This is a genomic window from Frigoribacterium sp. VKM Ac-2836 (assembly GCF_013248995.1).
Classification (GTDB): domain Bacteria; phylum Actinomycetota; class Actinomycetes; order Actinomycetales; family Microbacteriaceae; genus Frigoribacterium.
On record NZ_JABRPK010000003.1, the window covers coordinates 53,422 to 111,092 of the forward strand.

The following is a 57,671-nucleotide window of genomic DNA, read 5'->3' on the forward strand; positions in this document are numbered from 1 at the left end:
GATCGCGCCCCCCGTTCGTACGGTGACCGTCCTGAGCGTGGTGGCCGCGCCTCCGGTGGTTTCGACCGCGACGCCCGTCCGGCCCGCAGCTACGACCGCAGCGATCGTCCGGCCCGTGACGACCGCTCGCGTGACGATCGCGCCCCCCGTTCGTACGGTGACCGTCCTGAGCGTGGTGGCCGCGCCTCCGGTGGTTTCGACCGCGACGCCCGCCCCGCGCGTGACGCCGGTCGCGGCAGCGACTTCTACCCCAAGCGCGATTCGGCCACGCACTACTCGCCCGAGGACGACGTCAAGCTCGAGAAGCTCAAGGCCGAGGTCGTCACCGCGGCCGACGTCGAGGGTGTGAGCTTCGGCGACCTGGGCCTCGGCGACAACATCGAGCGTCAGCTGGCCTCGATGGGTGCCGCGGCTCCGTTCGCGATCCAGGCCGCGACGATCCCCGACGTGCTCGCCGGTCGTGACGTGCTCGGTCGCGGCCGCACGGGCTCGGGCAAGACGATCGCCTTCGGCGCCCCCCTGGTCGAGAAGCTGATGGAGAACAACGGCGCCAAGAACCGCAAGATGGGCCGCAAGCCCCGTGCGCTGATCCTCGCCCCGACCCGTGAGCTCGCGATGCAGATCGACCGCACCGTGCAGCCCATCGCCCGCTCGGTCGGCCTGTTCACCACGCAGGTCTACGGCGGCGTGCCCCAGCAGCGTCAGGTCGGTGCGCTCAACCGCGGCGTCGACATCGTCATCGGCACCCCCGGTCGCATCGAGGACCTCATCGACCAGGGTCGTCTCGACCTGAGCGAGGTCGTCGTGACCGTGCTCGACGAGGCCGACCACATGTGCGACCTCGGGTTCCTCGAGCCGGTGCAGCGCATCATCCGCGAGACCGCGACGGTCCGCCCCGACGGCGCCCGCGCCCAGAAGCTGCTCTTCAGCGCGACCCTCGACAAGGGCGTGGCGAAGCTGGTCGACGAGTTCCTGGTCGACCCGGCCGTGCACGAGGTCGCCGGTGAGGACCAGGCCAGCGCCACGATCGACCACCGCGTGCTGCTGATCGAGCAGCGCGACAAGACCGCGGTCATCGAGCAGCTCGCCTCGGGTGGCGGAAAGACCCTGGTCTTCGCCCGCACCCGCGCCTTCGCCGAGCAGCTCGCCGACCAGCTCGAGGACGCCGGCATCCGCTCGACGAGCCTGCACGGCGACCTGAACCAGGCCCGCCGCACGCGTAACCTGCAACTGCTCACCAGCGGCAAGGTCAACGTGCTCGTCGCGACCGACGTCGCCGCCCGCGGCATCCACGTCGACGACATCGAGCTCGTCGTCCAGGCCGACATGCCCGACGAGTACAAGACCTACATGCACCGCTCCGGCCGCACCGGCCGTGCGGGCAAGGAGGGCACCGTCGTCACGCTCATCACGCGTCAGCGCCGCCGTCGCATGGAAGAACTCCTCGACCGCGCCGAGATCGACGCCGAGATGATCGAGGCCCGCTCGGGCGATCGTCTGATCGACGAGCTCGCGGGCGTGCAGGCGTAGCGAGCGCTCCTCGGGGGCGCGCACCGCCCCTCCTCGGCTCTCGAACCCCGTTTCGGACCATGAACCCCGCATCTCGGGGGTTCATCGTTCGGAACGGGGTTCTTCGTCGTGTGGCCGACCGGGGGTCTCAGCGGCCGGTGGCTAGCGGCGGTCGAGCAGGCCGCGCACGTACGAGGCCTGGCCCAGGTGCTGCACGCAGTCGTTCAAGATGCTGACGAGGCGGGCGCCGGCGGTGACCGGAGGGTCCCACGCCTCGTCGACCACGTCCTCGTACGAGGCACCGTCGAGGTCGCCGAGGTAGCCGCGCGTCCGCAGCGTGACGGCCTCGAGATAGCCGACCAGCAGCTCGGCATCGACCCGCACCGCGGCCACGTCGGACGGCGACATGCCGTAGCCCATCTCGGCCGACGAGAACGGCAGCCCGAACGACTCGGCCCAGCCGTCGGCGGTCCAGACCTGGTCGGACGCCGCCAGGTCGGCGATCTGGACGTCCTGCCCGCGGGCGGTGTGCCAGACGAGCCAGGCGATCGTGTTCGCCTCGTCGTCAGGGCGCCAGGCGAGGTCGTCGACCGAGAGGTCGGCGACCGCCCGCACGGCGATGGCGGGGAGGCGCGAGAAGGCTTCGACGAGGACGTCCGAGGGAGTCATCGACCCACCCTACGACCGGCCACGCGCGCCGGTCCGGGCCGGAGGCGGCCGACGCGGCGGCTGCTCAGGCGTCGATGGCGCCGACGGCGTCGTCGCCTGCCGCGGCGCGCGTGAGCGAGTCGCCGATCGCGCGCATCGCCGCCGCGAGGAAGTCGAGGTGGTTGGGGTCGACGGCGTCGCGGAACGCCCTGCGGTAGAAGTCGTGGATCTGGTCGATCGCCTCGCGGCCGGCCGGGGCGAGTTCGAGCAACACGCTCCGTCGGTCGGACGGGTGCGGCTGGCGCGTGATGTACCCGCCGCTCTCGAGCCGGTCGACCAGGCTCGTGGTCGCCCCGGTCGACAGCTCGAGGAACTCGGCGGCGCGCTTGGGGGTCGTGTCGTGATCGCTGGCGATGAACGTCAGGCAGCGCAGGTCCGTGGTGCCCATGCCGAAGTGGTCGGCGACGACCTTCTGCACGCGCTCGCCCTGTCGTTGCAGGGACGCGTAGGCCGTGAGGACGAGGGTCACGTCGAGCTGTCCCTCGTCGTCGAGGGGCGGTGGGGAGCCGGCGGGCGGCTGGGGCGAGACGTCGGACATGATGGGCTCTCTGCTGGCGGGGCGGCGACGCGAGGACGGAGCGAAGACGAGGAGGCGCGGCGACGGGCGCCACGGACCCTCAGGTTACCTCGTCGAGTGAGTTGTTCGAGCTTCGAATCACCTGCCGACCCGTTGCGAACGTGTACCGATCGTCCTTGCAGCATCCTCTTTCGGCGAGTATCTTGAAACGCGAGCAACTTGACAGCGGTAACGTCATCCGAGCTGCTCGACCCGCTGCCGGTGGTTCTCCCCCTGTGACCGGCGGCGTCCCCGCGCGGCCCGTGGCCTCATGCGGACCCGGTGGTGGCCGACCGTGAATCGGCCACCACCTCTCCGGAGCGGAGGCGGCCCGACCGCCTCCGCCTCGAGGCCCGACGGGGTCACCGCGCGATCGGGTTGGCCAGCGTTCCGGCGTAGATCAGTGACGACGACTGCGCCGCCAGGTCGACCATCTGCCGGGTGTCGCGCAGCTGCAGCCGGTTGAGGCACGAGTGGTCGAAGCGCGCCGCCCGCAGGTCGACCGATCCCGGCAGGTCCGGGTGCTCGTCGGCGTGCCGGTCGACGCACTCGGCCACGAGCGCCCAGAACCGGGCCGCGGGCAGCACGCCGTCGCCGTCGAGGATCGCGGCCAGGTGCCGGAACACCCCGTCGAAGACGTCGGTGAACACCGCCAGCGCCTTCTCGCGGTCGTCGACCGGGTGCACGGTCCGTCGCACGGCCTCGGGGACCTCGCGAGGGGCGACGACGACGATCTCCTCGCCGATGTCCTTCATGAACGCCGCGGTCGGCACGCAGCCCTCGAGCACGAGGATGACGTTCTCGCCGTGCGGCATGAACGCCAGGTCGTGCGCCCGCAGGCAATGCACGACCGGCCGCAGGTACGCGTGCAGGTACGACCGCAGCCAGTCCTCGGCCGACACCCCGGAGGCCTTCACGAGCGCGGACGCGAGCGCGTCGCCGGCACCGTCCCGGTGCAGCAACGCTGCCATCGTGGCCAGGCGCTCGCCCGGCCCGACCAGCGGCACCGGGCTCTCGCGCCAGAGGGCCGCGATCATCTTGCGGTGCGGCGACGGGGTCGTGGTCCGGTGGTGGACGTCACCGGTGTAGCCGACGGAGGCGCGCTCCCTCAGGACCCGGAACCGCGCCTCCTGCAGGGTCGCGTCGGTGCGCACGAGGTCGTGCACCCAGTCGTTGATGGCGGGCGTCGGCCTCATGTAGGCCGGCGAGAGACCGCGGACGAAGCCCATGTTCTGGATCGCCAGCGCCGTCTTGACGTAGTGCCGGTCGGGACGGCTGCGGTTCGCGAAGGTGCGGATCGACTGCTGCGCCTGGTACGTGTCGTCGCCCTCGCCGAGCAGGACGAGGTCGCGCCGCGCGACGTCCGGCGCGAACGAGATCGAGATGCGATGCTGCCACTGCCACGGGTGGACCGGCAGGTAGTGAAACGCCGCCGGGTCGAGGCCCTTCGCGGTGAGGGTCGCGTCGAACCGGGCGAGGGTCGCGGGGCCCAGCTCGGCCTGCCACAGCGATCGTTCGTCGAGCCCGGCGCCGAGCGCGAGGTGCGTGACCCACCGGCGGGCCGCCAGCCAGACCAGTCGCACGGGCGCCGCGGCCTCGGGCGCGAAGGCGTGGAACTCGTCGAGTCCGAGACCGATGCGTCCGTTGTTCGCGACGAAGCCCGGGTGGCCCTCGGTCATGGCGGACTCGACCGTCTGGAAGTCCGCGGTCGTCAGATGCTCGGCCGTCGGCCCTCCGCGGTGACGTTTGTAGGCGGCGCTCGCCAGGGTCGACGAGACCTCCTCGAGGTAGGTGGCGAGCAACGACTCGGGGATGCCGAGCAGGTCGTCCAGCTCGACGATCAACGCGAGGGCGTCCAGCGGTTCGGGGTGGCCGTCGACCGTGCGCACGACCGTCGTCTCGTCGATCGCCCAGTGCTCGAGGGCCTGCCGGCGGGCGTCGAAGCGGTAGTCGACGTGGTGGCCGTCGTGGTCGAGCGAGACGCGCCAGGGGGCGGCGGTCGGGGCGGCGTCGTGGTGCGCTGCGTCGTCGACCGCTGTGTCGTGGTGCGCTGTGTCGGCGACCGCTGTGTCGTGGTGCGCTGCGTCGGCGACCGCGGCGCCGTCGGCCACCGGGGCGATCAGCCGCTCGTGGGCGAATTCGCTCAGAGCCTTGGCCACGAGGTGCCGGTGTGCCCACTCCATCGGCCCGGGTGCGAGGTGCGCCGCCGCCCGGTCGTGCCGCGTCAGCACCGAGAGCCGTGCCGTCTTGTCGGGCAGCCCGACCTCGCCGAGCGCGCGGAACCCCACCTCGTCGTTCTTCACCGCGATGCGGTCGTTGGCCACGTCGGGCTCGACGACGATCCGCCGGGCCTGCTCGATCTCGAAGACGAAGTCGACGACGCTCGCCATCACCGCGCTGGTCAGCCCGTGCACCCGCTGCCCCCGGGGCGGGGCGACGAGCAGGTGCAGGCCCACGTCGCCCGGCTCGGCGTCGTGGACCTCGGTCAGCAGCACCTCGGCGGGGTCGTAGGTCTCGACGAAGAACGTCGGCTCGCCGTCGACCCGGCCGAGCCAGGCCTGCTGGTGCGGGTCGGCCTCGATGGTGGCGAGGTAGGCGCGCACCTCGTCGGTGCTCAGGCCCGCCATCTGCCAGGCGGCCGACGCCGGATGCGCCAGCCAACGGCGCAGACAGACGGCATAGGGGTCGGCGGCGAACGGCTCGATCGTGACCAGGCCGCAGGAGGCGCGGCGCGAGAACGCGACGCCCGTCGCCCGGTCGTCGGTGCGGGACGGGGCTTCGGGCGCGAGCGCCTCGATGTCGTGGGTGGTGCTCATCGGGTGACCCGCGCCTCCTCGGTCGGTGTCGGTTCGGGCGGGCGGCCGCCGGGCCGAACCCGACCGTCGTCCGGGTCCGGGGCGTGCACATCCCGACCGTCGCGGGGCGACACGCCGCTCACTTCCGCTCTGGAGGGGGCCTGCGCATCGGACGTGTCGCGAATTGCGCACCCGGGAGGAGGGGCGGAGGCGGCAGGGGCGGCGGCGGCGGAGGCGGTGGGGCGGCCGAAGGTCTGGAAGGCGATGCGGCGTTCGAGGGGGTAGGGCTCGCGGCCGGTGATCGAGGCGATGATGCTCGAGTTCCGCCACGCGCCGAAGCCGAGGTCGGGGGCGGTGAGGCCGTGGGTGTGCTCCTCGGCGTTCTGGACGAACAGCCGGCCCCGGCCGCCGTCGATCGAGTAGTCGCGCGCCACGGCCAGGCGGCCGAGGTCGTCGCGGTCGACCCGGTCGCCGAGCGCGTCGAGGAAAGTCGGCACCCGGGCGGCGTAACCCGTCGCCACGACGAGCGCCTCGGTGCGGCGGGTGGCCGTGGTGTCGAGCTGCGCGTGCCGCAGCGTGAGCTCGATCTGCTCGTCGTCGTCGATCCACCGGGCGTCGACGAGCTCGGTCTCGGTGAGGAGGGTCGAGTCGACGGGCCCGTCGACGCTGAGCCGGTAGAGCGTGTCGTACACGTCGTCGACGAGGTCGCCGCTGATGCCCTTGTGGAGGCTGCGCTGCTCGCGGCCCAACCGGTCGCGGGTCTCGCGCGGCAGCGAGTGGAAGTGGTCGGTGTACTCGGGGCTGGTCAGTTCGAGGGTGAGCTTCGTGTACTCCATCGGGAAGAACCGCGGCGACCGGGTGATCCAGTCGAGCCGGTGCCCCGGGCGGGCCCCGACGCGGGTCGTGTCGAGCAGGTCGCGGTAGATCTCGGCGGCCGACTGCCCGCTGCCGACGATCGTCACCGAGTCGGCGGCCCGCAGGCGATCGCGGGCCGCCAGGTAGTCGGCGCTGTGCACGACGGGACCGCCCGGGCCGCGCCGGTCGGCGAGACGCCGGAGCGGTTCGGGCAGGCGCGGCTCGGTGCCCACCCCCAGCACGACGTGACGGGCGTGCCAGGTCTCTGCGGCTCCGTCGGTGCCGCGTCGCGAGGTCACGAGGTACGTGCCGTCGGGCTGCTCCTCGACGCTGGTGACTCGGCGACCCCAGCGCAGCGTGTCGAGCTGGTCGGCGACCCACCGGCAGTAGGCGTCGTACTCGGCCCGCAGGGGGGAGAAGTCCTCGCGGATGTAGAACGGGTAGAGCCGGCCCGTCGTCTTCAGCCAGTTCAGGAAGCCGAAGCGCGAGGTCGGGTCGGCCATCGTCACGAGGTCCGCCAGGAACGGCACCTGGATCGTCGCGCCCTCGATCATCATGCCGGGGTGCCAGCAGAAGCCGTCGGCCTGGTCGAGGAACACCGCGTCGACGTCGTCGAGCGGGTCGGTGAGGGCGGCCAGGCCGAGGTTGAACGGGCCGATGCCGACGCCGACGAGGTCGTGGAGGCGCGGGGTGGCGGCGGTCGCGGTGGCGGCTGCGGGTGCCGCGGTCGTGGCGGCGGTCATCGGGCGGCCTCCGTCGCGACGGCGACCAGGGTGGCGGCGTCGTTCTCGAGCAGCGCCCACGAGGAGGCGCGGACCAGCTCGAGCACGCCCCTCACGTCGTCGAGACCCGCGTCGGGGTTCAGCAGCGTCAGCTTGAGGCACGGGCGCCCGTCGACCACGGTCTTCGCGACGATCGCGCGCCCCGACTCGAAGAGCACGCGTCGCACGAGCGGCACGAGCCGGTCGGCGGTCGCGTCGTCGACCTCCGCCGGCTGCCAGCGGAACAGCGCCGTGCTGAGCTGCGTCTCGGCGAGCAGGACGAACTCGTCGTCGTCGCGCAGCAGGTCGTGGGCGTCGGCAGCGAGGTCGATCACCCGGTCGACCAACTCGCCGACGCCATCGGCGCCGAGGGCGCGCAGCGTCGCCCAGAGCTTGAGCGCGTCGAACCGTCGGGTGGTCTGCAGCGACTTCGACACCTGGTTCGGCTCGGGGTCGGCGAGCGGGTTGAGGTAGTCGGCGTGCCAGGCGACCGGGTCGAGGTCGTGACCGTCGCGCACGACCAGCGCGCTCGACGACACCGGCTGGAAGAACGTCTTGTGGAAGTCGACGGTGACGGACCGCGCACGCTCGATGCCGTCGAGCAGGTGTCGACGTGTGGGCGAGACGAGCAACCCGCCACCGTAGGCGGCGTCGACGTGCAGCCAGACGCCCGTGCGGTCGCAGACCTCGGCGATCGCGGTGAGCGGGTCGAGGCACCCGCGGTCGGTCGTGCCGGCGGTCGCCACCACCGCGATCGGCAGATGTCCGGCCTGACCGAGGGCGTCCACCGTGACGGCGAGGGCCTCGGGCAGCATCCGGCCGGCGGCGTCGGTGGGCACGGTCACGACGGCGTCCTCGCCGAGCCCGAGCAGTCGGGCCGACTTCTGCACGCTGAAGTGGCTCTCGGCGGTGGCGATCACGACCATGCGGCCCAGCAGGTCGTGCCGCGCCGTGGCGTGCGGGACGGGACGGTGACCGGGGGTGGCCGTGTTCCGCAGCCGCGCCTCCTCGGCCCTCGCCTCGTCGCGGGCGCGCGTCGTGGCGTGCTCACGGGCGAGCAGCAGGGCGTGCAGGTTGGACTGCGTGCCGCCCGAGGTGAAGACGCCGTCGCGGGTGGCCGGGTCGAAGCCGATGCGCCCGGCGGTCCAGTCGACGAGCCGACGTTCGATCAGGGTGCCGACGGTCGACTGGTCGTAGGTGTCGACCGACGGGTTCACCGCGGCGAGCACGGCCTCGGCGGCGACGGCGGGCAGGGCGACCGGGCAGTTGAGATGCGACTGGTAGGCGGGGTCGTGGAACCAGACGGCGTTCGCCGTGAACAGCTCGTCGACCTCGCGCAAGGCGTCGTCGGTGCCGGCGCCCGGGGCGTCGAGGTCGACGGCGTCGACGAGGTGCTGCAGGTGGGCGCGACCCTCGCCCGAGAAGGGTTGGCGCGTGGTGCGGAAGCGGTCGGCGATCCGGGCGACGGCGGCGCCGGTGAGGCGCTCGTACTCGTCGGCGGTCGCGGTGGTGAGCAGTGCGGACGCGTGTTGTTCGGACACGGGTCTCCTTCGGATCGTGGTGGAGCAGTGGGGCAGGGCGCGGGTTCGCGGGTCGTGCGGGTCGTGCAGGTCGTGCGGGACGTGCGGGTCGTGCGGGTCGTGCGGGTGGCTCGACGTCGGCGTGCCCGTCGGGGCGTGGTCGCCGATGCCGGATGCGGCCCGCGGTTCGTTAGGTTAGCCTTACCTTATGTCGACCCGCCGTCCGCCCGTCAAGCCCGCCGAACCCCGCCTGCACCGTCTCGAGGTGCTGCGCTCCAAGCGCGTCTCGCCGAGTTTCCAGCGCGTCACCGTCGTCGGCGACGACCTGCACGAGTTCGGCGACATGGGCTTCGACCAGTGGTTCCGGCTGTTCCTGCCGCTGCCCGGCAGCGGCTCGTTGAGGCTGCCGCGGGCGACGACCTCGCTCTGGTACGCGCAGTACCTGGCGATCCCCGAGCCCGAGCGTCCGCACTGCGCCAACTACACGGTGCGCGAGTTCCGGCCGGCGGGGTCGGGCGCCTCGTCCTCCGACGCCTCGCGGGCCCAGCTCGACATCGACTTCGTGCTGCACCGCGGCGACTCGGGCGAGCTCGAAGGAGGCGCGGCGATCTGGGCCTGCGCCGCCCGCCCCGGCGACGCCCTCGGCCTGCTCGATCAGGGCGTGCTGTTCAACGCCCCCGACGACGCGACCGAGATCCACCTGGTCGCCGACGAGACCGGGCTGCCGGGCACCGAGGGCATCGTGCGGTCGCTGCACCGCGCCTCCGTGGGGTCGGTGATCCAGGAGGTGCCGACCCGGGCCGACGTGCGTCCGCTCGACGCGCCCGACGGCGTCGAGGTGACCTGGGTCGTGCGGGACGAGCTCGACCCGCGGGCGCTCGGCGGAGGCGCGGGCGCGGCCGGCGCCGGTGCCGGTGCTGGTGCTGACTTTTTGCCGGGGGAGGGGGCGCTCGCCGCGCTGCTGTCGCGGTCGGCGGCCGACCCGCGGGCCTACGCCTACGTCGTGGGGGAGTCCGCGCTGGCGACCGGCGGGCGGCGGCACCTGCACGCGGCGGGCCTGCCGAAGGACCGCATCACGTTCTCGGGGTACTGGAAGCGCTGAGGGCCCGGTCCGCGTCGCTCACCAGGCCGCGGGCAGCGGCTCCCCTGCCGCGGGCGGGTGCTCGACGAGGGCGACGGCGTCGTCGCGGCCGATGTGGCCGGGAAAGTTGTAGCGGGCGAACCGGCCGGTCGGGTCGTGGATCGACGTGGGCAGGGCGACGGAGCTGCGGCGCAGCGCCTCCGCCAACACGGCGGTCGAGGTCGGGTCGAGGGTGGCGTCCTGCCGGTCGCGCAGGATGAACTCGAGCCGCGCCTCCTTGGCTGTCAGGCGCAGTACGAGCACGCGACCGCCGGTGCCGACCGGCGCCGTCGTCAGGACGGCACGGTCGACCTGGGTCAGGGGGATCGGTCGGCGGGTGCCGGCGCGCAGCTGTCCGGAGTCGAGGTCGACCCAGGGCTGCGGCGCCAGGGCGTTCCGGATCAGCGTGATCACGGCGACGATCCCGACCGTGACACCGATGGCGATCAGCAGAGCGAGGTCCCAGCGGAAGGTCGCCTCGGCGATGCGGAAGAAGAAGCTGACGCCCTGGATCGCCGCGAGGAACGCGAAGGCCGTCGTCGCCCCCACCCAGGTCGACCACCAGCGGCGCTCGCCGATGCGCACCCAGCCGTGCGGCAGTTCGGCGGGTGCGCGGGTGGCCGGGTCGTGCTCGACCGTTTCGGGGTCGGTCGAGCCGGTCGGGTCGCCAGGAGGCGCGGGCGCGTCGTCGGGATCGCTCACCCCGCCGACGCTACCGCCGCCCGGGGTGTGAGGCCCGGGGGTGCGAGTCGCACCATCGGATGAACGTCGCGCCGTGTATTTGGGCGGTGCGACGTTCAGTTGGTGGTGCGACGCCTGCTCGCGTCGGGGTCAGGGCTCGTGCCCGTGCGGCGTGCCGAACCCGACCGCTCGTGCCCCGTGCAGCGTGCCGAACCCGACGAGGGGAGCGCGGCGCGCCGCTCATCTTCCGGCCCGAGCGGCGCGCCGCGCCTGCGTTGTCGCGATTTGCACAGGAGGGCGCGGCGGCGGCGGGGGCGGGGGCGGGGGGCGGGGCGGCGAGGAGGCGCGGGTCAGGCCCGCAGGACGCGCGCCTCCCAGGGGTCGAGCGTCAGCCCGGACCCGCCGGGCACGGTGCCGATCACGATCTGCGGTACCGACCGGCGGCGCAGCGCCGGGTGCAGAGCGGGGTCGAGCTCGTACGGCTCACCCGACCAGTTCGCCAGGACGAGCAGCTGCTCGTCCCCGAGGGTGCGGGTGAACGCGTACAGCCGCTCGTCGTCCGGGGCGAGCAGCTCGAACGAGCCGAGCGCCACGACCGGCGACTCGTGCCGCAGGGCGATCAGGCGACGGTAGTGCTCGAACACCGAGCGTTCGCCGCTCGCACGGTCGGCCTCGACGTTCACGGTGTCGTGGTTCGCGACCACCTCGATCCACGGCGTGCCGGTGCTGAATCCCGCCGCCGCGCCTCCTGACCACTGCACCGGGGTGCGCGCGTTGTCGCGGCTGCGGAAGCGCAACGACTCGAGCAGGGCTTCGGGCTCCGCGCCCGCGGCGACCGACTCCTCGTACCAGTTGACCGACTCGATGTCGCGGTACTGCTCGATCGAGGTGAAGCCCGCGTTCGTCATGCCGATCTCGTCACCCTGGTAGACGTACGGTGTTCCGCGGTGCAGGTGCAGCACGGTCGCCAGCACCATCGCCGACTCGACCCGGTACCGGCCGTCGTCGCCGAAGCGCGACACCGAGCGGGGCTGGTCGTGGTTGCCGAGGTAGAGGCTGTTCCAGCCCTGGTCGGCGAGACCGTTCTGCCAGCGCGACAGCGAGCGTTTCAGCGCCACGAGGTCGAAGGGGCGGTTGTCGAACTTCGAGTCCGGGCCGTGGTCGAGGCCGACGTGCTCGAACTGGAACACCATGTCGAGCTCGTGCCGGTCGGCCGCCGTGAACAGCCTCGCGTCGTCGACGGTCACGCCCGGCATCTCGCCCACCGTGATCAGGTCACGGTCGGTGCGGTGCGCGAAGACCTCGCGGTGCATCTCGCGCAGGTGGTCGTGGATCTGCCCACCCATCACGAAGTGCGGTGCGCCCGGCGCCAACGACGAGGGCTCCTTCGCGATGTGGTTGATCACGTCCATGCGGAAACCGTCGACGCCCCGGTCGAGCCAGCGGTTCATCATGTCGAAGACGGCGCGGCGCAGGTCGGGGTTCTGCCAGTTCAGGTCGGGCTGCTTCGAGGCGAACATGTGCAGGTAGTACTGGCCCGTGCGCTCGTCGAGGGTCCAGGCCGGGCCGCTGAACGCGCTCCGCCACGCGGTCGGGTACGTGCCGGCACCGGGCGTTCCGGCCGCGTCCGTCCCCTCGCCCTCGGGCAGCGGATCACGCCAGAGGTACCAGTCGCGCTTCGGGTCGTCGCGCGACGAGCGGGCCTCGACGAACCACGGGTGCTCGTCACTGGTGTGGTTGACGACGAGGTCCATGACGAGCTTCATGCCCAGCGCGTGGACCTCGTCCAGCAGGGCGTCGAACTCGTCGAGCGTGCCGAACGAGGGATCGATGTCGTCGTAGTCGCTGATGTCGTAGCCGTTGTCGGCCTGGGGCGAGCGGTAGATCGGCGACAGCCAGATCACGTCGACCCCCAGGTCGTGCAGGTGCCCGAGTCGCCGGCGGATGCCGCCGAGATCGCCCACCCCGTCGCCGTTCGAGTCCGCGAAGCTGCGCGGGTAGATCTGGTAGACCGTCGCCGTCGTCCACCACGCGGGCGGGGCGGTCGTGGGGCCGGTGTCGTTCGTCGTCGGGTCACTCACCCGCCCAGCCTGTCACGGCGGGACCGACGGGGACGAGGAGGCGCGGGCCGGCTCTCGACGGCGGCGTCAGCCCGTCGCGTCGGTGCGGCCGAGCTCGCGCTCGAGCAGCTCGAGGTCGATCTTGACGTGCTCACGGGCGATCCCCGCCGCGTCCGCCGCCCGTCCGTCGCAGATGGCGGCGACGAGTGCCTCGTGGTCGGCGAGGGCGCGCAGCTCCATCTCGCGCATGCCGTCCGGCCCACCCCAGAGGTGCGCCGGTGCCGAGATGCTCACCCGGGCCTCGAGGTCGAACAGCACGCCGCGCAGCGTGGCATTGCCCGCGGCCTCGGCGATCGCGACGTGCAGGGCCTCGTCGGCCTTCTGCGCCGCGAGCCCCGACGGTGCGTCGCGGTAGCCCTCGAGTCGATCGCGCAGCCGGACGACGTCGGTGGGCGTGCGGTTCTCGGCGGCGGCCTCGGCGACGACGCCGTGCAAGCGACTGATCGCCTCGCTGGTGTCGCGCAGGTCGGACCAGCGCGCCGAGAGGGTGCGCCGCACGACGTCGCTGCCCGCGCCCGGCGGCGGCGCCTGGACGAACGACCCGCCCCCGCGCCCGCGTTGCGTCACGATCAGCCCCTGCTCGACCAGCCGGGCCAGGGCGGCACGGACGGTCATGCGCCCGACCCGCAACGAGGCGGCGAGGTCGCGCTCGGCGGGCAGGCGTGAGCCCGGGAGGTACTCGCCGATGGTGATGGCCGTGACGAGGCGGTCGGTGATGTCGTCGACCCGGGTCGTCGGTGCGAGGGGAGCCCCGAGCGCACCGCCGAGGGGGCCGTCGGCCGCGACGTCCGGGCGTGGGTCGCCCGCGCCTCCTCGGTTGTCGTCCTGGCCCATCGCGTCCCCGTCCCCGTGTATCCACCCGCCGCCGGCCCGGCGGACGAGGTCTCGTCGTGTTACAGGCAGATTAAGGCATCGCGAAAGGTCTTGTCGCGAGACCTTAGGCGGGTGCATGCTCACCGGCATGTCCACGATCACCACCGGCACCGCCCCCTTCCACGACGCCGAGACCTGGTACCGCGTCACCACGCCCGACGAGCCGCGCGAGGGTGCGCTGTCCCTCGTCGTGCTGCACGGTGGCCCGGGGATGGCCCACGACTACCTGCGCAACCTCGAGGCCCTCGCCGACGAGACCGGCCGCACCGTCGTGCACTACGACCAGCTCGGCTGCGGCCGCAGCACCCACCTGCCCGACGCCCCCGTCGAGTTCTGGCGGCCCGAGCTGTTCGTCGCCGAGTTCGAGAACCTCGTCGCGCACCTCGGCCTCGAGCGGTACCACCTGCTCGGGCAGTCGTGGGGAGGGATGCTCGGTGCCGAGATCGCCGTCACGGCGCCGGTCGGACTGGCGAGCCTGGCGATCTGCAACTCGCCCGCGTCCATGCAGCTCTGGGTCGAGGGGGCCGGCAAGCTGCGGGCGCAGCTGCCGACCGACACCCAGGAGGCGCTGGCCCGGCACGAGGCGGACGGCACGACCACCGACCCCGCGTACCTCGCCGCCACCCAGGTGTTCTACGAGCGTCACGTCTGCCGCGTGGTGCCCATGCCGCAGGACTTCGTCGACAGCGAGCAGCAGATGGAGGCCGAGCCGACCGTCTACCACACGATGAACGGGCCGAACGAGTTCCACGTCATCGGCACGATGCGCGACTGGACGATCGTCGACCGCCTGTCGTCCGTCACCGCGCCGACGCTCGTCGTCGCGGGCGAGTTCGACGAGGCCACCCCCGCGACGTGGCAACCGTTCGTCGACGGCATCGGCGACGTCCGCTCGCACGTGTTCGCGGGCGCCAGCCACTGCTCGCACCTCGAGCAACCCGAGGAGTTCCGCGCGGTCGTCGCGCCGTTCCTGGCGACGCACGACGAGCTGCGCGACGCGAGCCGCGCCTCCTGACCGGCGTGGGTCGCGCCTCCCGAACCGGCGCGGCCCACGTCTTCCCCCACCCGCACCGTCCCCGATCCCCACCCGAGCGAGAGAGCACACCATGTCCCTGCCCACGAAGGCCGCCGCCGGCGGTGAGCTGAGCAACCAGCAGCAGCTCGAGCAGTACGGCTACAAGCAAGAACTCAAACGGTCGGTCTCGACCGTCGACCTGCTCATCTACGGCCTGATCTTCATGGTCCCGATCGCGCCCTGGGCGATCTTCGGCACCGTCTACAACGCCTCCTCGGGCATGGTCCCGTTGGTCTACCTGGTCGGTCTCGTCGCGATGATCTTCACGGCGCTGGCCTACGCGCAGATGGCGAAGTCGATCCCCCTGGCCGGCTCGGTCTTCTCCTACGTCGGGCGCGGCATCCATCCCGTGGCCGGGTTCTTCGCCGGCTGGGCCATCCTGCTCGACTACCTGTTGGTGCCTACGCTGCTCTACGTCTTCGCGGCCGAGTCGATGATCGGCATCTTCCCCGGCACCGCCCGCTGGATGTGGGCCCTGATCTTCGTCGCGATCAACACCGCCGTGAACCTGCTCGGCATCAGCTCGATCAAGCTCATGAACCGGGTGTTCCTCGCCATCGAGGTCGTCTTCATCGTGATCTTCGTCATCATCGCCGTGACGGCGTTGAACGGTGGCACGATCCCCGGCGCCGAGTTCACCACCGATCCGATCTGGGACTCGAGCAAGGTCACCGCACCGCTGATCGCCTCGGCGCTGTCGATCGCCGTGCTGAGCTTCCTCGGCTTCGACGGCATCTCGACCCTCGCCGAGGAGAGCACCGGCAAGCGTGGCGGAGCCGGCAAGGCCATGATCATCGCCCTGTTCATCGTGGCGTTCTGCTTCGTGCTGCAGACCTGGCTGGCCAGCGCCCTCGCCGGTGGTCGCGACTCGTTCCCCGAGGGGGAGGCCGGCAACGCCTTCTTCGACCTGGTGCGCGAGGCCTCGAACAGCGGATGGGCGACGGCGTTCTTCGTCGTCAACGTCCTGGCCGTCGGCATCGCCAACGCCATGGCCGCACAGGCCGCGACCTCGCGTCTGCTGTTCTCGATGAGCCGTGACAAGCAGCTGCCGGCCTTCCTGTCGACGATCAACACGCGTCAGGTGCCACAGGCCGCGATCCTCGTCGTGTCGGCGCTCTCGGCCGTGCTCGTTCTCTTCTTCGTCGGCCAGATCGACGTCATCTCATCGCTCGTCAACTTCGGGGCGCTCTTCGGCTTCATGCTGCTGCACGTGTCGGTCGTGGTGCACTACGTCGTCAAGAAGAAGTCGCGCAACTGGCTGCTGCACCTCGTCGTGCCCGTGATCGGGTTCCTGATCATCGGCTACGTGCTCGTCAACGCGGCACCCGAGGCCAAGATCGGCGGCGTGGTCTGGCTGGTGCTCGGCGCGGGCGTGTTCCTCTACTACCGCAGCCGAGGAGGCGCGGCGCCGACCCTCGGGCAGGCAGCCGACGACGACACGGTCACCTCGACCCCCTCCGCCGACTCCGAACGGCGCGACGCGTGAGCGCCGTCGACGGCATCGACCACTTCCTCGGCAAGGAGCACGGCCGCCCCGGCTTCACCGCCTCGGTCCCGCCGGCCCTGCGCATCGAACCCGGTACGGGCGAGCGCATCGGGTTCGAGACGAGCGACGCCGTCTACGCCGAGCTGCACGAGCACCGCGACCTCGCGAAGCTGTCGGTGCCGATCAACCCGGTCACCGGGCCGGTCTACGTCGAGGGCGCGAAGCCGGGCGACGCGCTCGCGGTGACCGTGCACGAGATCCGTCTGATCGAGCACGGCTGGTCGGTCAGCCTGCCCGGATCAGGAGCGCTGCAGCACGTGATGGGCGACGAGATGTTCACCCGGCGTGTACCGATCGACTCGGACGGGGTGCACGTGACCGACCGGCACGTCTTCGAGGCCCGGCCCATGATCGGTTGCATGGGCACGGCGCCGGCCCAGGGCGAGAACTCGACGATCATGCCCACGTACGCCCAGGGCGGCAACATGGACGTCACCGAGAACACGATCGGCTCGACGGTCTACCTGCCGGTCATGGTCGAGGGCGCGTACCTGTCGATCGGCGACGTGCACGCCATCATGGCCGAGGGCGAGTCGTCGTTCGTGGCGATCGAGGCCGAGGGCACGGCGGTGGTCTCGATCGACCTGGTGCCGGGGCTCGGACTGCGGGCGCCGCGCATCGAGACCGCCGACGACTGGATCTTCGTCGGCCTCGGCGACCCGGTGCAGGAGAGCATCCGTCGCGGTTACGAGGACGCCTTCTCGTTCTTGGTCGACGACCACGGCTGGTCGCGAGGTGACGCGTACGCGGTGCTGAGCGCGGTCGGGCACTCGAGGCTCGGAGGCCCCACCGGCTCGGTCGCCCCCGATCCGCTGCACCCGTTCGACGCCGTCGGCGCGGTCACCCTGCACCGCGTGCCCAAGAGCGTGCTCTAGCGCGCGCCGCGCCGCGCGCCGCGTCGCTGCGCCGCTGCGCGGCGTCCGCGTCGCACCACCGACTGGACGTCGCACCGCCGAATTCGGCGGTGCGACGTCCAGTCCATGGTGCGTCAGGTACCTCTCGCGGGTCGTGCAGCACGGAGTGCGAGACTGGTCGGCAACGACACGGCCGTCACCGACGACGGCAGACGGCGGGCCGCGATGACGCCCGCCCCACCAGAGAGGGTGGCCGATGGGCACGCAGCACGAGCAGGCGTCCGAGCACGCAGACGACGCCGGGGCGACGGGCGACGCGAGCAGCGGGGGCGACGTGACCCGCGCCTCCTCGTCCGGGGCCCCGGGCGGGCCCGGCAGCCCGGCAGCCGACCTCGTCGTGCACACGGTGCGGGTCCACCGCAGCGACGAGCCGCTGGCCCGCGAGGACGAACTCGCCTGGCGCCTCGCCGTGCTCGCCACCGACCACGCCCCCGTCGACGACGACGTGACCGAGATGGTGATCAACCGCCTGATCGACAACGCGGCGGTCTCGGCCGCCTCGCTGCTGCGCGCGCCGGTCGCCGTCGCGCGCGACCAGGCGCTCGCACACCCCCCGACCAGCGGAGGCGCGGGTGCGCAGGTCACGGGCGTCGCGCCCGAGCACCCCGTCTCGCCCGAGTGGGCCGCCTGGTCGAACGGGGTCGCCGTGCGTGAGCTCGACTTCCACGACACGTTCCTCGCGGCGGAGTACTCGCACCCCGGCGACAACATCCCGGCCCTCGTGGCCGTGGCGCAGCACCGCGGACTCGACGGGGCGGCCCTGCTGCGCGGGATTGTCACCGGCTACGAGGTGCAGGTCGACCTCGTCCGGGCGATCAGCCTGCACGCCCACAAGATCGACCACGTCGCCCACCTCGGCCCGTCGGTCGCCGCCGGGCTCGGCACGATGCTCGGGCTCTCGACCGAGGTGGTGCACCAGGCGATCGGCCAGGCGCTGCACACGACGACGGCCACGCGGCAGTCGCGCAAGGGGGCGATCTCGTCATGGAAGGCCTACGCCCCCGCCCACGCCGCCAAGGCCGCGGTGGAGGCCGTCGACCGGGCGATGCGCGGGCAGGGCAGTCCCGCTCCGATCTACGAGGGCGAGGACGGCGTGATCGCCTGGCTGCTCGACGGGCCCGGGGCGTCGTACGACGTGCCCCTGCCGGCACCGGGCACGTCGAAGCGGGGCATCCTCGACACCTACACGAAAGAGCACTCGGCCGAGTACCAGGCCCAGGCGTGGATCGACCTGGCCCGCCGACTCGGCCGCTCGCATCCGGTGTTGCGTGACCCCTCGCAGGTGCGCGGCATCGTCCTGCACACCAGCCACCACACGCACGTCGTGATCGGCTCGGGGGCGAACGATCCGCAGAAGTACGATCCGACGGCCAGCCGCGAGACGCTCGACCACTCGATCCCCTACATCGTGGCCGTCGCCCTGCAGGACGGCGAGTGGCACCACGAGCGCAGCTACGCCCCCGCCCGCGCGCAGAGGCCCGACACCGTCGAGCTGTGGCAGCGCATCACCACGGCCGAGGACCCCGCCTGGACCGCCCGCTACCACTCGACCGATCCCGCCGAGAAGGCCTTCGGCGGCCGCATCGAGGTCGAGTTCGTCGATGGGACGACCCTCGTGGACGAGATCGCCGTCGCCGACGCCCACCCCCTGGGGGCGCGGCCCTTCGGACGCGAGGACTACGTCCGCAAGTTCTGCACGCTGGCCGAGGGCGTGCTGCCGCGCGGAGAGGTCGAGCGGTTCGTCGACCTGGCCACGCGCCTCCCCTCGTTGACGGCGGACGAGGTGCGGCGACTCGGCATCGTCGCGCCCGACGCGCTCGCGGGTTCGGCCGCCCAGCCGGGCGGGCTGTTCTGATGCTGTACTCGACGGTGTCGCCGGCCGACAAGCGCGCGACGTTCCGGGCGGGGCTGGCCGACGAGCGCACCGTGGTCTTCCCCGGCGCCTTCACCCCGTTGACCGCCCGCCTGATCGAGCAGAAGGGCTTCGACGGCGTCTACGTCTCGGGTGCCGTGATGGCCAACGAGCTCGGGCTGCCCGACATCGGCCTCACCACGCTGACCGAGGTCGCCACGCGGGCCGGCCAGATCGCGTCGATGACCGACCTGCCCGTGCTCGTCGACGCCGACACCGGCTTCGGCGAGCCCATGAACGTCGCCCGGACCGTCCAGGCACTGGAAGCCGCCGGCGTGGCCGGACTGCACGTCGAGGACCAGGTCAACCCCAAGCGCTGCGGTCACCTCGACGGCAAGCAGGTCGTCGACGTGGCGACCGCGACCGGTCGCATCCGGGCCGCGGTCGAGGCCCGGCGCGATCCCGCGCTCGTGATCATGGCGCGCACCGATGTCCGGGCGCTCGACGGGCTCGCGGCGACGATCGACCGCGCCCGTGCCCTGGTGGACGCGGGCGCCGACGCGATCTTCGCCGAAGCGATGGCCGACCTCGGCGAGTTCGAGGCGATCTGCTCGGCCCTCGACGTACCCGTGCTCGCCAACATGACCGAGTTCGGCAAGAGCCCACTGTTCACGCATCGCCAGCTGCACGACGTCGGGGTGAGCATGGTGATCCACCCGGTGTCGCTGATGCGGGCGGCGATGGGGGCGGCGTCCCGAGCGCTCGACGCGCTGGGCGCCGACGGCACGCTCGAGTCGCAGGTGCCGTCGATGCAGACCCGTGCCGAGCTGTACGAGCTGATCGACTACCCCGGTTACGCGCGCTTCGACGCCGGCGTGTACGACTTCACACTCGACGCCTGACCGGGCTGAGGGGCTGAGGGGGCTGACGGGGCTGAGGGGGCTGACGGGGCTGAGGGGGCTGATCGCTGACGCCGGTGCCGGACACCGTCGAGTGGACAGCGCACCGCGTCATGCGGCGGCGTGTCGTCCACTCGGCGGTTCTCGGCCCGAACAGATCGTCTCGTCCACAGGACGCGGTAGGCAGGCGGTCGTCCACGGGCAGGCTCCGGAGGCGCGGCCGGGCTCGATCCGCGGCCGAACATCGACGGATGGATGACGACCTTCCCGATCTGATCTTCTCCGCCACGCCGGGCGCACAGTCACGTGAGGCGCGCGCCCTGCGTCGCGATGCCGCCGCGGGACGACTCGTCCGCGTCCGAAGAGGCGTCTACGTACCGACGGAGGGCTGGGCCCGACTGAAGCCTTGGCGTCGCCACGTCGTCCGGGTGCGGGCTGCCGCGTCCGCGCTCGCCGCCGACTGCGTCGTCTCCCACGGGTCGGCCGTCGCGGTGCACGGGTTGCCGAGCGTCCAGGGCGACCCGCGCCGGGTGCACGTGATCGACCGGCGTCGGGCCTCGACCCAGACCACGCCGGCCCTCGTCAAGCATGCGGCCGGTCTCGAGGACGACGAGGTCGAGCGGGTCGGCGACCTGCTGGTCACGAGCGAGTTGCGCACCGCCTACGACGTCGCGAGGTCGTCGGGGTTCGACGACGGCGTCCTCTGTCTCGACGGCGTGATGCGTCGTCGGCTCCTGGTCGCGGGTCGGCTTCCGAGTGTCGACGAGATGCGCGCCCGAGTCGACGATCTGCGCGACGAGTTCCGGCTCCGGTTCGGCGCGATGGCCGGCCGCACGGTCGGACGGCGGGGTGAACTGGCGCTCGAGCGAGCGATGTCGTTCGCCACGCCCCTGTCCGAGAACGGAGGGGAGTCACTCGTGCGAGTCGTGTTGCATCGGCTCGGTGCGCCTCAGCCGATCCTGCAGGAGGAGTTCTTCGACGCTCGAGGATTCGTCGGACGATGCGATTTCTTCTTCGCCGAGTTCGGGCTCGTGCTCGAATTCGACGGTTTCGGCAAGTACTCGGACCCTCGCATGCTCGCGGGTTCGTCCCCGGCCGAGGTCGTTCGACGGGAGAAGAAGCGCGAGGCTCGGCTCCTGGGGACGGGCCGGGTCCGACGCATCGAGAGGTGCGACATCGACGACGTGCTCGATCCGCGACGGCTGGCGGCGATCGTGCGGCGTGGCGGGGTGCCGCTGCGGTCGGGCCGGGCCTCGGCGTCGTGGTCGTGAGGGTGCGGTGTGCGAACGGGGGTGGGCGACGTCGCGGCAGCGAACCGCCGTGTGGACGTGGCGCCGTGTCGTGCGGCGGCGTGGTGTCCACTCGGCGGTGCGGTGCGGTGCGGTGGGGGAGCGGGGAGCGGGGAGCGGGGAGCGGACTAGGCGAGGTCGGCGAGCAGGGCGCTGACGAACTCGGTGCGCTCGACCATGCCGTGCACGCTGATCCACTCGTGGCGGGCGTGTGCTCCGCCGCCGACACCGCCGACCCCGTCGAGCACGGCGAAGCCGAGCGCGGCGGCGAAGTTGCCGTCGCTGGCTCCGCCGACGGACACCTCGCGCAGCTCGAACCCGAGCGACGCGGCGACCCGGGCCGCGCGCTCGTAGAGCGCACCGGTCGCGGCCGAGCGCTCCATCGGTGGGCGATTCCACCCGCCGGTGACCTTCAGCGTCGCGGCCGGGTCGTGCGCCGCGAGCCCGGCGAAGACCCGCTCGATGCGCTCGGCCTCGGTCGACGAGGTGACCCGGACGTCGACCATCGCCCGGGCGTAGCCGGCCTTCACGTTGGTGCGGGTGCCACCCTGCAGCACCCCCACGTTCAAGGAGGTGCCCGCCTCGAAGTCGGCGGCGGCGTGCAGCGTCATGACCACGCGGGCGATCTCGTCGACGGCGCTCGCCCCCGAGCGCGGGTGCAGCCCGGCGTGCACCTCGACCCCAAAGGCCTCCACCTCGAAGATGCCGACGCCCTTGCGGGCGGTCTTGACGGCACCGTCGGCGGCCGACTCGAAGACGAACACCGCGCCTCCTCGTCCGACCTCGCGCTCGATCGCCTCGCGCGAGGCGATGCTCCCGACCTCCTCGTCGCCGTTGAGCAGCAGGCGGACGTTCGGGCGGGGCAGGCCCAGGCGGTCGCCGATCGCCAGCGCGTTGCCGAGCTGGATCAGCCCGGACTTCATGTCGAAGACGCCGGGGCCGGTCATGCGGTCGCCCTCGATCGTCACGGGCCAGTCGGCGAGCGTGCCCTCGGACCACACGGTGTCGTAGTGGCACAGGGCCGACACCCACTCGGTCGACCCCGACGGCGACAGGTAGTCGAGCGTGACCGTGTCGCCGAAGCCCTCGACAACGTGCACCCTGCGGTCGGCCGGGGGCCCGACGGTCTCGCCGAGCCAGCCCTCGATCCAGCGCAGCCCCGCCTCGAGCAGGTCGACGTCGTCCGACGGCGTCTCGAGGCTCGCGTAGGTCGTCAGGTCGGCCACCATCGCGTCGAGGCGTGCCTCGACCTCGTGGCGGAGGGCGGTGACCTGGTCGGGCTGCAGGGGGTCGTGGCTCACGGTCTCGCTCTCGTCGGGCCCACCGTGGTGGGTGGGCATCTGACCATCTCACTCCCGTGGGCGGGCCGGCGACCGGCCGGGAGGCGCGGTGCCGCCCTCCGAGGAGGCGCGGTGTCGGCGGCGAGGAGGCGCGGTGTCGGCCGCGAGGAGGCGCACCCGGCTCTGTCGGAGGGCCCCGATACAGTCGAGGGAACCGACTCCGGCACCGGGTGCCGCACCGATCGCGACACCGACCGCGACACCGACGAGAGGGGCACCGTGCGCATCCTGCACACCAGCGACTGGCACCTGGGTCGCACGCTGCACGGTGTCGACCTGCACGAGCACCAGCAGGCGTTCGTCGACCACCTGGTGGGGCTGGTGTCCGACCGGTCGATCGACGTCGTCGTGGTCGCCGGCGACGTGTACGACCGGGCCGTCCCCGCGGTGCCCAGCGTGCGCCTCCTCGGGCGGGCCCTGGCGGGGCTCACCGAGCACGCCACCGTGATCGTCACCCCGGGCAACCACGACTCGGCGGTGCGACTGGGGTTCGCGGCCGAGCTGATGAGGCCGGGGTTGCACCTGCGGGCGTCGGTCGACCTGCTCGACGAACCCGTCGTCCTCGACGACCCGGACGGGCCGGTCGCCTTCTACGGGCTGCCCTACCTCGATCCCGACAGCGTCCGGCGGTCGCTGGCGCCGGCGGGCGCCGACGAGCCGCTGGCCCGATCGCACGCGGCCGTCGTGGGTGCGGCGATGCAGCGGGTGCGCGACGACCTCGCCGGGCGATCCGGCACCAGGTCGGTCGTGGTGGCTCATGCGTTCGTGGTGGCCGGGCCGGCACCGGGCCGCGGGGTCGGGTCCGAGGCCGCCGGCGCCGAGTCCGAGACCGCACCCGAGCGCAGCGAGAGCGAGCGCGACATCCGGGTGGGCGGCGTCGACTCGGTGCCGTCGACGGTGTTCGACGGTGTCGACTACGTCGCCCTCGGCCATCTGCACGGCGCCCAACGCGTCGGCCCGTCCGGTCGGCTGCGCTACTCGGGATCGCCCCTGGCCTTCTCGTTCGGCGAGCGGGCTCAGGTCAAGTCGTCCACGATCGTCGACCTGGCCGCCGACGGCTCCGTCTCGGTCGACCTCGTCCCGGCCCCCGTGCCGCGTCGACTCGCCGAGGTGACCGACTCCCTCGACGCCCTGCTCGACGGGCGGCACGACGACCTGCGCGACGCCTGGCTGCGGGTCTTCGTCACCGATCCCGTCCACCCCGAACGGCTCTACACGCGCGTGGCCGAGCACTTCCCGCACGCCCTCGCGATCCACCATGCCCCCGTCGGTGCGGTCGCGGCCTCGGCGTTGACCGCCGTCACGGCCGAGTCCGATCCCGTCGAGGTCGCGGCCGACTTCGTCGCCTTCGCCTCGGGCGGGGCTCCCAGCGAGGCCGAGCTCGCGGTGGTGCGCGACGCCTACGAAGCGGCCCGGGCGAGCGAGACGAGCGAATGAACCTGCACCGGCTGACCCTGCGCGCCATCGGGCCCTACGCGGGCGAGCACAGCATCGACTTCGCCGCACTCGGCGCCTCGGGCACCTTCCTGCTCGAAGGCCCGACGGGGTCGGGCAAGTCGACCATCATCGACGCGATCGTCTTCGCCCTGTACGGCGGGCTCGCCGGGTCGGCATCGACGCCCGACCGGCTGCGCAGCCACCACGCCGCCCCCGACGTCGAGCCCTTCGTCGAGCTCGTCTTCGAGAACGGCGCGGGCGTCCACCGAATCCGGCGCACCCCCGCGTACCGCCGTCCGAAGGCGCGCGGCGCGGGCACGACGCCGGCGAACGCGACCGCGAAGCTGTGGCGCCTCTCGTCGCCCGACGCCGTCGACGGCGAGATCGTCTCGATCAGCACCCAAGAGGCCGGCGCCGAGGTCTCACGCATCCTCGGGCTCTCGCGCCAGCAGTTCGTGCAGACCGTCGTCCTGCCGCAGGGCGAGTTCGCGGCCTTCCTCCGGTCGACCGGGGAGAAGCGCAAAGAGGTTCTGCAGTCGTTGTTCGGCACCGAGATCTACGAGCGGACCACGGCCGAACTCGTCGAACGGCGCAAGGTCGCCAACGCCGCCGTCGCGGCGGCCGACCGAGACATCGAGTTGGCTCGCGCGAGGCTGCTCGAAGCCAGCGGACTCGACGCCGGGGCCCTCGACGAGGCATGGGCCGCCGACCGCGCGGTCGCCGCGCTCGAAGCCCTCGAGACCGAGGCCTCGGAGGCGACGGCCCGGCGGTCACGAGTGATCGAGGCCCGAGACGCGGCGCGTCGGTCGCTCGATCGCGTGCGGGCGCTGAAGGCCGCACTCGATCGACGGGCCGACCTCGTCACCCGGCGGACGCGTCTCGACCAGGACGAGGACGAGATCGCCACGGTCCGGTCGCGCGTCGCCGCGGCGACACGAGCCGCGACGGTGACCGACGCCCTCGCCGCGGTCACCCGGGCGGACCGAGCCGAGCGTGAGACGGCGTCACGCCTGGCCGAGGCCCTCCGGGGCGACGCCGACGGTGAGGGCACCGGGGTCGACGGCGCCGGGGCCGCGGGAGTCGACGAGGGGCCGGTACGAGCCGATGTCGCCGCGCGTCGCGACGCCCGGCTCTCCGAGCTCGCGCTCCTGACCGAGGCGGCCCGGACCGAACGGGCTCTGCCCGGTCGTCGGACGGCCCTGGAGGCGGCCGAGAACTCCCTCGTCGACGCCGATCAGCGGCGCAGCGAGCTCGACGACCGACTCCTCGCGGCACCCGCCGTCCGGACGTCGCTCGTCGTCCGGCGGGAGGCCCTGGCCGAGACCTCGACTGGCCTCGCGGCCGCCGAGCAGGCGATGGCCGAGGCGCGGGCCCACCTGCGTGACCTCGACGACCTCGACCTCCTCGAACGGGCCGTCGGCACGGCGTCGGGGCGACTGGCCGACGACTCGGCGGCGGCCCTGCACGCCGTCGACGACGAGGCGGGCCTCCGCCGACGTCAGATCGAGGGCATGGCGGGCCATCTGGCCGAGGGTCTGGTCGTCGGCGCCCCGTGCCCCGTGTGCGGCTCACGAGAGCACCCGGCCCCCGCGTCCGCCGGCGCCGAGCACCCCACCGACGACCAGGTCGAGGCCGCGTCGATGACGGCCCGCGCGGCCGAGGCACGTCAGCGCGAGTCCGCCGCCCGGCACGCCGCGGCCGAGGGGCGGGCCGCCGAAGCCCGCCGCGCCCTGGGCGAGCTGACCCGCGACGAGGTCGAGTCCGAGCTGGCCCGGCTGGCCCTGCGCGTGTCCGAGGCCACCCGGGCCCGCACGGCCCTCGCGGCGGCCGACGCGGCCGTCGTGGCCCACGACCTCGAGCTCGACCGGCTGCGTGCCGAGCTCGACGACCTCCGAGAACGAGCGGCCACCACCCGAGAGCGCATCGCCGCCGACCGGCGGGCCCTGCTCGACGACGAGGTCGAGATCGCGCGACTGCTCGACGGTCGTGCCCCGACGATCGTCGAGCTCGCCGTGACGGTGGGCGAGGGGGTCGAACGCGACACGCGCCTCCTGACCCTGCTCGACGCCGTCACGGTGGCGACCGACGCGGCGGTCGGTCGGCGAGCCGAGCTCACCGGCGCTCTCGAGCGGAGCGGCTTCGACGACGTCGAGCAGGTCGCGGACGCCGCCCTCGAGGCGGCGGACCGGGCGGTCCTCGAGTCGCGGGTGTCGGCTCACGAGCGCGAACGCGCGATCGTCGCGGCCGGGCTCGCCGAGGCCGAGGTGGCCGCACTGACCGGCGACGAGGCCGCCGACGTCGCGACGGCCGTCGAGGCCCTCGACCTGGTGCAGGCCGAGCTCGACGAGGTCACCGACGAGGCCACGCGCGCCGGCGACCGGGCCGAGCGGTCCCGTCAGGCGCTGACCGCCCTCGAGACCGTGACCGCCGCGGCCGACGCCGCCGTCGAGCACGCCCGGGCGGTGGTGCGCATGGCGAACCTCGCCAGCGCCTCGACCGGCGAGAACGTCAAGGGCGTGACGCTCGGCACCTACGTGCTGCTGCGGCGGTTCGACGAGGTCGTGGCGGCGGCCAACGTGCGGTTGTCGGTGATGTCGAGCGGGCGCTACGAGCTCGCCTCGTCCGACGAGCGCGAGGTCGGGTCACGGTCGCGCAAGACCGGGCTCTCACTCGTCATCCGCGACGCGACCACCGACACCACCCGAGACCCCGGCAGCTTCTCGGGCGGCGAGACCTTCTACGCCTCGCTCAGCCTCGCCCTCGGTCTCGCCGACGTCGTGCAGGCCGAGGCCGGCGGGCTCGAGCTCGGCACCCTCTTCGTCGACGAGGGCTTCGGCTCGCTCGACCCCGACACCCTCGACGCCGTCATGAGCGAGCTCGGCCGGTTGAGCGCCTCGGGCCGCGTCATCGGCATCGTCAGCCACGTCGACGAGCTCAAGCAACGCATCGTCGACCGTGTCGAGGTGCGCCGCCGCCCCGACGGGTCGTCCGTGCTGCGCTCGACGGTCGGCTGACGGCGACCTGCTCCGCTCGCCCCCCACGGCCCCCCGTCCGAGGGTGTTCACGCGATCGCGCGTCCCCGTTCACGCGCCGGCCACCGAGCAGGAGTCTGCTGATCCTCGCCTCGCGACGACTCCGTCGCCGGGCGCCGGATCACGATCACGATCACAGGAGCAGAACCGTGTCGAAGAACACCCCGAACCGCCGGCGTGCGGCCCTGACGACGGGGGTCGTCGCGACGGCCGCCGTCGCCGCCCTCGCCCTCAGCCCCGTGGCCGCCCTCGCGGCCACCCCCGCGAACGTCGCCCAGAACGGTGGCGCCGCGCGCAGCATCGACGACAGCACGCAGCTGCTGCTCGACTCGGTGAAGGGCGGGCCCGCCAAGAACGTCATCCTGCTGATCGGCGACGGCATGGGCGACAGCGAGATCACCTCGGCCCGCAACTACGCGTACGGCGCCGGCGGAACGCTGCCCGGCATCGACGCCCTGCCCCTGACCGGCCAGTACACGACCTACTCGGTCTACAAGGACGGGGCGAACAAGGGCAAGCCCGACTACGTGCCCGACTCCGCCGCGACCGGCTCCGCCTGGGCCACCGGCACGAAGACCTACGACAACGCCATCTCGGTCGACGTCGACGGCGTCCCGCAGGACACCCTGCTCGAGATCGCCAAGGCGAACGGCAGGAAGACCGGCAACGTGTCGACCGCCGAGCTGCAGGACGCCACCCCGGCCGTCCAGGCCGCGCACGTCGCCGCCCGCAGCTGCTACGGGCCCGACAGCGTCACCCAGTGCGGTGCGGACGCCCTCGACCAGGGCGGCCTCGGCTCGATCAGCGAACAGATCATCGGCACCCGCGCCGACCTGACCCTCGGTGGAGGCGCGGCCTCGTTCGGCCAGGCGGCCCGCGCCGGTCAGTGGCAGGGCGACACGCTCTTCGCTCAGGCGCAGGACCGCGGCTACCAGGTCGTGCGTGACGCCGCCGGCCTCGACGCCCTCGCGGCCGCGGACCAGGCGCAGCCCGTGCTGGGCACGTTCACCGACGGCAACTTCCCCACTCGCTACGCCGCCACGACGGCGACCGTGGGCGGAGCCGACCTGGCTCCGCAGACCTGCCAGCCGAACCCGGCGCGCCTGTCGTCCGGCCTCTCGCTGCGCTCGCTGACCGAGAAGTCGATCGACCTGCTCGACACGGGAGACCAAGGGTTCTTCCTGCAGGTCGAGGGGGCCTCGATCGACAAGCGCGACCACAGCGCCGACGCCTGCGGTCAGATCGGCGAGGTGCTCGATCTCGACGAGGCCGTGCAGTCGGCCCTGGCCTTCGCGAAGGCCGACGGCAACACGATGGTCATCGTCACGGCGGACCACGCGCACACCAGCCAGATCGTCGACTCGACGCCGCCCGCCACTCTCAGCACCGCGCTGACGACGGTCGACGGCACCACGATGAAGATCGCCTACGGCACCGCCGCGGCCGGCGGATCGCAGCAGCACACCGGAACGCAGCTGCGCGTCGCGGGGTACGGCCCCGGTGCCGCGAACGTCGTCGGACTGATCGACCAGACCGACAACTTCTTCACGATCGTGAACGCGCTGCAGCTCGACCGCGACCTCGACGGTCTGAGCGCCGACGCCACGATCTCGGCTCCGACCGAGGTCGCCCCCGGAGCGGACTTCCCGGTCAGCACCCTCGGCCTCGCGGGTGACCGCCAGGTCACGGGCACGCTCGACGTCGACGGCGCCGTGACCGACCTGGGCATCGCCGACGTCATCGACGGGGTCGCGACCTACACGGTCACGGCTCCGACCGAACCCGGTAGCTACGCGATCACGGTGACCGGCACGCAGAGCGGCACGACACTGGCCGCCACGGTCGCCGTCGTCGAGGGCGCCGTCACGCCGGCACCGGCACCGACGACCCCGCCCGCCGCGGTCCCCGGTGACGGCACGAGCGCAGGAGGCGCGGGTCCGGTCGGTTCCGGACGCGGCCCCCTGGCGTTCACCGGTTCCGACGCCCTGCCCGCCCTGGCGCTCGCACTGATGCTCGCCGGTACCGGTGCCGCCCTCGTGCTGCGTCGACGTCACCGCGCGGCCTCCACGCGGGACGGCGTGCAGCTCTAGCGGTATCCGGCCCCGGACGCACGGGAGGCGCGGTGCCAGCCGGCACCGCGCCTCCTGCGTTCTCGGGTCGCGGGCGACCCCGGTCGTCAGACCAGCGGGTCGCTGTCGGTCGAGCGACGCTCGACGCGCTCGCCCGTGGCCGGGTCGACGGCGCTGCGGGTCGTGGAGACCGTCGAGCGTCGGCGCGAGGCGAAGGCGATGCCGATGATGGTCACGACCACGCCGGCCGCGATGAGGATGTAGCCGATCAGTTGGATGTCGATGCCTGCGACCTGGAAGTCGAGAGCGAACGCGAGGATCGCGCCGATCACGATCAAGGCGATTCCGCCGCCGATGCTCATGGGGTCTCCTTCGTCCTCCGTAGCCCCGGATGGGCGACGGTGCCGACTCGAGGGTCGGCGCGCCCCACAGTACCGGCGGGTCGTGCCCGGCGGCCACGACGCGTTCGCGGCGCTGAGAGGATGGTCGTGTCCGCCACTCGAGACCGCAGGAGACAACCATGACCGGAGCTGCCGGCCCCGTGCCCCTCGACCAGCCGTACCACCGCGCCTCGCCCAAGGTCGCGGTCGTCCGGTTCTGGCGGAAGTACGCCACGTTCCACGGACGGGCGAGCCGCAGCGAGTACTGGTGGTGGTTCGTCATCGCGTTCGTGTTCCAGGGGGCACTGCAGGCGTGGGCGACGGGGACCGGCGGCACGTCGACCTGGGCGGGTGGGGACGACACCGACCTCGGGTACATCGACCATCAGGGTGTCGTGCTGATCGTGTGGGCGGCCGTGAGCTTCCTGCCGACGCTCGCGCTGCAGTCGCGGCGTCTGCACGACGGGGGCTTTACTGCCTGGTACCTGCTCTTCTACCTGCTGCCGGTGCTCGGCTGGCTGACCCTGCTCGTCATGTCGTTGCTGCCCTCGCGCGCCTCGGGCGAGCGGTTCGACACGGGCGGCGAGCGGCAGTACCCCGGGCCCGCCTGACCGCACCCATGGCCCGCCGGCCGCGACCGGCCCGCTGCTCGGGGGTGAGGTCAGATGGTGGGCTCGGACCAGGCGAGCGGTCCGATCACGGGCAGGACGAACGAGAGCAGGGGGTTCCGGGTCGGCGTGGCGGCCCGCTAGCCTGTTCGGACTCCGGCGGACCCGACCGCCGTGGTGGTCCTGTAGAGCGACGTCCGTCGCTCGTTCCCGGTGGTGGACGCTGCGAGGGTCGGGCTGCCGGAGCCCTGTGCTCAGCCCTGCTGTGCCTCGTGCACCAGCTCGAGCGCCGCCCGCAGTCCGGCCGCGGGCACCTGGCCGGGTGCGCTGGACGCCCCGGACGAGCCGAAGGTCAGGCACGAGCCGAAGGTCTCGCCCGCCAGTCGGGACACGACTCCGAGCGGCCCCATCGACATGGTGACGGCGGGCACGAGGCCGGCCCCGGCCCGGAACTCGGCCGTCGCCCGCATCAGGGTCAGCACGTCGTCCGTGCCGACCGGCATCGCGGCGAACTTGACCACGTCGGCGCCGTTCTCCTGCTGCTCGAGCAGACGCGACACGATCTCGCCCTGTGACGGGGTGCCACTGAAGTCGTGCGACGACATCACCACGACGAGGCCGGCCTCGTGCGCCGCGTCGACGAGTCCGCCGAGCAGATCGGGGTCGGTGTACATCTCGACGTCGACGGCGTCGATCAGACCGGTGGCCATCGCTGCTCGCAGGACGGCGTCGTAGGTGGCCGGGGCGACGTCGCGCTCGCCCCCCTCGGGGTGGGTGCGCAGGGTGAAGAGCAGCGGGAGGTCGGCGTCGAGGGCGTCGCGCACCCGCCGGACGACCTCGGCCACCAGGGCGAGGTCGGCGGGCCCCGGCGATTCGGCGCCGGTGCGCGCGGGACCGTCGGGGTCGGGTGCCGCGGCGAAGGCGGCGTCGACGAAGTCGATGCGCAGTTCGACGAGTTCGGCCGTGTCGCCGTCGAGAGCCGAGGCCGCCGCGACCAGCGCGTCGGGGGTCCGGGCCACGAGCGGCACGCAGACCGCGGGGCGTCCGCCGCCGAGGGCGACCCGACCGATCGAGACCGGCAGAGGCGTCGCCATCGTCAGCCCGCCACGCTCTCGCTCGTGGACCGTCCGCGCGCCGGCAGACCCACGGAGGCGCGCATCGCGTCGCGCAGGACGCCCTCGTCCGTCACCGGTTCGTCCTGCGCACCGCCGGCGAAGAGTCGTACCTGCCCGAGCGCCTGCTCGACGAGCATGTCGAGGCCGTTGACGGCGAGACCGCCGTCCGCCGACCAGCGAGACGCGACCCGGGTCGGCCAGGGCTCGTACGCGACGTCGAGCAGCACCGACGAGGCGCTGACCGGACGCAGGTGCAGGTCGTCAGCGGCACCACCGGGCAGCGTGCTGATGACGAAGTCCAGCGGGCCGAGGGACGGCAGCTCGGTGAGCGGGGCGACCATGACGTCGGCGCCGAGCTCGGCCGCGAGGGAGGTCAGTTCGCCCGCCCGCATCGGGTTGCGCAGGTGGATCGAGAACGACCGGGCGCCGAGCTCCCATGCGGCGGCCATGGCGGACAGGGCCGTCGCACCCCCGCCGAGGATGGTCGCCGCGGCAGGACGGGCGTCGTGGAAGCCCTGGATCGTGCGCACGATGCCGTCGACGTCGGTGTTGTACCCGTGGCGCCGACCGTCGTCGTCGATCACGAGGGTGTTCGCGACGCCGAGTCGCCGCGCGAGCGGAGAGATCGTGTCGAGCAGGGGCAGCACCTCGCGCTTGAGGGGCATCGTCAGGCTCAGCCCGCGCCAACTCGCGTCGAGGCCCTCGACGAAGGGGGCGAGCCCGCCCGAGGCCACCTCGACACGGTCGTAGTCGAAGGGCAGCCCGAGGTGCTCGTAGGCCGTGCGGTGCAGCGCGGGCGACAGCGAATGCTCGATCGGCGACCCGAGGACGGCGAGACGTCGGCGAGCATCGGTCACGGGTGGCCCCTCCCTGTCGACCGCGGCTCGGACGACGACCCACCCTAACGCGAGGGCCCTGAGGGGGTGCGGGACGGTGGCGACCGGCGTCGCGCCTCCTCGGCTCGGGGGTCTGGCAGGCTCGGTGGATGCAGATCCGACCCTTCGACGAGGCCGACACCGAGACCGTCGTGGCGCTCTGGGAGCGCTGCGGGCTGACCCGCCCGTGGAACGACCCGCGACGCGACATCGAACGCAAGCTGACGGTGCAGCGCGAGCTGTTCCTGGTCGGCATCGACGACGAGGAGGCGCTGGTCGCCACCGCCATGGCGGGTTACGACGGTCACCGGGGCTGGGTCTACTACGTCGCGGTCGACCCCGATCGACAGGGCGAGGGCTTCGGACGGCAGCTCATGGCCGAGGTGGAGCGCCTGCTCGTCGAGCGGGGCTGCCCCAAGGCCAACGTTCAGGTGCGCACCGGCAACGAGCGGGTGCGGGCGTTCTACGAGCACCTGGGGTACTCGGTGGACGACGCGGTCGGCATGGGCAAGCGGCTGATCGCCGACTGAGGCGGCGCGGTAGCCGACGGCGCGACGACGGGCCCGGTAAACAACATGTGACGATCTTCAGCGGACTCTTGTCGAGTGCCCAGCGAGAACTTATGGTCGTGTGCAGCGCCCCCTGTCGGGGGGTGTCGTCCCACCCTTTACGTCTTCTCCAGGAGTCCCGACGCCCATGCGCATCAGCCCCCCGTCATCCGAGTCCGTCCCGACGGGAGGCCGGCGGCGAGTCCGTGGCGCGGCCCTCGCCTCCGTCGCCGCCGGCACCCTCCTGCTCGGTCTCGTCGCCGCCGCACCGGCCCAGGCCGTGCCGGTCACGATCGACCTCGTCGGCATCAACGACTTCCACGGTCGACTCGAGGCCGACGCCCCGGGGTCTCGTGCGTCCATCGCGGGTGCCGCCGTCCTCGCGGGTGCCGTCAAGTCCGTCGAAGCCGAGAACGCGAACACGCTCTTCGTATCGGCCGGCGACAACATCGGTGCCTCGACCTTCACCTCGTTCATCCAGAACGACGAGCCCACCCTCGACGCCCTCAACGCCATGGGCCTCGACGTCAGCACCCCGGGCAACCACGAGTTCGACCAGGGTCAGGCCGACTTCACCGGCCGCGTCCGGGCGAACAGCGACTTCCCGTACGTGAACGCGAACATCCTGCGCGACGGTGCCCCGGTGTACGACCCCTACGTCGTCGAGGAGATCGGCGGCGTCCGCGTCGCCTTCATCGGCGCCCTGACCGAGACCATGCCGACGCTCGTCAGCCCGGCCGGCATCGAGGGGCTCACCTTCGCGCCCGTCGTCGACTCGGTCAACGCGGTCGCCGACGACATCGTCGCGAACGACGCCGCCGACGCCATCGTCCTGCTGCTGCACGAGGGTGCCGAGACGGGCAGCCTGGACTCCGTCACCGGAGACAACGCGTTCGGCGAGATCGCTCGCGGCGTCTCGGGCGACGTGTCCGCGATCTTCTCCGGACACACCCACCAGGGCTACGACTACCTCGTCTCGCCGTCCGACGGCGGGCCGCAGCGCGCCGTCGTGCAGACCGGCAGCTACGGGACGAACCTCGCCCGGGTGACGATGACCGTCGACCCCGCCGCCACCGATTTCCGCGACCGGGTGACGATCGCCTCGCACCGCCTGGTTCCGCTCTACAACGCGTTCACCCCCGACCCCACGGTCCAGGCCATCGTCGCCGAGGCCGTGGACGTCGCGGCCGACCGGGGGGCCGAGGTCATCGGTTCGATCAGCGACTCGTTCAACCGCGCCTACAACGCCAACCCCGACGCCAACGGGCTGCCCGTGTCGAACCGCGCGGGAGAGTCGACGCTCGGCAACTTCGTCGCCGACATCCAGTTGGCGTCGACGACCGCGAGCGGCGCCCAGCTCGCCTTCATGAACCCCGGGGGACTGCGGGACGACCTGCCGTTCGTCGCACCGAACGGCGACGTCACCTACAAGGCCGCCGCGGCCGTGCAGCCCTTCGCCAACACGCTGGTCGTGGTCGACATGACCGGTGCCGAGATCCGGCAGGTGCTCGAGCAGCAGTGGCCCACCGCCGCACGCAACAGCACCCTGAAGCTCGGCACGTCCGAGGGACTGAGCTACACCTACGACCCCGCCGCCTCGGCCGGCTCGCGCATCGCCTCCGTCTCGCTCGACGGTGCGGCGCTCGACGACGCGACCGTCTACAAGGTGACCGTCAACTCGTTCCTCGCCTCGGGTGGCGACGGCTTCGCCGCCTTCGCGAACGGTCGTGCCCACGCCGACAGCGGCAAGGTCGACCTGCAGAGCCAGCTCGAGTACTTCGACACCCAGGCCGGCGACCCTTCCGACCCCGACTTCGCGTCGCGATCGGTCGGCGTCTCGGAGCTGACCGCTGCGCCCGTCGGTGGATTTGCCGCCGGTGACACCGTGTCGATGACCTTGTCCTCGCTCGTCCTGCAGCAAGCCGCCGCGGACGCGTCGGGCACCGTGACCGCGACCCTCGACGGTGTCGAGCTCGCCTCGGCACCCATCGACGAGACGATCCTCGACAACTCGGACGAACAGGGCCGCGCCACCCTGAGCTTCGTCGTCCCCGAGGGCATCACCGCCCCCGTCGCCGGGCCCGTCACCCGATCGATCGTGCTCACGGTCGACGGCACGGGCACCACGGCGTCCGTCCCGATCGTCTTCGCCGCCGCGGCCGCTCCCGTGGTCGTCCCGCCGACCGACCCGGGCAACACGCCCCCGGTCACGGCCCCCGGTGGAACGGTGCCCGGCGGAACGGTGCCCGGCGCCACCCCCGGGTCGGGCACCGGCAGCACGCCCGCCGGCACGGTCCGCAACCCCGACGGCTCGTTGGCCTTCACCGGCCAGGACGGCCTGGGGCTCGCCGCCCTCGCGGCGCTCGCCCTGATGCTGGCCGGCGGCTCGGCGCTCGTCCTCGCCCGCCGTCGCAGGCTCCGCGCGACCGCGACCTCCCCCGAGGCCTAATCCTCGGAGGGCACCGCCGCACCACCGTCTGAACGTCGCACCACGGAAACCCGTGGTGCGACGTTCAGTTCGTGGTGCGACCCGGGGCCGGGAGGCAGAGGGCTCCCGTACGCTCGTCGCGTGACGACGTACAGCTACCACCGCCTGTTCCGCTCGGTGCCCTCCTACCGGTGGTGGAAACCGGTGCTCGCGGCCGTCGTGGCGGTCGTCACGTACCTGCTCGCGTCGGTCGTGGTCTACGTGGGAGTCCTCGGGGTGACCACGGCCGTCGGTGGGGCCGCCGCCGCCGAACGACTGCAGGCCGGGATCGAGGGTGACGCGCTGGCGGCAGCCGACCCGCTCGTGCTCTTCACGACCCTGGCCTCGATCGCTGTCATGCTGCCCGCGATCGTCCTGGGCACCCTGATCGTCGGCCCCGGCGCCGTCGGCGGCCTCTCGAGCGTCGCGGGGCGGCTGCGGTGGCGGTGGCTCGTGCGGTGCATCGTGCCCGCCCTCGCGTTCATGGCTCTGACGGTGGGGCTCAGCTACGTCGTGGTGCCGCCGCTCTCGGGCGAGGCGATCGGGACGGGGCCGGTCACCACGCCGGCGGACACCCTCGTCCGGGCGGTCGTCGTCATCCTCCTGGTCACGCCGTTCCAGGCGGCGGCCGAGGAGTACGCGTTCCGCGGTCTGGCCATGCAGGCCATCGGATCGTGGTTGCGGTATCCCATCGCGGCGATCGTCCTGCCCACGGTCGGATTCGCCTTCGGGCACGACTACAACGTCTGGGGCATGCTCGACGTCGCGGTGTTCGGAGTGGCCGCGGCCTACCTGACCTGGCGAACGGGAGGGCTCGAGGCGGCGATCGTCGCGCACGTGCTCAACAACACCGTGTTGTTCCTGCTGTCGGCCCCTTTCGCGGGCGTCGAGTCGAGCGACGGGAGCCCCCTCGCCCTGGCGGTGACGGTGGTCTCGACGCCGCTCTACGTGTGGCTCGTGGTCCGGGCGGCCCGGCGTACCGGTCTCGTCACGACTCGCAGCGTTCCTCTCGTCCCCAGCGCGCCTCCGGCCGACGGCCGTCCCCAGGAGGCGCGGGTCGGCTGACCGCGTCGGTGGCCGCTCGTAGACTCGTCGCGTGACCCCCACCGCCTCGCCCGCCCTGGCCCCCGACGCCCCCGCCGCCGCCCTCGACGTGCTGCACCGGGTGTTCGGCTACGACGAGTTCCGCGGTCAGCAGGCGCAGATCATCGACCAGGTGGTGCACGGCGGTGACGCCCTCGTGCTCATGCCCACGGGCGGCGGCAAGTCGCTCTGCTACCAGGTGCCCGCACTCGTGCGCGACGGCACGGGCATCGTCGTCTCACCGCTGATCGCGCTGATGCAAGATCAGGTCGACGCCCTCGAGGCCGTCGGCGTGCGCGCGGCGTTCCTCAACTCGACGCAAGACCCCGACCGTCGTCGTGCCGTCGAGCAGGCGTTCGTGTCGGGTGACCTCGACATGCTCTACCTGGCGCCCGAGCGGCTCAAACTCGAGTCGACCAAGTCGCTGCTCGACCGGGGCCACGTCTCGCTCTTCGCCATCGACGAGGCGCACTGCGTGGCGCAGTGGGGTCACGACTTCCGTCCCGACTACCTCGAGCTGTCGGTCCTGCACGAGCGCTGGCCCGACGTGCCGCGCATCGCGCTCACGGCCACGGCCACCGAGACCACCCACCGCGAGATCTCGCGCCGTCTCGAGCTCGACGACGCGAAGCACTTCGTCGCCGACTTCGACCGGCCGAACATCCAGTACCGCATCGAGGCGAAGAACGGCCCGCAGCAGCAGCTGCTGCGCTTCATCCGCGCCGAGCACGACGGCGACGCGGGCATCGTCTACTGCCTGTCGCGCAAGTCGGTCGAGAGCACGGCCGAGTTCCTGGTCGGGCAGGGCATCCCGGCCCTGCCGTACCACGCCGGTCTCGACGCGCAGACTCGGGCGCGCAACCAGGCCCGGTTCCTCCGTGACGAGGGTATCGTCATGGTCGCCACCATCGCGTTCGGCATGGGCATCGACAAGCCCGACGTCCGCTTCGTCGCCCACCTCGACCTGCCCAAGTCGGTCGAGGGCTACTACCAAGAGACCGGACGTGCCGGCCGCGACGGGTTGCCCTCGACGGCGTGGCTGGCCTACGGGCTGCAAGACGTCGTGCAGCAGCGGCGCATGATCGACCAGTCCGAGGGCGACGCCGAACACCGTCGCAAACTCGGTGCCCACCTCGACGCGATGCTCGCCCTCTGCGAGACCGTCGAGTGCCGACGGGTGCAGCTGCTCGGCTACTTCGGGCAGGCGAGCACCGCCTGCGGCAACTGCGACACCTGCCTCACGCCGCCCGAATCGCTCGACGGCACGGTGGCGGCGCAGAAGATGCTCTCGACCGTCGTCCGGCTCAAGCGCGAGCGCAACCAGCAGTTCGGTGCGGGGCAGATCGTCGACATCCTGACCGGCAAGTCCACCCCCAAGATCCTCCAGAACCGCCACGAGCAGCTGTCGACCTTCGGCATCGGCACCGAGTTCGGCGACGTCGAGTGGCGGGGCGTCGTGCGTCAGCTGCTCGCCCAGGGGCTGCTCGCGGTCTCACCCGACGGCTACGGGACGCTGTTGCTCACGGACGCGGCGGGCGAGGTGCTCTCGGGCGCGCGGACCGTCCGGTTGCGGCGAGAGCCCGAACGCCCGGCACGCTCGGCCCGGGCGAGGGGCGGCTCGGGCCCGGGTCGGGGGTCGTCACGCGGTGCCGCCGAGCTGACGGGCGACGACGCCGCTCTGTTCGAGACCCTGCGCGAATGGCGCGCCGGCGTCGCTCGGGCACAGGGCGTCCCGGCCTACGTCGTCTTCGGCGACGTGACGCTGCGTGGCATCGCGTCCACACGTCCCACGTCTCTCGATCAGCTCGCGGGCATCAGCGGCGTCGGTCAGAAGAAGCTCGACACGTACGGTCAGCAGGTGCTCGCGGTCGTGGGCGGCACCTCCCCGGCCGAGGCGGCGGCCGGTTCGGGCCCGGTGACGTCACCGGCCGACGAGGTCGACGCTGCGGCCGGTCCGGCCCGCCCGACCGCGGCACGCTCGGCCCGGACGGCCGGGGGCACGCCGGCCACGGGCCGTCGTGACCGGGCGGCTGCTCCGCCCGCCGTCGACGAAATCCCCGAGGTGCCCTCCGACGACCTCTACGACCTGCCGTCCGACGCCCCGTTCGACCCCTACGACGACGCGCCGCCGCCCCCCGACGACTGGCGCTGACCCGGGGCCGTCGGGCCGAAGCCGAGTGCCGGGAAGGCCTGCGACAGGACGACGAGTGCGACCGTCGTGATCACCATGGCCTCGAAGCCGCCCACGAACGGCTGCCCGTTCATGCGGGCCACGTAGGCCGCAGCGAGCAGCACGGCGCCTCCAGCGGGTGGCGCGAGACCGATGACGCGCATGCTCGCCTGGTCCAAGGGGGCGCCTCGTCGCGTCCGACGGGCAGACGAGACCGCCACGACGACGAGCGCGATCCACACGAGCGTCGACAGCCCGTACAGGGCGGTCGCCACGACCGTCGCGACGAGCCCGACGCCGACCGAGGTGCCGGCGCCGACGATGCTGGCGACGGCGAAGTAGGTGTAGATCAGCGCGGCGCCACCGAAGACGAACGGCAGGCGCGACGAGCGGCCGGTCACGGTCTCGTCGTCCACGGGGATCTCCTCCTGTCGTCTGGGCTGTCGTCACCGCGTGGGCGTCGTCGGCCGACCCGGGGCCGCGCGGCCCCGGGACGCATGCTGATGTCCGCTCGTTCGAGCGGGTCATCGATCGCTCGGCCGACGTGGCCTCGCGACGTCCGTCCTGCCTGGCGGCCGGGGGCGACGAGATCGTGGTCGAGGGCTCGTGAACCGGACGGTCGTCCTGTTTCGGTCGAATTCCGACGATAGGGCGCACGCCGGTCCGCGGCAATCCGCCACGAGGGGGACATTCTCTGTTCCCCGAATCGGGTGGTGCGGGTGGGTGCCGAGGGGTCCGGGGTGAGGTCGACGGGCGAGGCATGCCGTTCGGGGAATGTCCCGTCGGGCACAGTGGAACGTGCTCACAACCCTCGGCCGTTCGGTCCTCTCACCCCTCGTGCGCGTGGTCTGGCGACCCCGGGTGATCGGCCGACGCAACGTCCCGCGGCGCGGTGCCGTCATCCTCGCCAGCAACCACCTCTCGTTCATGGACAGCGTCGTGATCACCCTGATGGCACCTCGTCAGGTCTCGTTCCTGGCGAAGAACGCGTACTTCACCGGGACGGGCGTCTCGGGCTGGGTCTCGCGCGCGTTCTTCACCGGCATCGGCGCGATCGGCGTCGAACGCGGCGCCGGGTCCGCTGCCCAGCACGCCCTCGACCTGGGGCTCGGCAAGCTCACCGCCGGGGACGCGTTCGCGATCTACCCCGAGGGGACCCGCTCGCTCGACGGTCGGCTCTACCGGGGGCGGACCGGGGTCGCCTGGCTCGCCCTGACGAGCGGAGCGCCGGTCGTGCCGGTGGCCCTGACGGGGACCCAGGAGCTGCAACCGGCGGGTTCGCGCATCCCGCGCCTCCGGAAGTTCACCGTCGAGTTCGGCGAGCCGATCGATCTCTCCCGTCACGGTGAGGCGAAGTCGGGGCGGGCTCGACGGCACGCGACCGACGAGGTCATGGCGGCGATTCGACGGCTCAGCGGGCAGGTCGAGGCAGGCTCGTACAACGACCCGCCCGCCCCGTCGGTCGTCGCGCGGGTGCGTCGGGCGATGCGACCCGACCCCGTGGGTCCCGACCCGCTCGACTGAGTCTCCGGTGGGCCGACGGTCGGGCCGCTGGCCCGACGAGGGCCGCTGGCCCGACGAGGGCCGCTCGACCGATGGGGCCTCTCGACGGCGCCGGGCGTAGCGTCGGGGCCATGAAGGTCGCAGTGCTCGGGACGGGCATCATGGGTCAGGGCGTGGCGGGGACACTGCTGCGCGAGGGGTTCGACGTCACGGTCTGGAACCGCACGAGGTCGAAGGCCGAGCCGCTCGCCACCGACGGCGCCGTGGTCGCCGACACCGCGCAGGAGGCGGTCGCGGGCGCCGAGGTCGTCGTCACCGTGCTGTTCGACGGCGACGCCGTGCTCGAGGTCCTCGACGACGCGGCCGGCGACACGGGTCCCGATGCCGTCTGGGTGCAGGCCAGCACCATCGGCGAGGCCGACACGGCCAGGGTCGTCCGGACGGCCGACGAGCACGGGCTCCGGCTGGTCGAGGCGATGATGCTCGGCACGAAGAAGCCCGCCGCGACCGGGAAGCTCGTCATGCTGGCCGCCGGCGACGGCGCTCTGCTGGAGGCCGTGCGTCCGGTCCTCGACGCCCTGGGCTCGAAGACGATCGTCGCGGGCGACACGGTCGGGCAGGGCACGGCCCTCAAGCTCGCCGCCAACGCCTGGATCGCCTCGATCACCGCCGCGGCGGCGCAATCGCTCGCGCTGACCCAGGCGCTCGGTCTCGATCCGCAGCTCTTCCTCGATGCGATCGACGGCGGAGCGTCCGACACCCCCTATGCGCACCTCAAGGGCGCGACGATGATCGCGGGCGAGTACCCGGCCCAGTTCGCGCTCGACGGCATCCGGAAGGACATCGGGCTGATGCAGGAGGCCGCGCAGGGCACGGGGTTCGACACCGGCCTGCTCGAGGCGCTCTCCGGCGTCTATGGGACGGCGGCCGAGCGGGGCCACGGCGACGACGACATCGCCGCGGTGCGCGTCGGCTTCGACCGCGAGAGCTGAGCGGGCCGACCCGGCCGGGTGCGGGTCCTCCTCGCTGGGGTGACCCGCGCCTCCTCGTCCCTGCGCCGTACCCGACCTCCACCCCTCCCTCCCGCGGGCAATTCGCGACATCGGGCTGGCGACACGCCGGCGAAACGGGGTGCATCGGGCGTCGAGCGGCTCGGTAGTCGCGAATTGCACACGGGGGCGGGCGGTGAGGGTCGGGAATTGCACGCGGGGGCCGGCGGCGCGGGTGCGAGGTGCCCGGGGGCGGGTGTCAGCTGTGCGGGTCGGCGAGGGCGGTGGCCACGAGGGCGGCGGCGACGGCTCGAGCCGTGGTGGTGTCACGGTGGGGTTCGCGCAGACGCATGGCGAGGTCGCCGGTGACGACCAGCAGCAGGCGTTCGGCGAGCTCGTCGGCGTCCGCGCCGACGAGCGGACGCGCGAGATCGGTGAGCCGGGTGCGCAGCGACTCGGTGTCGAGCCGCACGGCCTCGGCGACGTCGGCGGGCGGATCGACGTACTCCGCCGCCGAGGCGAGGAAGGCGCACCAGCGGGCGCCCGTCGGCCGGGACCGGAAGTCGTCGAGCGCGTCGAAGACCGCGAGGAGGCGCGGGCCGGCCTCGTCGTGCCGGGCGACGGCGGCGTCCCAGGTGGCGAGCCAGGCCTGGTGGCGACGGGTCAGGGCTGCGGCGACCAGCGCCTCCTTGCTGCGGTAGCCGCGGTACATCGTCGCGGCCGAGACGCCCGCCCGGGCGAGGACGGCGTCGACGGGCGTCGCCGCGATGCCGTTCGTGAAGAACAGGTCGTCGGCGGCGTCGAGGATCTTCTTCTCGCTGGCCGGGCGCAAGGGCATGTCGACAGCTTAGGCTGTCAAAATGAAACGTACGTTTTCGATTGACGCGACCTCGAGGCCCCGGATCGACGACGGCGTCGCGCTCGTCGCGGTCGGCACGGTGCTGATCGCCGTCACCTACGGCCTCGTCCGGCTCGCCTACGGGTTGTACCTCCCCGAGATGCAGGCCGACCTCGGCTTCGACGCGGGCGTCGCCGGGGTCATCTCGTCGGGAGGGTCGCTGGCCTACGTCGTCGGCGCCGTGGTGGGGTTCGCCGCGGCCGGCCACCACCCGCGCGGGCTCGTCGCCGCGGCGGGTGCCACCGCCGGGATCGGTTCCGCGGGCATGGCGTTCGCACCGGAAGCCACCTCGTTCGCGTTCGCGGCCGTGCTGGGGTCGGCCGGAGCCGGACTCGCGTCACCCGCACTGGTGCAGCTCGTGCAGCGCGGTCTCGAGCCCGCACGGCAGCCCGGTGCCCAGACGATCGTCAACGCGGGCACCGGCCCGGGCCTGGTCGTGGCGGGGCTCCTGGCCGTCGCACTGTTGCCCGAATGGCGCATCGCCTGGCTGGTGGCCGCCGGTGGCGCCGTCGTGGCGGCGGGGGCCGTCCTCGTGTTCGACCGCCGCGCCTCCTTCGCCCGGTCCCTCGGCCCGGCCCGCCGTGACGAGGCGCACGCCGCCCGTGCCCTGGCAGGCCCCGACGCCGCGCCCGCAGGCCCCGATGCCGAGCCTGCAGGCGTCGACGCCGCGCCCGCAGGCCCCGACGCCGGGCCCACGCCGGTGGGTCCCGCGGGCCTGCTGCCGCCGCGGTCGTGGTTCGTCGCGCACCGCCGCGTGCTGATCGCGGCACTCCTCGCCGGCGGCGCCTCGGCCGGTGTCTGGAACTACGGGCGCACGCTGCTGGCCGACGCGGGCGTGTCCGCCGGGGTGTCGGTCTGGGCCTGGGTCTGCCTCGGTGCGGGAGGCGCGGCCGTCATCGTCACCGCGCGACCGCTGGCGCGGCTGGCCCCCGGAACGGTCTGGACCCTGACGTCGGCCGTGATGGCGGTGGGCACGGCCGCCGTCGCGAACCTGCCGGCCGCCGTGCCCGTGGCGCTCGTCGCCTGCGCGGCGTTCGGCTGGGCCTACACGGCGGCGACGGGTGCCCTGATCGCGTGGACCACCGAGATCGACGCGGTTCGAGCCCCGAGCGGGACGGCGCTGCTCTTCGTCCTGCTCGTGCTGGGCCAGGCGGTGGGGGCCACCCTCCTGGGGCTGATCGTCCGGACCGACGGGCACGGCGCGGCCCTGACCGTGGCCGCGCTCGCCGCCCTCCTCGCGGCGGGCCTCGGTCGCCTGAGGCCCCGGGGAACGGCCCGGGTCCCGGCTCACGCCCAGGGGTCTCGACGACTTCCCGAGGTGTCGACACGCAGCGCGGGAATGCAGCGTGCAACGGCCGGGTTGCCTCACGAGCGCCCCCGCCCGAGGGCGCCTCACCGTTCGGAAGGACCACCCTTGGACCTCTTCTCTCCCGCCACCTTCGGCCAGCTCGAGCTGCCCAACCGCGTCGTCATGGCGCCCCTCACCCGTCTGCGCTCCGGTGACGACGGCGTCCCGGGTGACGTCGTGGTGGAGCACTACCGCCAGCGCGCCTCCTTCGGTCTGATCACGACCGAGGGCACCTGGCCCTCGCAGGAGTCCAAGGCCTACGACGGCCAGCCCGGTATCGTCACCGACGAGCAGGTCGCCGGCTGGAAGCGCGTCGCCGACGCCGTCCACGCCGAGGGCGGCACCATCGTGATGCAGGTCATGCACGGCGGCCGCGTCTCGCACACGGACATCACCCGCACCGACCGCATCGTCGCCCCCAGCGCCGTCGCCATCGACGGTCAGGTGCACACCGCCGCCGGCAAGGTCGACTTCCCCGTGCCGCACGCCCTCACCACCGACGAGGTGCGCCAGGTCACGGCCGACATCGTCACCGCGTCGAAGCGCGCCGTGCTCGAGGCCGGGCTCGACGGCGTCGAGATCCACAGCGCCAACGGCTACCTGCTGCACGAGTTCCTCTCGCCCGTCTCGAACGTCCGCACCGACCAGTACGGCGGAACGCCCGAGAACCGTGCCCGTCTCGCGATCGAGACCGCGACCGCCGTGGCCGAGGCGATCGGTGCCGGCCGCGTCGGCATCCGTCTGTCGCCCATGCACAACATCCAGGACGTCGTCGAGACCGACGTCGCCGACGTGACGGCCGTCTATCGCGCGCTCGTCGAGGGCCTGGCCCCGCTCGGCCTCGCGTACCTGAGCGTGCTGCAGGCCGACCTGCGCGGCGAGCTCGTGCAGGACCTCCGCACGCGCTTCGGTGGCTCCTTCATCGCCAACAGCGGCTTCGGTCAGATCACGACGCGCGACGAGGCGATCGCCGAGGTCGCGGACGGCCAGGCCGACGCCGTGGCCGTTGGCCGGTTCGCCATCGCCAACCCCGACCTGGTCGAGCGCTGGCAGGGTGACCACGAGGTCAACGAACCGAACCCCGCCACCTTCTACGCGGACGGCGCCGAGGGCTACACCGACTACCCGACGCTGCAGCACGCCGACCGCTAGTCGGTAGCCTGCGCCGCGAACCCCGTTCCGTGCGACGAACCACAGTCCATCGTGGTTCACCGCACGGAACGGGGTTCGTCGTCATGGGGCGGGTCCGCGTGGCATCCGTCGCTCGACCGAGCCGAGGAGGCGCGGGTCGCGTCACCCGCGCCGCGCGCCAGGCGTAGACAGGACGGCATGAGCGACGTGAAGCACCCGTCCGACCTCGGGATCGACGTGAGCGAGGGCTCGCCGCAACAGCTGTACCGCTGGCTTCTCGCGAGCGTGCTGTTCGGCCGGCCCGTGCAGCAGGGCGTCGCCGCCGAGACCTACCGGGTGCTGATCGACCACGGGCTGACCAGCCCTGCCCGCTTCGACGAGCTCGACCACGAGGGGCTGCGGCACCTGCTCGACGAGGCCGGCTACGCGCGAATCGACCACGTGATGAGCGACGAACTGCACGAGGTCATGGGCCGTGTCGACGCCGACTGGGGGTCGGTGAACCACCTCGTGCGGTCGTCCGCCGACCGGGCCGAGTTGACCGGTCGCCTCACCGACCTCAAGGGTGTCGGCCCGAAGACCGCCGAGATCTTCACGCGCGAGCTGCCCGACGGGCTCTACGGCACCGCCTGATCACGGTGTCCTCCGCCCGGGGGCGGGGCACCCGTAGACTCGAGACGATCTCGGGGGCGCGACCCGCGCCTCCTCGGGTGTGATCGGTGCGACCGCACCGACAGTCCGCGCGATCGCGCAGAGGGGGCCTCGTGACGCTCGTCGACAAGCTGTTCCGTCAGGACGAGTGGCGCACCGTCCCCAACGCGATCTCGGCGGCCCGTCTGCTGCTGCTGCCGGTGTTCCTGGTGCTGATCGTGGGGCAGCACTACTGGTCGGCGATGGTCGTCATCGCGGTCGTCTTCGTCACCGACTTCCTCGACGGGTTCATCGCTCGCCGGACGAACACCACCTCCGAGCTCGGCCGGTGGCTCGACCCCGTGGCCGACCGCATCACCGTGATCGTCGTCGTCATCGCGTTCGTCGCCGGTGGTCTCGTGCCCTGGCCGGTTCTGCCGTTGCTGCTCGTGCCCGATCTGCTGCTGAGCGCCTACGCGCTCTTCGTGCTGGCCGGAGCGTCGTTCCCGGTGACGTGGGTCGGCAAGATCCGGACGGCGCTGATCTTCGTCGGGCTGCTGCTCGTGCTGGTCGCGGCGGCCGTCGTGGACCAGGTCGGCGGGTCGGCAGGCGCCGCGTCGTCCTCGCTCGGCGACGCCGGTGCCGTGACCCGCACGATCGGTCTCGTGGTGCTCTGGGTCGGCCTCGTCGGCCACTGGGTCGCCGCGGCGCTCTACGCCGCGGCGCTCGTCCGGACGCGACGGGCCCGCCGCTCAGCCTGAGTCGGCCCCGCGCCGCCCGGCCCTGCGCTGTCGCCCCGCCCGGCTGCACGCCGTCGCCCCGCCCTGCTGTGCGCCGTCGCCCGGCTCGGGTGTGCAATTCGCGACAACTGGGGCCGCCGAGGACGCTTTCGCGGTCGATCGAGCGGCGTGTCGAGCAGCGCTGGTCGGGTTCGGCACGCCGGGAGGCGCGGTGCCGGTCGGGTTCGGCACGCGGGGAGGCGCGGTGCCGGTCGGGTTCGGCACGCGGGGAGGCGCGGTGCCGGTCGGGTTCGGCACACGGGGAGGCGCGGTGCCGGTCGGGATTTGCGCACCCGGGAGGCTGCCACCGGCCCCGGGCGTAGCGTCGACAACATGACTCGCATCACCACCCCCTTCACCGCCGCCACCACCGCTGACGAGGTCGTCGAGGGCCTCGACCTGACCGGCAAGCGCATCGTCGTGACCGGTGCCGCGTCCGGGATCGGCATCGAGACCGCCCGCTCGCTCGTCGCCGCCGGGGCCGACGTGACCCTGGCCGTGCGCCGCGCGGAGCAGGGTGAGCAGGCCGTCGCCGACATCCGCGCCGGCACGGCCACGAGCCGCGCGAGCGATGCCGGATCCGGCACCGCCGCCGGCCCGGGCAGCGTCCGCGCCGCGATCCTCGACCTCGAGAAGCGTGACACCCTGCAGGCCTTCGCCGACGCGTGGCAGGGCCCGCTCGACGTGTTGATCGACAACGCCGGCATCATGGCCACGCCCGAGACCCGCACCCCCGAGGGGTGGGAGCTCCAGTTCAGCAACAACCACCTCGGTCACTTCGCCCTCGCGACGGCGCTCCGCGACGCCCTGGTCGAGGGCGCGCAGGCCTCGGGCACGCCGTCGCGCCTCGTGTCGCTCAGCTCGACCGGGCACCACTTCTCGCCCGTCGTGTTCGACGACGTGATGTTCGAGCGTCGCGAGTACGACCCGTGGTCGGCCTATGGCCAGTCCAAGACGGCGAACTCGCTCTTCGCGGTCGGCGTCACGCAGCGGTGGGCCGACGACGGCGTGCTGGCGAACGCCGTGCACCCGGGTGGCATCCTGACGCCGCTGCAGCGCCACCTGCCGCAGCAGGAGATGATCGACCGCGGCTGGATCGACGAGGACGGCACCCCCAACCCGGCCTTCAAATCCACGCAGCAGGGGGCCGCGACATCGGTGTTCGTCGCCGTCCACCCGCTCGTCGAGGGGCTCGGCGCCCGCTACTTCGAGGACGTCGCCGAGGCCGAGCCGTTCCGCGCCGATGCCCGTGGGCGCGGGGTCAAGGACTACGCCCTCGATCCCGAGCAGTCCGACCGCCTGTGGGCGCTCAGCGAGCAGCTGCTCGCCTGACCGGGGACGCAGGAGGCGCGAGCCGGGTCGCGTACCCGCCCCGCGCCTCCTGCTCGTCGCCCCCTCCGCCCCGCGCCCCTGCCGCCGCTCGGCCGCATGAGGCACCACCGATCGGACGTCGAACCACGAAAGTGCGTGGTTCGAGCTTCGATCGGTGGTGCGACGTGCAGCCGCGCAGCCGCGCAGCCGCGCAGCTCAGGCGTCGAGGGGTCTGGCCGCGCAGCCGCAGGACGGGCCGGTGAGCAACGCGGGGACGAACGAGGAGTGGCGTGGGGGCCCGCCCTCGCGGGGGGTGACCAGGCGGAGGACGGCTTCGTCGGCCATCCGTTCGACCGGCTGACGGACGGTCGAGAGCTGGGGGGTGGCGAAGTCGGCGGCATCCGTGCCGTCGAAGCAGACCACGGCGACGTCGTCGGGCACCCGGAGGCCGAGTTCGTCCAGGGCGCGGAGGGCACCGAGGGCCTGCAGGTCGGAGCTGGCGAACAGTGCCGACGGGGGGCGGGGGCCGGCGAAGAGCCTCGTCGCAGCGTCGTAACCGCCCCGCCGGGTGAAGGAGGTGCGCACGAGGGGGCCGTCGATCAGCCCGCCCGCCCGGGTGGCGTCGAGCCAGCCCTGCTCTCGGGCCTCGACGCCCTCGCCGGAGTCGCCGATGATCAGGGCGACGCGGTCGTGGCCGTGTCCGATGAGGTGCTCGACCGCGGCCCTCGCCCCGGCGCGGGCGTCCACGCCCACCGTGTCGACACCCTCGCGGCCCTCGAACGTGTTGAGCAGCACGGCAGGCACCGCGAGCGTCGTGAGGTCGACGACCGCCGACCCGTTCTGGACGGTGCTGAGCATGATGCCGTCGACCTGCCGCGCCACGAGCGATTGGATCAGATGCCGCTCGAGGCGCGGGTCGCTCTCGCTGTTGACGAGCAACACCGCGTACCCGAGCCGGGCGGCGGTCTGTTCGACGGCGACGGCGAGCTCGGCGAACAACGGGTTGCCGATCTCGGGCACGACCAGCCCGAGCATGCGGGTCGAGCCGGTGCGCAGGGCGCGGGCGCTGGCGTTGGGGCGGTACCCCAGGACGCGGATCGCCTCGCGCACCCGCGTCGCGGTGGCCTCGGCGACCGGCCGGGGGCCGGCGTTGACGACGTAGCTGACGACGGCCGTCGAGACGCCGGCGTACCGGGCGACGTCGGACCGGGTGACCTGGCCGTGTGGAGGGGGTGCCGACGACGTCATGCGTGTCGCCTCCCCGTGCCCGGCCCCGTCAGGACGGCCGACGCCGCGTCGGTCAGTGGGAGCCCGTCGCCATCGTAGCCGTGGCCCCGGACGTCCCCGGCGTCGGCAGCTCGGCCGGGGCGTCCCCGAAGTCGGGGACCCTCAGGCGCTCGCCTCCCTGCAGGGCCGAGCGGTGCGCCACGATGCCGGGCAGCGTGTAGCGGGCCGCGACCCACGCGTTGACCGGGGGGAGGGTGCCGTCGACGACGGCCCGGACGAAGTCGTCCACCAAGAAGTGGTGGCTGCCCTCGTGGCCGCTCGGCATGCCGTGGTAGACCTCGGGCAGACGGTCGACGTCGTGCACGGGTGCGTGTCCCGAGACGAAGGCCTCGCGCAGCTCGGGGGCGACGTGGGCCAACGAGGGGTCGTCGAGGGGCATGCTGGGCAGCGTCGTGAGGTCGGCGGTGACGTCGGTCACGTCCACCTTGTCCTGCCAGAGGCTGATCGTGGCGAGCTGCTCGAAGCTGGCCTCGGTGCCGAAGTACCGGAAACGGGACTCACGGATCTGCGACGGGTACCCGACGCGACGCATCTCGTTGATGCGCATCACGCCGCCGTCGTCGAGCTCGAACAAGGCGCTGGCGTTCGAGAAGTCGTTGTCGAACTGGCTGACCTCGCGATCGAAGACGCCGTCGCCGCGGTCGTCGCGGACGCCGATGCAGCTGACGCTGACCGCGTGCCCCGGGATCGCGCCGAGGACTCCGCCGATCGAGTGCGTCGGGTAGTGCATCGGGGGGTAGCTCGCCGTCTTCTTCCAGTCGGCGCCGCCGCTGTACTGGTAGGCCGCGTAGAAGCCCAGGTCCATGTCGTGGACGTAGTCGCCCTCGGCGTAGAAGACGCGGCCGAAGGCGCCCTCGTCGACCTTCTTGCGGGCGAAGACGGTCGCCGGGTTGTAGTAGCTGGTCTCGCCCATCATGTAGGTGAGGCCGGTCTCGCGGACGGCGTCGATGATCGCGGCGATCTCGTCCTCCGCGATCGCCATCGGCACGGCCGAGTAGACGTGCTTGCCGGCGCGGAGGGCCTGCACGACGAGGGGGCCGTGCGTCCAGCGCTGCGTGAAGAGCGCGACCGCGTCGACGTCGGTCTCGAGCAGCGCCTCGAACGAGTCGACGGCACCGTCGAGTCCCTCACGGTCGACGAGCTCGTCTGCCCGTTCGCGCAGCAGGTCGGTGACGATGATCCGGTCGACGTCGGGGTGGACCTTGAAGAGGGTGGCGAACTGTCCGGCGAATTGTCCGGCGCCGACGATCCCGAGGGAAACCATGGGTGGCCTTTCGATGGTGAGCAACACTGCTCGGTGGGTGCGGATCGCGCGCCTCCCCGACCGTGATCGGCATCATCGGCGACGCTGTGCATCGGAGTCTGGCACGAAGGGTCTACTCGTGACAACAGTGCCGAGTGGCCCCCAAGTGCCCCTTACGGATGGCACCAGCCTGCTGGCTCCCGTAAGCGAGCTACACGCGTAGACTTCCGCCCGGCCCGGCCTGCGCCCCGGCTTGCGGCACGGGCGCCGAACCACCGATGGAGCATCGCACCACGGACTCGCGTGGTTCGATGCTCCATCGGTGGTTCGACCCGGAGAGGCCGGGGAGGCGGGCCGAAGCGACCCGCCCGGGCTCAACCGGTGTTCTGCAGTCCGGCGGCGATGCCGTTGACGCTGAGCAGCAACAGGCGGTGGTCGGCGTCCGCCGGGTCGCCGCCGCCCGCGACGCGGATGGCCCGCAGGGCCCGCAGCTGCAACAGCGAGAGCGCGTCGACGTAGGGCGAGCGCAGCCGCACGGCGCGGCTCAATACGGGTCGCCCGTCGAGCACCTCGCCGTGACCGCTGACCGCGAGCACCCACTTGCGGGTGCGGGCCATCTCGTCGAGCACGCGCTCGGCGAGGTCGTCGCGGTCGGCCAGTGCCAGGTACTCGCGAGCGATGTGCTCGTCGGTCTTGGCGAGCGACATCTCGACGTTCTTGATCATCGCCGAGAAGAGCGGCCAGGTCGCGTACGCCTCACGCAGCAGCTCGAGGTCGCCGACGGCCTCGAGCGCCGAGCCGAGGCCGTACCAGCCGGCGAGGTTGATCCGGGCCTGGGTCCAGGCGAACACCCACGGGATCGCCCGCAGGTCTTCGAGCGACTCGACCGAGAGGCCACGGCGGGCGGGGCGTGAGCCGAGCGCGAGCAGCCCGACCTCCTCCATCGGGGTGACCGCGGCGAACCACGAGGCGAAGCCGTCGGCCTTCACCAGGCCGAAGAACGCTTCGCGTGAGGCGACGTCCATGGTCGAGGCGACCTCGGCGAAGCGGGCCGCCGCGGTGGCGTTGGCCTGTTCGTTCGAGGGGCTCGACGCCAACAGCGTGGCCGCTGCCATCTGCTCGACGTGTCGGGCCGCGATCGTCTTGTTGCCGTACTGGGCGAAGATGACCTCGCCCTGTTCGGTGATCTTGAAGCGGCCGTCGACCGACGCCGGCGGCTGCGCCAGCACGGCCTCGTTCGCGGGTCCGCCGCCGCGACCGAGGGCGCCTCCGCGACCGTGGAAGAGGGTCAGCTCGATGTCGTTCTCGGCAGCCCAGTCGGCGATGCGGGCCTGGGCGGAGTACAGGGCGAAGGTGGCCGAGACGGGGCCGACGTCCTTCGAGGAGTCCGAGTAGCCGAGCATGACCTCTAGGCGGCGGCCGGTCGCCGCGAGGCGCTTCTGCACCGCCTCGGTCCGCAGGGCCTCGTCGAGGATGCGCGTGCTGGCCTCGAGGTCGGCGAACGTCTCGAACAACGGGATGACGTCGAGCACGGGGGCGGGTTCGTCACCCATCGCGCGTTCGGCCAGTTCGTACACGTTGGCGAGGTCGGCCGAGGACTGCGTGAACGACACGATGTACCGGGACGCGGCCCGCGTGCCGTAGCGCTTCTGCAGGTCGGCGATCGTGCGGAACACCGAGAGCACCTCGTCGGTCATCTCGCTGCGGGCAGGAGGCGCGGTGTCGGCCCCGGCGTCGCCGCCGGTCGGCTGCTCCCCGCCGGCGACCGGGTCGGCCGCACGGAGCTCTTCGAGGGCCGTGCGGTGCACCTGCGAGTGCTGGCGCACCTCGAGCTCGGCGAGGTGGAAGCCGAAGGTCTCGACCTGCCAGACGAGACCCTGCAGGTCGCCATTGGCGCTGCGATGGGCGCCGGCCGTACGCAGCGACTGCTGCACGACCCGCAGGTCGGCGAGCAACTCGTCGGGGTGGCCGTAGGCGAGCGGTGCTCCCTCGCGGCGGGTGGCGTCGATGCGGGCCGCGACGAACATGAGCACGCGTCGGTGCAACTCGTGGGGGGACCGCACGCCGATGCGCGACGCGACGTCCGCGTCCATCGCTCGCTGCGCCTCCGCGAGGGCGACCAGCTCGGCCGAGGCCGGGGTCTCGGCCTCGTCGAGGGTCAAGGTGCCGCCGACGCGGGTGGTGGCCCGGTGCAGGCCGAGCAGCACGTGCTCGGCGGCGATGTCGGCCGCGGCCCGGGTGACCTCGGCGGTGACGTGCGGGTTGCCGTCGCGGTCGCCGCCGATCCAGGTGCCGAGGCGCATGAAGGCGGGGGCCACGGCGGGCTCTCGCCCGGCGGCGTCGCCCAGCAGGCGGTCGTCGAGCAGGCGGTACACCTGCGGCACGATCTCGAAGAGCGTCTGGTCGAAGATGCTCATCGCCGTGCGGACTTCGTCGAGCGGTGTCGGACGCGTGGTGCGGATGGGCGAGGTGCGCCAGAGGGTGTCGACCTCCTCGAGCAGTCGGCGTTCGGCCTCGGCCACGGCGACGTCGTTCTCGAGCCGGTCGCGGTCCGTCATCAGGTCGCTGATGCGCCGGATGCTCGACGCCACCGCACGGCGGCGGGCCTCGGTCGGGTGCGCGGTGAGCACGGGGTGGAACCGCAGCGCGTCGAGTCGCTTCGAGGCCTCCTCGGCGCCGACCTCGTCGGTCAGCTGGCGCAGCGTGGCCGAGACGGAGTCCCCTGCGGCGCTCGCCTCGCTGCCGCGGCGGCGCAGCACGCGGACACGGTGGTGCTCCTCCGCGAGGTTGCTGAGGTGGAAGTAGCACGTGAAAGCGCGGGCGACCTGCTCGGCGAGCTCTTGGTCGAGGGCGTCGACGAGACGCTGGGCGTCGTCGAGGCTCGCGCCGTCGGCTCCCTCGTAGGCGGCGATCACGGCCGCCCGGACGTCCTCGACGGCCTGGAAGAGTTCGGCGCCGCCGGATTCGCGCAGCACCCGTCCCAGCAGGCTGCCGAGGTAGCTGACGTCCTGGCGCAGGCTGCCGTCGACGGCGCCGCTGATGTCGTCACGGCTGCCGTCGTGTCGTCGTGTGGTCTCGATGTCGGTCACCGCACCATCTTGGACGACCCGGGCGATGTATGACGCCACGATGTGGTCATGCCGCCACGTTTTCTCGTGGCGTGGTGCCCAGATCGTGGCGTCGTGACCCCCGACGGGGCCCGACCCGGCTCAGGTCGCGGCCCAGAGCGCCCGGTAGTACGCGGTGCGGACGGGGTCGTCGGCGACGCCGTAGGCGTCGAGGAAGGTCTGCTCGAAGCCGGGCCCGTAGTTCCAGCCGAGGCTCATGGTGGCCACCGCGATGTCGGCCCAGCGGTCGGCGACGCCGAGGGCGTCGAAGTCGACGTGCCCCGACCAGAGGCCGTCGTCGCCGATCAGCGTGTTGGGCACGCACGGGTCGCCGTGGCAGACGACGAGGCGGTCGATCGGTGGCGGGTCGCCGAGTTCCGGAGGCGCGGTGCGAGCTCTCACGCTGGTCGCGATCCGGTCGTCCACCGACCAGCTGAAGGGGCACTCGTCGACCGGCAGCACGTCGTGCAGTCGCCTCAGCCCCCGTCCCGCCTCGCGCACGGCGGTCGTCGGGTCGGCGGCCCAGAGCAGGTCGACGGCGCTGCGTCCCGGCACACCCGCGGTGACGAGGTACTCGCCGTCGTCGTCGCCGCCGATCTCGAGCACCCGCGGGGCCGGGGTGTGGTCGACGACCCAGCGCAGCCGCATCTCTTCCGCGTGCAGGTCGAGTCCGCTGCCGTGCGGTGCCCACTTGGCGAAGCGTCGGGTCGGCCCGTCGCCGAGCCGGTACGTGGTGCCGCCGGCCTCGTTGCGCCACACCGCGGTGATCGCGTCGCCACCCGCAGCCGTGACCACCGCCTCCGGAACCTCGAACTCGGGGTCTGGCCGGTTCTGCGTGAACATGCCCCGAGTCTCGCACCCGCACCCCTGCCCCGCCCCCGATGCGGTTGCCGCCCGGCCGAGGTGTGCAATTCGCGACGACCGGCAGGTGATCGGGGCCGTGGGGCGAAGGTGAGCGGCGTGGCGCGCGGCGGTTGTCGGGTTCGGCACGCGAGGTGAGGAGGCGCGGGTCGGGTTCGGCACGCGAGGTGGGGAGGCGCGGGTCGGGTTCGGCACGCGGGGTGAGGAGGTGAGGAGGCGCGGGTTCGGCACGCGAGGTGAGGAGACGAGGAGGCGCGGGTCCGGTTCGGCACCCAAGCCCGGGAGGCGCAGCCCAGGCGTCCGGGAACGACGGAACGGGCCGCCCCCGAAGGGACGGCCCGCTCTGTCGAACTGCGGGGGAGCTGCTTACGCGCGGCTGCCCTTGCGGCCGGTGATGAAGCCCCAGATGACGAGGACGACGAGCGCGCCCAGGATCGCGATGATCCAGCTCTGGATGCTGAAGAAGCCGTCGTAGCCGACGTTGAAGACGGCTCCGCCGATCCAGCCACCGATGAGGGCGCCGATGACTCCGAGGACGAGGGTGGCGATCCAGCCGCCACCCTGCTTGCCGGGGAGGATGAGCTTGGCGATGGCGCCGGCGATGAGGCCGAGGAGGATGAAGGCGAGGAAGCCCATGATGTGTTCCTTTTCGTTTGGTGCGCGGATTGCGCTGGTACTGCTGAGACGGTCGGGATCGGGTGCGTGCCAGCGGGGTCTGTGTGACGGCCGCATGCGAAGAGGCCCGTGAGAAGGTCGTCCTCTCGGGCCCCTGCGGCTGAGAGGACTAGTGCGCGGCCTTGCGGGCCTTCTTCACCGCGGCCTTGCGGGCCTTGGTGACGTCCTTCTTGGCCTGGGCACGTGCCTTCTTCACCTTGGGGTCGTTCCAGAACGAGCCGAAGAAGTTGCTGATCTCCTTGTAGCGGCCCTTTCCGGCCTTGGCGCCGTAGGTGTACGCGAGGAACGCGATGAGGGCGATGACGAGGTACTTGAAGCGCATGTGGTGGTCCTCCCAGTGGGACGTTCTTGTCGTTCAGGGGTGACGCTATTCCTCCTGAGAGTTTTCTGTAACAAATCGGATTCGCGGGAAGCACTCGGTGTTCGCTTTTGTCCTCTCCGCCGTGCCGGTCCTCCGCCGGGCGACAGGTGTCGTATAGCAGTGTCCGAGGGCCACGACACACCCCCGCCGCACGGCCGAAACACCCCGGCAACACCCCCTGGCTACCGTCGAGCCATGGGAGAGCTCTTCGAGGGATACGCGACCGTCACGGGTGCCGCGACCCGACGGTCCGAGCCGCGCGGGGCCCGCGCGTCGGCCGCCGCGTGGGACGAGATGTTCGAGCGCGACGGCACGCCCCGTCGGGCGTACCACGAGATCCACGCGACCCTCGAGGGCATGACGCAGGACGACCTGCGGGGCCGCACGGCGGCGTTGGCCGACTCGTACCTGGCGCAGGGCGTCACCTTCGACTTCGCCGGCGAAGAGCGGCCGTTCCCGCTCGACGCCGTGCCGCGCGTCGTCGAGCACGCCGAATGGACCACCGTCGAACGAGGCGTGAAACAGCGCGTGAAGGCGCTCGAGGCGTTCCTGGCCGACGTCTACGGCCCGCAGACCGCCATCGCCGACGGGGTCATCCCGGCGAGTCTCATCACGAGCTCGAGCCATTTCCACCGGCAGGCGAGCGGTATCGACCCGGCGAACGGCGTGCGCATCCAGGTGAGCGGCATCGACCTGGTCCGCGACGAGGCCGGCGCCTGGCGCGTGCTCGAGGACAACGTGCGGGTGCCGAGCGGCGTCAGCTACGTCATCTCGAACCGGCGCGTCATGGCGCAGACGCTGCCCGAGTTGTTCGTCTCGATGCGGGTGCGCCCGGTCGGCGACTACCCGAACCGGCTGCTGGCGGCCTTGAAGAAGAGCGCGCCGTCGGGCGTCGACGAGCCGACCGTCGTCGTGCTGACCCCCGGAGTCTTCAACTCCGCCTACTACGAGCACACCCTGCTGGCCCGCCTGATGGGCGTCGAGCTGGTCGAGGGCCGCGACCTCTACTGCTCGGGCGGCCGTGTCTTCATGCGGACCACCGGCGGTCCCGAACGCGTCGACGTGATCTACCGTCGCGTCGACGACGAGTTCCTCGACCCGCTGCAGTTCCGGGCCGATTCGGTGCTCGGTTCCCCCGGCCTGCTGATGGCCGCTCGTCTCGGCACGGTGACGATCGCGAACGCGGTGGGCAACGGCGTCGCCGACGACAAGCTCGTCTACACGTACCTGCCCGAGCTGATCCGCTACTACCTGGGCGAGGAGGCCCTGCTGCCGAACGTGCCCACCTGGCGGCTCGAGGACCCCGGCGCCCTCGACGAGGTGCTCGACCGGCTCGACGAACTCGTCGTGAAGCCCGTCGACGGTTCGGGCGGCAAGGGTCTCGTCATCGGCCCGGCCGCGAGCCGACGCGAGCTCGACGAGCTGCGCACGCAGCTGCGGCGTGACCCCCGGGGATGGATCGCGCAGCCGGTCGTGCAGCTCAGCACGATCCCGACCCTGGTGGACGACGGTCTGCGCGCGAGGCACGCCGACCTGCGGCCGTTCGCCGTGCACGACGGCGACGACGTGTGGGTGCTGCCCGGCGGACTCACCCGGGTCGCGCTGCCCGAGGGTCAGCTCGTCGTCAACAGCAGCCAGGGCGGCGGCTCGAAGGACACCTGGATCGTCGGCGGCGACGTCAACGCCTGGGCCGGTCACGACGTGAGCGCGCTGATCGCCGAGCAGACGACGCCGACCCTGTCGATCCCGGTCGTCACCCCCGAGCAGGTCGCCGAGGCCGCGGCCGCCGCGGCCGACCACAGCCCCGACCACGCGCCCCAGGACGACCCCCGCAACGACCAGCAGGCGCAACAGCAACAAGCGAAGGAGGCGCGGGCGGGGGCACGAAGCCGGCCCGCGCCTCCTGCGTCCCCGGTCCGCGACCACGGAGCCACACCGACCGAAGGGCCATCATGCTGAGCCGCATCGCCGAGAGCCTGTTCTGGATCGGCCGCTACATCGAGCGGTCGGACGGCACGGCGCGCATCCTCGACGTGCACCTCCAGCTGCTGCTCGAGGACCCCTGGATCGAGGAGGACGTCGCCTGCCGCAGCCTGCTCGCCGTGATGGGCAGCGACGCTCCCGAGGGCGACCTGGCGCGGGGCGACGTGCTGTCGATGCTCGCGGTCGACCGCCACAACCCGGCCTCGATCGCCTACTCGCTCGGCGCCGCCCGCGAGAACGCCCGCCGGGCCCGCGAGATCGTCTCGACCGAGCTCTGGGAATGCCTCAACACGACGCGCGCCCGCATGCCGCGCAAGGTCGCCGACGACAAGGTGCACGAGTTCTTCGCCTGGGTGCGCGAACGCAGCGCGCTCGCCGTCGGCATCATCGAGAGCGCGACGAGCCGCGACGAGGTGTGGCAGTTCTTCACCCTCGGCCGGTCGATCGAACGGGCCGACATGACGGCCCGCCTGCTCGCCACCCGCACGCTGACCGAGGCGTCGGGCCCGTCGTGGACGACGATCCTGCGGTCGTGCGGTGCGTACGAGGCCTACCTGCGGACCTACCGGGGTGTGCCGAGCGCCCGCAACGCCGCCGAGTTCCTGCTGCTCGACCGGCTCTTCCCGCGCAGCGTGCTCTTCGCCATCAGCCGGGCCGAGGCCTGTCTGCGCGAGGTCGAGCCGACGACGCACCGGGTCGCGGCGTCCGACAGCGGCGTGCGCATCCTCGGGCAGATGCGCAGCGAGCTCGAGTTCCGGCCGATCGGCGACATCCTCGACGACCTGCCCGGGCAGATGGACACCGTGCAGGCCGCGACGAGTGCCGCGTCCGAGGCGATCCGTCAGCGGTACTTCCCGACGAGCGCCGCGCCCACCTGGGTGGGGGAGCGATCGTGAGCCGGCTGCGCATCCGGCACGTGACCGGTTTCTCGTACCAGGGCGAGGCGGTCGCGAGCTACAACGAGGCGCGCATGCTGCCGGCGCACACCGAGGGTCAGTTCGTGCTCTCGTCGCACCTGCGCATCGAACCGGTCGCCGCCTCGCACGAGTACGTGGACTACTGGGGCACGAGGGTGTCGTCGTTCGAGGTGCTGCTGCCGCACCGGCAGCTCTCGCTGACCGCGACCTCGCTCGTCGAGGTGCGGCCGCAGGCGCACCCGTCCGAGACGATCTCGTGGGCCGACCTCGCGGCGATCGCGGGGGCCAGCACGTCGTTCGTCGAGCACCTCGAGCAGACGCCCCTCACCGCGCCTCCCGCCGACCTGGCCGCGGTCGGCACCGAGGCACGAGCGACGAACGTCGACCCGTGCGCCGCGGCGATGGCGATCTGCGAGACGGTCGGAGGCGCGGTGCGGTACCTGCCGGGCGT

45 protein-coding genes and 1 pseudogene (1 of these 46 running past the window's edge) are annotated in these 57,671 nt (G+C 72.5%); 26 read left to right on the forward strand and 20 right to left on the reverse strand.

Features of this window, described 5'->3' with window-relative positions; all coding sequences use genetic code 11:
• Window positions 1–1,530 (forward strand): DEAD/DEAH box helicase (locus HRF36_RS11835; RefSeq protein WP_217271260.1); only part of this gene is annotated, 1,530 nt, incomplete at its 5' end.
• A gap of 141 nt (window positions 1,531–1,671) precedes the next feature.
• Here HRF36_RS11835 and HRF36_RS11840 read toward each other — a convergent pair.
• The 5 genes from HRF36_RS11840 to HRF36_RS11860 form a co-directional block, all read right to left on the reverse strand.
• The gene (locus HRF36_RS11840; protein ID WP_173210173.1) at window positions 1,672–2,178 is read right to left on the reverse strand and encodes a DinB family protein; all 507 of its coding nucleotides are present in this window, start codon (window positions 2,176–2,178) and stop codon (window positions 1,672–1,674) included.
• A gap of 64 nt (window positions 2,179–2,242) precedes the next feature.
• Entirely contained in the window at window positions 2,243–2,755 is a 513-nt protein-coding gene (locus HRF36_RS11845; protein ID WP_173210175.1) for a MarR family winged helix-turn-helix transcriptional regulator, read from the reverse strand.
• Window positions 2,756–3,135: 380 nt separating this feature from the next.
• Complete coding sequence (locus HRF36_RS11850; RefSeq protein WP_173210177.1) at window positions 3,136–5,589, reverse strand: GNAT family N-acetyltransferase; 2,454 nt, start codon at window positions 5,587–5,589, stop codon at window positions 3,136–3,138.
• Entirely contained in the window at window positions 5,586–7,166 is a 1,581-nt protein-coding gene (locus HRF36_RS11855; protein ID WP_173210179.1) for a lysine N(6)-hydroxylase/L-ornithine N(5)-oxygenase family protein, read from the reverse strand. Before HRF36_RS11855 ends, HRF36_RS11850 begins: the two co-directional genes overlap by 4 nt.
• On the reverse strand, window positions 7,163–8,725 hold the full coding sequence (locus HRF36_RS11860) for a pyridoxal-dependent decarboxylase (protein ID WP_173210181.1): 1,563 nt from the start codon (window positions 8,723–8,725) through the stop codon (window positions 7,163–7,165). Before HRF36_RS11860 ends, HRF36_RS11855 begins: the two co-directional genes overlap by 4 nt.
• A 187-nt stretch (window positions 8,726–8,912) precedes the next feature.
• Between HRF36_RS11860 and HRF36_RS11865 the strand changes: the two genes are divergently transcribed.
• Window positions 8,913–9,806 carry a siderophore-interacting protein gene (locus HRF36_RS11865; RefSeq protein ID WP_173210183.1) on the forward strand — a complete coding sequence of 298 codons (894 nt, stop codon included), beginning with the start codon at window positions 8,913–8,915 and terminating at the stop codon, window positions 9,804–9,806.
• A gap of 18 nt (window positions 9,807–9,824) precedes the next feature.
• Here the strand turns inward: HRF36_RS11865 and HRF36_RS11870 are convergent, their stop codons facing one another.
• The 3 genes from HRF36_RS11870 to HRF36_RS11880 form a co-directional block, all read right to left on the reverse strand.
• Entirely contained in the window at window positions 9,825–10,526 is a 702-nt protein-coding gene (locus tag HRF36_RS11870; RefSeq protein WP_173210185.1) for a hypothetical protein, read from the reverse strand.
• A gap of 329 nt (window positions 10,527–10,855) precedes the next feature.
• Entirely contained in the window at window positions 10,856–12,586 is a 1,731-nt protein-coding gene (locus tag HRF36_RS11875) for an alpha-glucosidase (RefSeq protein ID WP_173210187.1), read from the reverse strand.
• Window positions 12,587–12,652: 66 nt separating this feature from the next.
• Window positions 12,653–13,459: a FadR/GntR family transcriptional regulator gene (locus HRF36_RS11880; protein WP_173210189.1), complete on the reverse strand. Its 807-nt coding sequence runs from the start codon at window positions 13,457–13,459 to the stop codon at window positions 12,653–12,655.
• 127 nt (window positions 13,460–13,586) lie between these two features.
• Between HRF36_RS11880 and HRF36_RS11885 the strand changes: the two genes are divergently transcribed.
• The 6 genes from HRF36_RS11885 to HRF36_RS11910 all read left to right on the forward strand — a co-directional run bounded on the left by HRF36_RS11885 (window position 13,587) and on the right by HRF36_RS11910 (window position 21,055).
• On the forward strand, window positions 13,587–14,513 hold the full coding sequence (locus HRF36_RS11885) for a proline iminopeptidase-family hydrolase (RefSeq protein ID WP_254281301.1): 927 nt from the start codon (window positions 13,587–13,589) through the stop codon (window positions 14,511–14,513).
• Between the two features lie 91 nt (window positions 14,514–14,604).
• Window positions 14,605–16,059: an APC family permease gene (locus HRF36_RS11890; protein WP_173210193.1), complete on the forward strand. Its 1,455-nt coding sequence runs from the start codon at window positions 14,605–14,607 to the stop codon at window positions 16,057–16,059.
• Window positions 16,056–16,994, forward strand: coding sequence for an acetamidase/formamidase family protein (locus tag HRF36_RS11895; protein ID WP_217271261.1), 939 nt, complete (start codon window positions 16,056–16,058; stop codon window positions 16,992–16,994). The genes HRF36_RS11890 and HRF36_RS11895 overlap by 4 nt, the downstream gene beginning before the upstream one ends.
• A gap of 235 nt (window positions 16,995–17,229) precedes the next feature.
• Window positions 17,230–18,888 carry an MmgE/PrpD family protein gene (locus HRF36_RS11900; protein WP_173210195.1) on the forward strand — a complete coding sequence of 553 codons (1,659 nt, stop codon included), beginning with the start codon at window positions 17,230–17,232 and terminating at the stop codon, window positions 18,886–18,888.
• On the forward strand, window positions 18,888–19,787 hold the full coding sequence (gene prpB / locus HRF36_RS11905; protein WP_173210197.1) for a methylisocitrate lyase: 900 nt from the start codon (window positions 18,888–18,890) through the stop codon (window positions 19,785–19,787). The genes HRF36_RS11900 and prpB overlap by 1 nt, the downstream gene beginning before the upstream one ends.
• Before the next feature lie 248 nt (window positions 19,788–20,035).
• Complete coding sequence (locus tag HRF36_RS11910; protein WP_173210199.1) at window positions 20,036–21,055, forward strand: hypothetical protein; 1,020 nt, start codon at window positions 20,036–20,038, stop codon at window positions 21,053–21,055.
• 146 nt (window positions 21,056–21,201) lie between these two features.
• On the opposite strand, the gene HRF36_RS11915 is transcribed toward HRF36_RS11910, so the two are convergent.
• Complete coding sequence (locus HRF36_RS11915; protein ID WP_217271262.1) at window positions 21,202–22,374, reverse strand: M20/M25/M40 family metallo-hydrolase; 1,173 nt, start codon at window positions 22,372–22,374, stop codon at window positions 21,202–21,204.
• Window positions 22,375–22,632: 258 nt separating this feature from the next.
• On the opposite strand from HRF36_RS11915, the gene HRF36_RS11920 reads away from it, so the two are divergent.
• From HRF36_RS11920 to phoA, 3 genes are all read left to right on the forward strand, one after another.
• On the forward strand, window positions 22,633–23,850 hold the full coding sequence (locus HRF36_RS11920) for an exonuclease SbcCD subunit D C-terminal domain-containing protein (protein WP_173210201.1): 1,218 nt from the start codon (window positions 22,633–22,635) through the stop codon (window positions 23,848–23,850).
• Window positions 23,847–26,864: an AAA family ATPase gene (locus tag HRF36_RS11925; protein ID WP_173210203.1), complete on the forward strand. Its 3,018-nt coding sequence runs from the start codon at window positions 23,847–23,849 to the stop codon at window positions 26,862–26,864. The genes HRF36_RS11920 and HRF36_RS11925 overlap by 4 nt, the downstream gene beginning before the upstream one ends.
• Before the next feature lie 167 nt (window positions 26,865–27,031).
• The gene (gene phoA, locus HRF36_RS11930; RefSeq protein WP_371740145.1) at window positions 27,032–28,972 is read left to right on the forward strand and encodes an alkaline phosphatase; all 1,941 of its coding nucleotides are present in this window, start codon (window positions 27,032–27,034) and stop codon (window positions 28,970–28,972) included.
• A gap of 86 nt (window positions 28,973–29,058) precedes the next feature.
• On the opposite strand, the gene HRF36_RS11935 is transcribed toward phoA, so the two are convergent.
• Window positions 29,059–29,313: a DUF6458 family protein gene (locus HRF36_RS11935; protein ID WP_173210205.1), complete on the reverse strand. Its 255-nt coding sequence runs from the start codon at window positions 29,311–29,313 to the stop codon at window positions 29,059–29,061.
• A 158-nt stretch (window positions 29,314–29,471) separates the two neighbouring features.
• Here HRF36_RS11935 and HRF36_RS11940 point away from each other — a divergent pair, with 158 nt between their 5' ends.
• Window positions 29,472–29,942, forward strand: coding sequence for a DUF805 domain-containing protein (locus HRF36_RS11940; RefSeq protein WP_173210207.1), 471 nt, complete (start codon window positions 29,472–29,474; stop codon window positions 29,940–29,942).
• A gap of 251 nt (window positions 29,943–30,193) precedes the next feature.
• Here HRF36_RS11940 and aroD read toward each other — a convergent pair whose 3' ends face one another.
• On the reverse strand, window positions 30,194–31,033 hold the full coding sequence (gene aroD / locus HRF36_RS11945; protein WP_173210209.1) for a type I 3-dehydroquinate dehydratase: 840 nt from the start codon (window positions 31,031–31,033) through the stop codon (window positions 30,194–30,196).
• A 2-nt stretch (window positions 31,034–31,035) separates the two neighbouring features.
• Window positions 31,036–31,911 carry a shikimate dehydrogenase gene (locus tag HRF36_RS11950; RefSeq protein WP_173210211.1) on the reverse strand — a complete coding sequence of 292 codons (876 nt, stop codon included), beginning with the start codon at window positions 31,909–31,911 and terminating at the stop codon, window positions 31,036–31,038.
• Between the two features lie 128 nt (window positions 31,912–32,039).
• Here HRF36_RS11950 and HRF36_RS11955 point away from each other — a divergent pair, with 128 nt between their 5' ends.
• The 4 genes from HRF36_RS11955 to recQ all read left to right on the forward strand — a co-directional run bounded on the left by HRF36_RS11955 (window position 32,040) and on the right by recQ (window position 38,179).
• Window positions 32,040–32,459: a GNAT family acetyltransferase gene (locus HRF36_RS11955; RefSeq protein ID WP_173210213.1), complete on the forward strand. Its 420-nt coding sequence runs from the start codon at window positions 32,040–32,042 to the stop codon at window positions 32,457–32,459.
• Between the two features lie 166 nt (window positions 32,460–32,625).
• Window positions 32,626–34,926, forward strand: a complete 2,301-nt coding sequence (locus tag HRF36_RS11960) for a bifunctional UDP-sugar hydrolase/5'-nucleotidase (protein ID WP_173210215.1) — start codon at window positions 32,626–32,628, stop codon at window positions 34,924–34,926.
• Between the two features lie 120 nt (window positions 34,927–35,046).
• Complete coding sequence (locus HRF36_RS16330) at window positions 35,047–36,009, forward strand: type II CAAX endopeptidase family protein (protein WP_173210217.1); 963 nt, start codon at window positions 35,047–35,049, stop codon at window positions 36,007–36,009.
• Between the two features lie 31 nt (window positions 36,010–36,040).
• Window positions 36,041–38,179 (forward strand): DNA helicase RecQ, encoded by a 2,139-nt coding sequence (gene recQ / locus HRF36_RS11970; RefSeq protein ID WP_173210219.1) that lies wholly within the window; start codon window positions 36,041–36,043, stop codon window positions 38,177–38,179.
• On the opposite strand, the gene HRF36_RS11975 is transcribed toward recQ, so the two are convergent.
• Window positions 38,140–38,613: a hypothetical protein gene (locus tag HRF36_RS11975; RefSeq protein WP_173210222.1), complete on the reverse strand. Its 474-nt coding sequence runs from the start codon at window positions 38,611–38,613 to the stop codon at window positions 38,140–38,142. The genes recQ and HRF36_RS11975 overlap by 40 nt on opposite strands.
• 358 nt (window positions 38,614–38,971) lie before the next feature.
• Between HRF36_RS11975 and HRF36_RS11980 the strand changes: the two genes are divergently transcribed.
• On the forward strand, window positions 38,972–39,721 hold the full coding sequence (locus tag HRF36_RS11980; RefSeq protein WP_173210224.1) for a lysophospholipid acyltransferase family protein: 750 nt from the start codon (window positions 38,972–38,974) through the stop codon (window positions 39,719–39,721).
• 110 nt (window positions 39,722–39,831) lie between these two features.
• Entirely contained in the window at window positions 39,832–40,692 is an 861-nt protein-coding gene (locus HRF36_RS11985) for an NAD(P)-dependent oxidoreductase (protein ID WP_173210225.1), read from the forward strand.
• A 256-nt stretch (window positions 40,693–40,948) separates the two neighbouring features.
• Here the strand turns inward: HRF36_RS11985 and HRF36_RS11990 are convergent, their stop codons facing one another.
• Window positions 40,949–41,527 carry a TetR/AcrR family transcriptional regulator gene (locus HRF36_RS11990; RefSeq protein ID WP_173210227.1) on the reverse strand — a complete coding sequence of 193 codons (579 nt, stop codon included), beginning with the start codon at window positions 41,525–41,527 and terminating at the stop codon, window positions 40,949–40,951.
• Window positions 41,528–41,549: 22 nt separating this feature from the next.
• On the opposite strand from HRF36_RS11990, the pseudogene HRF36_RS15910 reads away from it, so the two are divergent.
• From HRF36_RS15910 to HRF36_RS12010, 5 genes and pseudogenes are all read left to right on the forward strand, one after another.
• Window positions 41,550–42,662, forward strand: a pseudogene (locus HRF36_RS15910) (MFS transporter); the annotation flags it as partial.
• Between the two features lie 339 nt (window positions 42,663–43,001).
• A complete protein-coding gene (locus HRF36_RS15915) occupies window positions 43,002–44,087 on the forward strand; it encodes an alkene reductase (RefSeq protein ID WP_256428779.1) in 1,086 nt (361 codons plus the stop codon).
• A gap of 177 nt (window positions 44,088–44,264) precedes the next feature.
• Entirely contained in the window at window positions 44,265–44,699 is a 435-nt protein-coding gene (locus tag HRF36_RS12000; RefSeq protein WP_173210229.1) for a DNA methylase, read from the forward strand.
• A 131-nt stretch (window positions 44,700–44,830) separates the two neighbouring features.
• The gene (locus HRF36_RS12005) at window positions 44,831–45,457 is read left to right on the forward strand and encodes a CDP-alcohol phosphatidyltransferase family protein (protein ID WP_173210230.1); all 627 of its coding nucleotides are present in this window, start codon (window positions 44,831–44,833) and stop codon (window positions 45,455–45,457) included.
• A 351-nt stretch (window positions 45,458–45,808) separates the two neighbouring features.
• Complete coding sequence (locus tag HRF36_RS12010; RefSeq protein WP_173210231.1) at window positions 45,809–46,807, forward strand: SDR family NAD(P)-dependent oxidoreductase; 999 nt, start codon at window positions 45,809–45,811, stop codon at window positions 46,805–46,807.
• Window positions 46,808–47,002: 195 nt separating this feature from the next.
• Here HRF36_RS12010 and HRF36_RS12015 read toward each other — a convergent pair whose 3' ends face one another.
• The 6 genes from HRF36_RS12015 to HRF36_RS12040 form a co-directional block, all read right to left on the reverse strand.
• The gene (locus tag HRF36_RS12015) at window positions 47,003–48,034 is read right to left on the reverse strand and encodes a LacI family DNA-binding transcriptional regulator (protein WP_173210232.1); all 1,032 of its coding nucleotides are present in this window, start codon (window positions 48,032–48,034) and stop codon (window positions 47,003–47,005) included.
• 52 nt (window positions 48,035–48,086) lie between these two features.
• Window positions 48,087–49,337 (reverse strand): Gfo/Idh/MocA family protein, encoded by a 1,251-nt coding sequence (locus tag HRF36_RS12020; RefSeq protein WP_173210233.1) that lies wholly within the window; start codon window positions 49,335–49,337, stop codon window positions 48,087–48,089.
• 353 nt (window positions 49,338–49,690) lie between these two features.
• Window positions 49,691–52,405 (reverse strand): phosphoenolpyruvate carboxylase, encoded by a 2,715-nt coding sequence (locus tag HRF36_RS12025; protein WP_173210234.1) that lies wholly within the window; start codon window positions 52,403–52,405, stop codon window positions 49,691–49,693.
• A gap of 120 nt (window positions 52,406–52,525) precedes the next feature.
• Window positions 52,526–53,266: an aminoglycoside 3'-phosphotransferase gene (locus tag HRF36_RS12030; RefSeq protein ID WP_173210236.1), complete on the reverse strand. Its 741-nt coding sequence runs from the start codon at window positions 53,264–53,266 to the stop codon at window positions 52,526–52,528.
• Window positions 53,267–53,650: 384 nt separating this feature from the next.
• Complete coding sequence (locus HRF36_RS12035; protein WP_173210238.1) at window positions 53,651–53,920, reverse strand: GlsB/YeaQ/YmgE family stress response membrane protein; 270 nt, start codon at window positions 53,918–53,920, stop codon at window positions 53,651–53,653.
• A gap of 148 nt (window positions 53,921–54,068) precedes the next feature.
• The gene (locus HRF36_RS12040; RefSeq protein ID WP_056049364.1) at window positions 54,069–54,281 is read right to left on the reverse strand and encodes a hypothetical protein; all 213 of its coding nucleotides are present in this window, start codon (window positions 54,279–54,281) and stop codon (window positions 54,069–54,071) included.
• A gap of 234 nt (window positions 54,282–54,515) precedes the next feature.
• On the opposite strand from HRF36_RS12040, the gene HRF36_RS12045 reads away from it, so the two are divergent.
• The 3 genes in view from HRF36_RS12045 to HRF36_RS12055 are tightly spaced (each overlapping or abutting the next) and all read left to right on the forward strand, a layout consistent with a single transcriptional unit that may run on beyond the window.
• Window positions 54,516–56,279, forward strand: coding sequence for a circularly permuted type 2 ATP-grasp protein (locus HRF36_RS12045; protein ID WP_173210240.1), 1,764 nt, complete (start codon window positions 54,516–54,518; stop codon window positions 56,277–56,279).
• Window positions 56,273–57,199 carry an alpha-E domain-containing protein gene (locus tag HRF36_RS12050; protein WP_123520096.1) on the forward strand — a complete coding sequence of 309 codons (927 nt, stop codon included), beginning with the start codon at window positions 56,273–56,275 and terminating at the stop codon, window positions 57,197–57,199. The genes HRF36_RS12045 and HRF36_RS12050 overlap by 7 nt, the downstream gene beginning before the upstream one ends.
• A protein-coding gene (locus tag HRF36_RS12055; protein WP_173210242.1) for a transglutaminase family protein crosses the window boundary here: on the forward strand, window positions 57,196–57,671 show its 5' portion. 370 nt of this gene lie beyond the right edge of the window; the window shows 476 of its 846 coding nt (coding positions 1–476); its start codon is at window positions 57,196–57,198; its stop codon lies off the right edge, out of view. The genes HRF36_RS12050 and HRF36_RS12055 overlap by 4 nt, the downstream gene beginning before the upstream one ends.

What these genes read in the sequence shown, in the direction of transcription:
- HRF36_RS11840 (WP_173210173.1), bottom strand. Translation starts at nt 2,178, where the DNA reads ATGACTCCCTCGGACGTCCTCGTCGAAGCCTTCTCGCGCCTCCCCGCC.
- HRF36_RS11845 (WP_173210175.1), bottom strand. Translation starts at nt 2,755, where the DNA reads ATGTCCGACGTCTCGCCCCAGCCGCCCGCCGGCTCCCCACCGCCCCTC.
- HRF36_RS11850 (WP_173210177.1), bottom strand. Translation starts at nt 5,589, where the DNA reads ATGAGCACCACCCACGACATCGAGGCGCTCGCGCCCGAAGCCCCGTCC.
- HRF36_RS11855 (WP_173210179.1), bottom strand. Translation starts at nt 7,166, where the DNA reads ATGACCGCCGCCACGACCGCGGCACCCGCAGCCGCCACCGCGACCGCC.
- HRF36_RS11865 (WP_173210183.1), top strand. Translation starts at nt 8,913, where the DNA reads ATGTCGACCCGCCGTCCGCCCGTCAAGCCCGCCGAACCCCGCCTGCAC.
- HRF36_RS11880 (WP_173210189.1), bottom strand. Translation starts at nt 13,459, where the DNA reads ATGGGCCAGGACGACAACCGAGGAGGCGCGGGCGACCCACGCCCGGAC.
- HRF36_RS11885 (WP_254281301.1), top strand. Translation starts at nt 13,587, where the DNA reads ATGTCCACGATCACCACCGGCACCGCCCCCTTCCACGACGCCGAGACC.
- HRF36_RS11890 (WP_173210193.1), top strand. Translation starts at nt 14,605, where the DNA reads ATGTCCCTGCCCACGAAGGCCGCCGCCGGCGGTGAGCTGAGCAACCAG.
- HRF36_RS11900 (WP_173210195.1), top strand. Translation starts at nt 17,230, where the DNA reads ATGGGCACGCAGCACGAGCAGGCGTCCGAGCACGCAGACGACGCCGGG.
- prpB (WP_173210197.1), top strand. Translation starts at nt 18,888, where the DNA reads ATGCTGTACTCGACGGTGTCGCCGGCCGACAAGCGCGCGACGTTCCGG.
- HRF36_RS11910 (WP_173210199.1), top strand. Translation starts at nt 20,036, where the DNA reads ATGGATGACGACCTTCCCGATCTGATCTTCTCCGCCACGCCGGGCGCA.
- HRF36_RS11925 (WP_173210203.1), top strand. Translation starts at nt 23,847, where the DNA reads ATGAACCTGCACCGGCTGACCCTGCGCGCCATCGGGCCCTACGCGGGC.
- HRF36_RS11935 (WP_173210205.1), bottom strand. Translation starts at nt 29,313, where the DNA reads ATGAGCATCGGCGGCGGAATCGCCTTGATCGTGATCGGCGCGATCCTC.
- HRF36_RS11940 (WP_173210207.1), top strand. Translation starts at nt 29,472, where the DNA reads ATGACCGGAGCTGCCGGCCCCGTGCCCCTCGACCAGCCGTACCACCGC.
- aroD (WP_173210209.1), bottom strand. Translation starts at nt 31,033, where the DNA reads ATGGCGACGCCTCTGCCGGTCTCGATCGGTCGGGTCGCCCTCGGCGGC.
- HRF36_RS11955 (WP_173210213.1), top strand. Translation starts at nt 32,040, where the DNA reads ATGCAGATCCGACCCTTCGACGAGGCCGACACCGAGACCGTCGTGGCG.
- HRF36_RS11960 (WP_173210215.1), top strand. Translation starts at nt 32,626, where the DNA reads ATGCGCATCAGCCCCCCGTCATCCGAGTCCGTCCCGACGGGAGGCCGG.
- HRF36_RS11980 (WP_173210224.1), top strand. Translation starts at nt 38,972, where the DNA reads ATGTCCCGTCGGGCACAGTGGAACGTGCTCACAACCCTCGGCCGTTCG.
- HRF36_RS11985 (WP_173210225.1), top strand. Translation starts at nt 39,832, where the DNA reads ATGAAGGTCGCAGTGCTCGGGACGGGCATCATGGGTCAGGGCGTGGCG.
- HRF36_RS11990 (WP_173210227.1), bottom strand. Translation starts at nt 41,527, where the DNA reads ATGCCCTTGCGCCCGGCCAGCGAGAAGAAGATCCTCGACGCCGCCGAC.
- HRF36_RS12000 (WP_173210229.1), top strand. Translation starts at nt 44,265, where the DNA reads ATGAGCGACGTGAAGCACCCGTCCGACCTCGGGATCGACGTGAGCGAG.
- HRF36_RS12010 (WP_173210231.1), top strand. Translation starts at nt 45,809, where the DNA reads ATGACTCGCATCACCACCCCCTTCACCGCCGCCACCACCGCTGACGAG.
- HRF36_RS12015 (WP_173210232.1), bottom strand. Translation starts at nt 48,034, where the DNA reads ATGACGTCGTCGGCACCCCCTCCACACGGCCAGGTCACCCGGTCCGAC.
- HRF36_RS12020 (WP_173210233.1), bottom strand. Translation starts at nt 49,337, where the DNA reads ATGGTTTCCCTCGGGATCGTCGGCGCCGGACAATTCGCCGGACAGTTC.
- HRF36_RS12030 (WP_173210236.1), bottom strand. Translation starts at nt 53,266, where the DNA reads ATGTTCACGCAGAACCGGCCAGACCCCGAGTTCGAGGTTCCGGAGGCG.
- HRF36_RS12035 (WP_173210238.1), bottom strand. Translation starts at nt 53,920, where the DNA reads ATGGGCTTCCTCGCCTTCATCCTCCTCGGCCTCATCGCCGGCGCCATC.
- HRF36_RS12040 (WP_056049364.1), bottom strand. Translation starts at nt 54,281, where the DNA reads ATGCGCTTCAAGTACCTCGTCATCGCCCTCATCGCGTTCCTCGCGTAC.
- HRF36_RS12045 (WP_173210240.1), top strand. Translation starts at nt 54,516, where the DNA reads ATGGGAGAGCTCTTCGAGGGATACGCGACCGTCACGGGTGCCGCGACC.
- HRF36_RS12050 (WP_123520096.1), top strand. Translation starts at nt 56,273, where the DNA reads ATGCTGAGCCGCATCGCCGAGAGCCTGTTCTGGATCGGCCGCTACATC.